The organism is Nonlabens xiamenensis, assembly GCF_003865345.1.
Taxonomy (GTDB): domain Bacteria; phylum Bacteroidota; class Bacteroidia; order Flavobacteriales; family Flavobacteriaceae; genus Nonlabens; species Nonlabens xiamenensis.
In genome coordinates, this window is record NZ_RMVE01000003.1 from 461,371 (window position 1) to 519,041 (window position 57,671).

A 57,671-nucleotide genomic window follows, 5' to 3' on the forward strand; every position below is an offset into this window, starting at 1 on the left:
CAATTTTACTCGTGAAGATCAAGATGCCTTTGCTATACAGTCCTACGAGCGATCAGCAAAAGCTTGGAAAGAAGGAAAATTCAAGAATGAGGTAGTTCCAGTGGCCGTCCCTCAGCGAAGAGGTGATGATGTAATCGTTGATAGGGACGAGGAGTTTACCAACGTTAAATTGGAAAAAATCCCAGCCTTGAGACCTGCGTTTAGCAAAGATGGTACAGTGACCGCTGCAAATGCATCCACCATCAATGATGGAGCAGCCGCATTGGTTTTAATGAGTGAAGAGAAAGCCAACGAACTAGGATTAAAGGTATTGGCCAGTATTAAATCTTATGCTGATGCCGCACAGGAACCCAAATACTTTACTACAGCGCCTGCAAAAGCCTTACCGCTAGCTTTGGCCAAGGCAGGAGTAGATAAAGCTGATGTGGATTTCTTTGAGTTTAATGAAGCTTTTTCAGTTGTTGGTCTGGCCAATATGAAATTGATGGGACTCGAGGATCACAATGTAAATGTTTATGGTGGTGCAGTCTCACTAGGTCATCCGTTAGGATGTAGCGGTGCCAGAATCGTAACCACGTTGCTAAGTGTCATGCAACAAGAGGGAGGGAAATTGGGAGCAGCAGCCATATGCAATGGTGGTGGTGGCGCAAGTGCAATAGTGTTAGAAGCCTAACCCCTATCCATGCGATACGGTATTTGTCCCATATCCATTGCACCTTTAAGAAAGGAAGCAGCTGATACCAGTGAGATGGTTTCACAGGTATTGTATGGTGAACTATTTAAGATCATTGAACCTCGTAAAAAGTGGTCTAAAATCAGATTAGCTCATGATAAATATGAAGGATGGTTAGACAACAAACAGTTGTTAGAGATAGATGCAGAAGATTACCATAACTTGTTGAAATCGCCCATTGTTTATGCGACTGATCTATTAGCTCATATCACACACGCTGATCAAACCTTGAGTACGGTGACCATGGGTGCCTATGTAAGTTCAGCCCCTTTTTTACAAGATAATAGCATGATCACTGGGACAACGAGTGAAGGACAATCAAAATCAAAACTCATTGAAAATGCATTGTTGTTGCTAAACGCACCTTATCTCTGGGGAGGACGATCACCTTTAGGTATTGATTGCAGTGGCTTTACACAATTGGTGTACAGATTAAACGGAATTCATTTGTTGAGAGACGCCAGCCAACAGGCTACCCAAGGAGAAGTATTGAGTTTTATAGAAGAGTCCGAACCTGGGGATTTAGCCTTTTTTGACAATAATGAAGGTCAAATCACGCATGTGGGTTTGATTATGAGCGATAATTATATCATTCATGCGCACGGGAAGGTTCGTATAGATAGGTTGGATCAAAGTGGGATTTTTAACGTAGAAAAACACACACATACCCACAAGCTAAGAGTGATTAAAAAAATCATCTAAGGAGCTTCCAGAATTGTTACTCCAAAACCATCGCTAGTACATAAATGGTTTTAAAAAGAAAAACTCCCAGCGCTCAATTCGCTCTGGGAGTTTTTAGTAAAATTCAACTACTTTGTAATCAATTATAACTTCGCTTTCATTTCAGCAATTTTGTCTTCCATTTCAAAAACACCATAAAGGCTGATCAAGGTTTGGATAATACCTTTTTCCTCAGGCTTCATTAAATGTGCTTTTTCTAAATGTTTAATGGCTTCTTTGTAAAGCTCTTGCTGCTCTTCATAGGTTGTTGAATCCAAATTCCCTTTTTCTAGATAGGCATTGGAAACATTGACCAAAGCAGGATAGTTGTCAGATTCTAAAGCCAAGCTTTCGGAGTAATAATTGATGGCTTGATCATAATCTTTTTTCTTTAAAGCTGCCAAAGCTAGATTATCGTAAACTGAAGGATCCTTCACGGTTTTTGATAATTCTTCACTGGCTTTTTTATATTCATCCATCATTTCTAAGGTGAGGTAGATATCTGCTTTAGCCAATTGTAGCGACTGATCCGAGGGATATTCTTGAACAGCTGTTTCAAAAACTTCCTTAGCCTTATCCATCTGCTGATCATTCTTATATAACCAGACCGTCTTCAAAACTATATCTCCTAAATTAGAAGGCGTTTTCTCTTCAGCTGGGCTGTTGTGAGAGCCCGTTTTCACGCTTATATCACGAACTTTCTTTGAACTAAACTGATCAACTTCGCCTTTGCTGTTGACGGCAGTGTAAATGGTGTTTACACCAGTATAGTTTTTATCAAGCAAGGTCTGATACTTATTCAGAGCATTGTCAAACTTCTCGGCGCCATAGGCAATATTAGCAGCATTATATAACATCTGCAGATTATCCGGATTTTTCTCATACATTTCCTCCACAAGAATCAATGCAGTTTCTCGATCTTGAGCTGCCAGTGCTTCATTGGCTAACTCAAATTTTCTTGCATTGATGGCAGTATCTACGTACGATAAATACTCTTTATTCTCATAGCCTTTGTCAATTGCTATCTTCATGGATTCTTCAGCAGTTCTTAAGTCCTCAAGACTGGCTTTGTTTTTACCAGTCAGATCAATAAGTGTAGCTGCTTTGTAGAAATTATAATCAGCCAGATAGTCTTCTTCAACACTTGCTGGATCAATTTCCTTAAAAATACTTTGAGCCTGGGAATAATCTTGTTTTTGAATGGCCCTTTCTATTTTCCTCATTTCCTTTTTCTGAGCAAATGCTAATCCAGCAAAGGCCAAAAAAAGCAAGGTCATTTTAATCTTCATAATGTATGTTTTTTATTCTTCACTATCATCTACAACAGTTGTGCCAGCATCAAGATTTTGAGCAATCGCTCCCTCATCAGACATTTCGTCCTCATCGTCTTCCTTGACCACCTTAGCCACTGCAGCAATCGAATCGTTTCCTTTTAGGTTGATCAATCTAACACCTTGAGTCGCACGACCCATTACTCTGAGGTCGGATACATTAATACGTATAGCGACACCAGATTTATTGATGATCATTAAACCATCTTCATCACTTACATTTTTAAGTGCGACCAGCCCACCTGTTTTTTCGGTAACAGAAATCGTTTTGACCCCTTTACCTCCACGGTTGGTCTCTCTATAATCATCCAGTGCAGATCGTTTTCCGTAACCCTTTTCTGACACCACCAAAATATTGGAATCCATATCATTGACAGCCACCATTCCGATTACCTCATCATTCTCACTCGCCAATCTGATTCCTCTCACTCCACTTGCGTTTCTTCCCATAGGTCGGGTCTTGGACTCATCAAAGCGTATGGCTTTTCCACTCTTAAGACCCAGCATTACGTGGCTATCTCCAGTTGTAAGTTTGGCTTCAAGCAAGGTATCACCATCGCGAACTGTTATCGCATTAATACCGTTGGATCTAGGTCGGGAATACTGCTCCAGGGAGGTCTTTTTCACCACCCCTTTCTTTGTACACATGATGACATAATGACTGTTAATGTACTCCTCATCTTTGATGTCTTGGGTACAAATTACCGCCTTCACATTATCATCTTGTTCAATATTGATCAAGTTTTGTATAGCACGCCCCTTTGACGTTCTACTTCCTTCAGGTATTTCATACACCCTCATCCAGAAACATTTACCTTTTTCGGTAAAGAACAGCATGTACTGGTGATTGGTACCGACGAATAAATCTTCTAGAAAATCTGCGTCTCTGGTTGTACTTGCTTTTTGTCCGACTCCGCCCCTATTCTGAGTTTTATACTCTGACAGACTTGTTCTTTTGATATAACCAGCATGAGAGATGGTGATCACGACTTGCTCGTCAGGAATCATGTCCTCAATACTTAAATCTCCACCTGCATATTCAATTTTAGAACGACGATCGTCACCAAACTTCTCCTTTACTTCGGCAAGTTCTTCCTTAATGATATCCATACGACGCTCCTTCTTGGCCAGGATATCTTTAAGATCTGCGATAGTCGCAACCAATTCTTCGTATTCACTGCGCAGTTTGTCCTGTTCCAGACCGGTAAGTTGTCTCAATCGCATTTCTACGATAGCGCGGGCTTGGATTTCGGTCAACTCAAAGCGCTCTATGAGTTTCTCACGTGCTTCTTCTCCATTTTGGCTCGCACGTATCAAGGCAATTACCTCATCGATATTATCACTAGCGATGATCAATCCCTCAAGGATATGGGCTCGTTCTTCAGCCTTACGCAGCTCGTATTGGGTTCTTCTAGTAACTACATCATGTCTGTGTTCCACAAAGTAGTGGATCATCTCCTTAACATTCAGCAATTGTGGTCTACCGTCAACTAGAGCAATGTTATTGACACTAAAACTGGATTGTAAAGCGGTGTGCTTATACAATTTGTTCATCACGATATTAGGGATGGCGTCGCGTTTCAAGACATATACGATACGCATTCCTTTTCGGTCAGATTCATCCCGTATGGAAGAAATACCTTCCAGTTTCTTGTCGTTGATCAGGTCGGCCGTCTTTTTGATCATATCGGCCTTATTAACTTGGTAAGGCAATTCATCTACGATGATACATTCTCGACCCTTGACTTCCTCAATTCTAGCCCGTCCTCTTATTTTTATACGACCGCGACCAGTATGCATGGCATCCTTAACACCGTCATAACCATAGATGATCCCCCCAGTCGGGAAATCTGGTGCTTTGATATGCGTAATAAGTTCGTCAACCTCAATATCATTGTTTTCAATATAGGCGATGGTGCCATCAACCACTTCAGAAAGATTGTGAGGAGGCATATTAGTGGCCATACCTACAGCAATACCACTGGCTCCATTGACCAACAGATTGGGAATCTTGGTTGGTAAAACGGTGGGTTCTGAAAGTGTATCGTCAAAGTTAAGTTGGGTATCGACGGTTTCCTTATCAATGTCGGCAAGTAATTCCTCAGAAATTTTGCGCATTCTAGCCTCGGTGTAACGCATCGCTGCTGGTGGATCACCATCTACACTACCAAAGTTTCCTTGTCCATCGACCAACATATAACGCAGCGACCATTCCTGTGCCATACGCACCATCGTATCATAGACCGAAGTATCACCATGTGGGTGGTATTTTCCCAATACCTCACCTACAATTCTCGCACTTTTCTTATACCCTCTATTGGACAATACACCCAACTCATACATTCCGTAAAGCACGCGGCGGTGCACAGGTTTAAGTCCATCCCGCACATCTGGCAGCGCGCGTGACACTATGACTGACATCGAGTAATCGATGTATGCTGACTTCATTTCATCCTCGATATTGATCGGGATTAACTTTTCTCCATCTGCCATGTAATCAGTTTATTTATTGATGTTATTTTAACAAGGAGCAATTTAAGGAAAAACCGAGTATTAATAAGGCGTTGCACTATCTCCAGCGCTATTTTTATCAACACATTTGACTTATTTCTGTGGATAAGTTTATGTCTGCTTAAAGATACCCCTATACCCTACAACTATTGCGCTTTCGCGAAAGCGAACAAACTATTAACCCTATTTTACAAAGCGGAATGCTTTTTGAAACAATAAATTCAATACATTTAGACGAAAGAAGCAATATGGACGATAATTTTTCACCCCGGGTAAAAGATGTGATCGCCTACAGTAAAGAAGAAGCGCTGAGGCTAGGTCACGATTTCATAGGAACAGAGCACCTTATGTTAGGACTCTTGAGAGATGGAGATGGAAAGGCTATCGATATCTTAAATAGCCTATCGGTAGATTTGGAAAACCTGAGACGCAAGGTAGAAATCCTGAGTCCCGCCAATCCCAATACCCAAAGCTCAATTAACGAAAAGAAAAATCTGCACCTGACCAGACAGGCAGAGCGCGCATTAAAGACTACGTTTTTGGAGGCTAAACTCTTTCAGAGCACCTCCATCAATACAGCACATTTGTTGTTGTGTATACTGCGCAATGAGAATGATCCGACGACTAAGCTATTGAACAAACTCAAAGTAGACTATGACAACGTTAAAGACGAATTTAAAATGTTGTTGTCTCAAGAGGATGGTTATGTAGAAGACGTGTCGGCCCAATCCTTTAGTGAAGATGATTCAGATGATATGAAAGATGATAATAAGGAGAATTTGTTTGCCCCATCGGGAGGTGACAAAAAAGGCAATAAAAAATCCAAGACTCCTGTGTTGGATAATTTTGGGCGGGATTTGACCCAGCTTGCAGAAGATGATAAGTTGGATCCAGTAGTAGGTCGTGAAGATGAAATTCAACGCGTCTCCCAGATCCTGAGTCGTCGTAAAAAGAATAATCCGCTGTTGATTGGAGAACCCGGAGTTGGTAAAAGTGCCATTGCCGAAGGTCTAGCCTTGCGTATTATTCAAAGGAAGGTGTCCAGAATACTCTATGACAAACGAGTCATCACTTTAGATCTGGCCAGCCTTGTAGCTGGTACTAAATATCGTGGTCAGTTTGAGGAGCGCATGAAAGCGGTGATGAACGAATTGGAAAAAAATGATGACATCATTCTCTTCATCGATGAGATTCATACCATTGTGGGTGCTGGAGGAGCCGCTGGCTCTTTAGACGCATCAAATATGTTTAAGCCTGCCCTAGCCAGAGGAGAAATCCAATGCATCGGCGCTACTACCTTAGACGAATACCGCGGTAGCATTGAAAAAGATGGTGCGCTTGAACGACGTTTCCAAAAGGTAATGGTGGAACCTACCACCATAGAGGAGACCATCACCATTCTCAATAATATCAAAGGTAAATACGAGGATCACCACAATGTGGAATACACGCCGCAAGCGATCGAGGCTTGTGTCAAATTGACCAATAGGTACATGACAGATCGATTCCTTCCAGACAAGGCTATTGATGCCTTAGATGAGGCAGGATCACGTATCCATATTACCAACATAGAAGTTCCTGAACAAATCACTGAAATCGAAAAGCAGTTAGAAGCAGTAAAGGAAGAGAAAAACAATGTGGTCAAAAAGCAGAAATACGAGCAAGCAGCCAAGTTGAGAGATGATGAGAAAAAGCTAGAGCAACAACTCGAAGAAGCTCAAAAGGCTTGGGATGAGGCATCCAAACTGCACAAAGACACAGTGACTGAAGAGAACGTGGCAGAGGTAGTGAGTATGATGACTGGTATACCGGTGAATCGAATTGCCACCAAAGAGATGAAGAAATTGAGTAACCTCAATGAGAGCATCACTGACTTAGTAATTGGTCAGAATACTGCGGTAAAGCAAGTGGTCAAAGCGATTCAGCGCAATCGTGCTGGCTTAAAGGATCCCAACAAACCTATTGGTTCATTTATATTCCTCGGACAAACTGGTGTGGGTAAAACCCAATTGGCCAAAGTTCTGGCTAAAGAACTGTTTGACTCTGAAAACTCTCTGATCCGTATTGACATGAGTGAGTACATGGAGAAATTTGCCATCAGTAGATTGATCGGTGCACCACCAGGATATGTAGGCTATGAGGAAGGTGGACAGCTGACGGAAAAAGTGAGAAGAAAACCCTATGCGGTTATACTATTGGATGAGATCGAAAAAGCGCATCCCGATGTATTTAATATGCTATTGCAGGTACTCGATGATGGTTTCTTAACCGATAGCCTGGGCCGAAAAATTGATTTTAGAAATACAATCATTATAATGACGTCCAATGTGGGGGCAAGAAAACTCAAGGACTTTGGTGCTGGAGTTGGTTTTGGTACCAGTGCCCGTAAAATGGCAGAAGGTGAAAATGCTCGCGGAGTCATACAGGCAGCCTTAAAGAAAACTTTTGCTCCCGAATTCTTGAACAGAATCGATGATGTAATTGTGTTTAATGCGCTAGAAAAAGAGGATATTCATAAAATCATCGATATCGAACTTAAAAAGTTGTTCGATCGAATTGAAGATATAGGCTACAACCTCAGCCTCAGCGATGCTGCCAAGGACTATATCGTGGAGAAAGGATTTGATAAAGAGTACGGAGCCAGACCTTTAAAAAGGGCGATCCAGAAATATATCGAAGACAATCTAGCTGAAGAAATAGTCAATAGTCAGCTACATGAAGGTGATTCTATCTTTATGGATCATGACAAAGAAAATGATAAGCTGGTGGTAACCATTGTGAAGCCAGAAGAAGAATCTACTGAAAAGTAGAAATTCGAACTTGAATTCTAGAAAGCCCTGATCACAGATCAGGGCTTTTTTTATTACAATATTTACGCATGACATACCCCTTGGATACCTACGAAAACGTTTGATTATCGAAAAGCTTGACCTTTCATCGGTTGGAGATAAAAAGCTCTTGAAATTTCAATGCAAGACAAGAAATGACAATATTTTTGTCCTATAAAATCAGTGTTATATGAAAACTGTAGACTTAGGATTCGGGACTTTTGAGTTTCACCCCGATGTGGTTATCGCCACCATGTGTGAGGGCATTCACTTTGACTTAGAATACAATCAGGTGTTGAACGATGCTGTTATTGATTATTACGGAGCCCAGCACAATATTGGTTATATTTCTTTGCGCAAAAATAGTTATAGTGTAGATCCGATGGTACACCGATATAATAGCAAACACAACACGCTGGTCAGTGTAGGCATTGTAGAGACCAGAATCTCTGACATGAGCTCAGTGGACTTGGAGAGCAAATTTTTTAAGCCAGGTAAACTAAAAGGGTTTTTGACTTCTCAGGAGGCTTGGGTATGGACCAACCTCCAATTACAGGAAGCTTCACAAGGTTTTCTACCATTTTATAAAGTCAATTAATGATTAATTGACGCCTATTTCTATTTGGGTCATCTCAATAAATCGACGTGCCTTTTCAATATCCGTGTAAAGTATCCGATCATTTTCATAGGGCGCCACTTCTTCCCTCAATTGTTGGATGATCAATTCCAATAGATCTGAAGTTTTTTCTTCTCTGAATTCCAGCGCTTGTGCAGCAGCTAGTAATTCGATACCCAGAACTGTTTTTAAATTGTCAATCACGCGATAGGCTTTTGTTGCTGCATTGGCTCCCATACTCACATGATCCTCCTGTCCATTTGAGCTTACAATACTGTCAACCGAGGCCGGATGGGCCAACTGCTTGTTTTGACTGACAATACTTGCTGCTGTGTATTGTAGGATCATCATACCACTGTTCAATCCTGCATTTTGAATAAGAAAAGGAGGCAAACCTCTTATTCCGCCCATTAATTGAAAAATGCGACGCTCACTAATATTTCCAATTTCTGCCATTGCGATGGCTAGATAATCCAATGCCAACGCTAAAGGTTGTCCGTGAAAATTACCTCCAGATATGATGGTTTGGGAATCCGGAAAAACGTTAGGATTGTCGGTGACCGAATTAATTTCAGTCATCACGGTTTTTTCGACAAAGTCCAGTGTATCTGCCGTTGCACCGTGGACTTGCGGAACACACCTAAAGCTGTAAGGATCCTGCACATTAATTTTTTCATTGCGACCTATTTCACTTCCTTCCAATAACTGACTGATCAGATCTGCACTGTCCAACTGACCTTTGTGAGGTCTGATCAAATGCAAGCGCTTGTCAAACGGACTCATATTACAATCAAAGCCATCGATGGAAAGCGCCGCTGTATAATGTGCCCAAGACCACAGTTTCCGACTTTCCAGTAGCAGATGTACTCCGTAAGCCAACATAAACTGTGTACCGTTAATTAGTGCCAGACCTTCCTTGGCATGTAGCTGAAGGGGCTTTATTTCCAGCTCCTTGTGAAGTTCTTTACCTGATATGCGTTTTCCCTGATAGTTTACTTCTCCTTCTCCCAGCAGTGGCAATGCCAGATGAGCCAGCGGCGCCAAATCTCCCGAAGCTCCCAGTGAACCTTGTTGGTAAATAACTGGAAAGACTTCCTTGTTAAAAAAGAGCATGAGGCGTTCTACCAACTCCAGACTTACACCACTGTGTCCATAACACAGACTTTGAATTTTAAGAAATAGCATTAATTTGACTACTTCTCTAGGAACCACTTCCCCTGCCCCACAAGCGTGAGACATGATGAGATTATGTTGTAATTGGGAGAGATCCTTATCGTTGATATGCGTGTTACACAAAGACCCAAATCCCGTATTGATACCATAAACGGCTGGCCCGCCGGGTTCTTGAAATTGTTTTTCTATAAATTGGCGGCATTTCAGAATAGCCTCTCGAGAGGCGTCAGAAAGTTGTAACTCCGTGACCTCATGCATGATCTGCTCCACCTGTGTCACACCCAGGCGTTTTGATGAAATATAATGTATCATTTTGGGCTGTTTTGGACAGCACAATATTAAACAAAATACTTAACTCTGCGCTGGTGCGGCTTGCTGTGGCTGCCTAAAAAGATGTAGTATGGCAGGTCCGATAAAATTAGAAATTAGACTGGCTTTAAGTCCTTCATGGGCATAGGTCTGTGCAGCAAGATCTCCACTAGCTCCATGTATATAAACACCAAAGACTGCTGCGGTCAAGGTGTCATAACCCTGTGCGACCAGCGCACTGATCACACCACTTAAAACATCTCCACTACCGGCTGTCGCCATTCCAGGATTACCAGAATCGTTAACATATAAACTGCTTCCAGCCACAGTGATGGTATAGGCACCTTTTAATACGAGGATCAAATCATGTTCTGTCGAGAATTTCTTGGCCAATTCAATCTTTTCATAACTGTTTTTCCATTCTCCCAATAAACCTTTAAGCTCGCCATCGTGAGGCGTAAGAACTGATTTTTTGGGAATATGCTGTATGAGTTCGGGATGACTGGCTAGAATATTGATGGCATCTGCATCGATGATAGTGGGCAACTCTTGAGATTGTATCGCTTTCGCGAAAGCGGACACCGTATCAGGCTCCTGCCCCAACCCAGGACCTATACATAGCACCACCTTTTTCAACTCATGATTGAAATCTGCGATGTATGGCTCACCTTTTCCCTGCAAAGTCATCACTTCGGGAAGGCTACTTTGCATGATATTGTTGCCAGAGCTAGGTACATAGGAGGTCACTTTTCCGGCACCGGTATTGATCGCAGCGCTGGCACATAAAACAGCGGCTCCCATTTTGCCCTGACTTCCTGCCATGGTAAGCACATGACCATAGTCGCCTTTATGGGTGAATATTTCTCGCGACTTGTACATACTTTGCGCTGCTTCCTTGGAAATTAATTGGGCCAGCGGATCAGCCTTCATCAAATATTCTGGATCCAAACCTATATTGATTACTTCAAAAGATCCGGTATATTCTCCGGTCTCTGGCAAGAAAAATGAAAGTTTAGGGGTTTGGAAGCTAAAGGTATGATTTGCCTTAAGGATAGCATCTCCAGGTTGGTGGGGTTGATCGGCAAACAGTCCGCTGGGCATATCCACTGCTACCTTGAATGCCTTGGACTGATTGATGTGCTCAATCAAATCGGCCATCCAACCCGTAATTGGTCTGTTGAGACCTGTTCCAAAAATGGCATCAATAATGACATCCTGATCATCTATGGCTGGAATTTCCTCTTTACAACTCAGTAATACGGGCCAATCATTGGTTACTTCTTTGATGCGGTCATAATTCACCAAAAATTCCTTTGAGCGCTTCTTACTACAATTGGTTATAAACACCTTGACATGATACCCATGTTGGATCATATGTCTGGCAATGGCCAGACCATCTCCTCCATTGTTACCGATTCCGCAAAAGATTTTGATCGGTACCGGCGCACCATTAAGACGTTGATGAATACGTTCAAAAACCAGCTGCGCTACACGCTCCATCAGGTCAATACTGGAAATTTGTTGTTTTTCTATGGTGGACTGATCGGCTTCGGCCAATTGGGCGGCACTGAGTATTTTCAAGGCTAGAATTTTAGTGTTCTGCAATTTAATGAATACTTGTTGAAAACATAGCAAGCACTAAAATTATGAGCTACCTAAGGCGAATTATGCTCAATAATTTCTAATCGCAACTCCAATAAAACCGTCAAGGATAAAGTTGGTATGATTCGGACATGGAAAGTTGAACATAAAGAAGTTAAGCAATATTTAGTTCGAAATCTTAAAACATAAGGGATGACAATAATAAAGTTTGGTTTTTCATCCGCAGAGAAAACTATACCTTTGGGACAAATAAAAGGATTAAAATGAAAAACACAGCTTTGACCAGTATTCACGAATCGTTAGGGGCTAAAATGGTTCCCTTCGCTGGATTTAATATGCCGGTTCAGTACGAAGGTGTGAATATCGAACATCTAACTGTTCGTGAGGATGTGGGGGTTTTTGATGTTTCGCATATGGGCGAATTCCTGATCTCGGGTCCAAAGGCATTAGAATTGGTACAAAAAGTCTCTTCAAACGACGCTTCAAAACTCAGTGTGGGAAGAGCACAATACAGCTATATGCCTAATGAGACTGGCGGTATCATAGATGATATGATCACTTATCGCATCAAGGAAGATACCTATTTACTCGTGGTCAATGCCTCCAATATAGAAAAGGACTGGAAACACATTTCTTCCTACAATGATATGGGGGCCGAGATGCGCAACCTGTCCGATGATTATTCGCTGCTGGCGATACAAGGTCCCAAAGCAGTGGAAGCCATGCAGTCTTTAACATCAGTGGATTTGGAGAGCATTAAATTCTATCACTTTGAAGTGGCTGATTTTGCTGGAATAGAACATGTCATCATTAGTGCGACAGGTTATACGGGATCAGGAGGTTTTGAAATTTATTGCAAGAACTCTGAAGTCGAGCAAATCTGGAACAAGGTTTTTGAGGCTGGTGCCGATTTCAATATCAAACCCATAGGTCTTGCCGCCCGCGACACGCTCCGATTGGAAATGGGCTACTGCCTTTATGGCAATGACATCGACGAGACTACTTCTCCTTTTGCGGCTGGTTTGGGATGGGTAACTAAATTCACCAAGGATTTTGTCAACCATGAAGACTTAAAAAAGGAAAAGGAAAATGGCGTATCCAAAAAACTTGTAGGCTTTGAAATGGATGAAAGAGCCATCCCTAGAGGAGGTTATGAGATCAAAGATGCTCAGCAACAGGATTTAGGAATAGTGACCAGTGGAACAATGTCTCCATCCTTGGCCAAAGGTATTGGTATGGGCTATGTACCTCCAATATTTGCCGTTCCAGGTAGTAAAATACACATTCAGGTGCGTAAGAAACTGATCCCTGCTACCGTTGTTAAACTACCTTTTTATAATAAATAAATTCGAGGCTTTTGGCTCAAATCCTGATTCTAGGAGGTAGCGGTTTCATAGGGCAGGCGCTCTACAAAGAACTTGCGCCCTATTACAATGTACATGCCACGTATCGTACTGATGATTCAAAGCTGGAAAGTAATCAACACTTTCACCAGTTTGATTTGGAACAAGAAGAGGTACATCTGATCCTGGACCAGTTACAACCAAAATTTATTGTGAGTGCATTACGTGGTAATATCAATAGCTTACTGTATTTACATCAATCTATTCTTCAATGGATCAGGAACCGCGATAGCAGACTTATTTTTTTATCCAGCGCCAATGTATTTGATAGCTTCACCCACTTCCCGAGTTATGAATATGACAAAACCTTTTCTGAAAGCATCTACGGCAGGTCAAAAATCAAAATTGAAAATGCCTTGCTCAGATTGCCTCCAAGCAAATATGTGATCTGTAGAATACCCATGATCTTTGGGTATAATAGTCCGCGGGTGCAGGATTTAAAAAAACAACTGATCAATGATCAACCCGTTGAAGTATTTCCCCATGTGGTGATCAATGCTACTCATATTGACAAACTCGTTCAACAGTTGCATTACCTCATCAACAGAAGGCGACGCGGAATTTTTCACTTGGGATCCAATAATCTCATCCATCATAGTGATTTGATCAAAGACATTTGTGAAGTCTTGGGGTACCCTGACCCATTGATCAAACAAGTGTATGATTCTAATGATGACAGACAGCTCTCTGTGCTTCCTAAAGACAACTTGCTCCCCAGACATCTTCAGCTGAATATTGAGGAAGTTATATCTTACAGTGCTCCTAAAAACTCTTAATTATAGCTAGTTTCCCTGTCCATCTTGTGATAAAGGAAGCGAAATGGTAAAGAGAGTACCATAATTAAGCACACTCGAAACCGATATCTTACCGCCAATGGTTTCCAGGTAACTCTTTGTAAAACTCAAACCCAATCCGTTCCCGTCAAAAGCTCTGGTATCGCCGCTGCTGACTTGATGAAAAGGTTCGAAAATGTCATTGATGAGTTCGTTTTTGATTCCAATACCCGTATCCTCGATCATGATCACAGCCAGGCCTGCGCTTTCTCGGCAATGAATTTTCACCTTGCCCTTTTCCGTGAATTTGATGGCATTATTGATCACATTTCCAATGCTTTGCACCAGGAAAGATTCATCTCCATCAACAATAATTGGCTTTGAAAAGTTTTTAAATTCATAAGCTAAACCTTTTAATTGCGCCTTACTGTCATATGTTCTTCCCAACTGGTGGAGAGACGCTGTTAAATTGATGGCTTTCGCCAAAGGAGTGATGGATTGATCCACCAGGCTTTGATTGACAATATTGTCAAAGGTCGTGTTGATGCGCTCGACAGACTCGCGTTGTGCAGCTAGCACTTCCTCCATTTGCTGACCTGGATTTTGCGTTAAAAGGTCCGTAGTAAGCAGCAAACTGCTCATAGGTGTTTTGAGTTCGTGGCCGACCTTAGTTAGAATATTGGTCTTCATTTCGTGCATTTGCTGAACTTTATGGTTCATCTGCTTTAATTCGTTTTGTATGCGTCGCTGTTCAGAAATATCAAAAAAATACAACAGATAATTTTCTGGCTGGGCATCTTTATCGGCTAGAACTGGTTTGTACAGCGTATCGTAAATTGCTTCGGGATCCAAAAATTGATGTGCAAGTTCCATACGTATTTCGTCTCCCATTCTCAATCGGCTGCGCAGTAAATTAAAATCTTGGGCTTCCTCATGGTTGAGCACAGCCGTAAAATCTGATTGATGTAAAACAGGATTCACGCCTATAAGTTTTTCAAGCCTATGTTGGGTTTTGCTATCAGCCGCAATAATTCTAAAATTCTTATCCAATAAAACGGAATGTAGAAATGCGTTGTCGATCAGTACCTCCAATTGTCGTTCGTGTTTGTCTTTTTCCACCTCTAACAAATGTTCTTTCTCTCGATTGATCAAATTGCCAATGATTCGGGATACTTTAGCCTCCTTGTCAAAAATTTTCCAGCCATACACTTCATAATGTTGATAGTTCCCATCGTGGGCGCGTAGTCTGTATTCATTGAAATAATGCTGGGTGTTGGGATCTCTAAGTTGTTCCAAATGTTTCTGATCTGCCTGCTCGACATCATCTGGATGGATCAATTGTTTAAAAGCTGTTTTGTTTAAATGATCTTCAAACCCTAATTCTTCCCTAAAGGCTTTGCTATAAGAAATATCGTCTTGCTTAAGGTCGAAAGTGAAATAACCGGAATTCATGGCCATTAATGCCATTTCCATGGTTTCCTTGAGATCTCTCAATTCCAGGGACGCCGTTTCGGATACCGTTATATCTTGAAATATACCATAGACAAATAAGACTTCATTAAATCCGTTTTCAGGGTAGGCGGCAATGCGCACCCATTTTTCAATGCCTTGAAAGCTAATGACTTTCACCTTGATATCATAAGGTTCAAGATCTACATATATGCTCTGCACGGCCAGTACGAAAGCCTCCATATGATCTGGATGGATAAAGTCGAATATGGATTCGCCATTCGGTTCATAATCTCCGGGCAAATCCAGGATCTTGTACAGCATGTCCGTCCAGTAGGTTTCATCATTATATGGATTATAGGTAAAGCCGCCCATTTGAGCGATTTGTGCTACCTTAACAAGAGCTTTGTGAGCCAAAACATCATCGGTAATATCAATACCAATCATATAATAACGGCCATTGTGGAACCCAATACTGCATTTTAGATAGATGGGCAAATGATCCTTGCTAATGAACTTCAAGGTTTTTTTGATGGGATCCTGACCCTGATCAAGTTGCTGAACTGAGTCTGTCCATTTTTTAGGATTCAGCAGCACTTTTTCCAAAGAAATTTGGTTGTCCAAATCAACTCCTAGTAAATCGGCCAATCGTTGATTAGCTTTTAGTATACTAAGGTCCTGACCGACCACTGCAGTAAATACGCAGGAGTGGTCCATGATTTCCTGAAGAGGAAAATCGCTGAATTGGCTTGACTGACTCATAACAAATCGGCTTACCTTAAAGCTAGCAAAAAAAACTTTCGCCTAGAGCATATTCCCTTAAAACAGTATGAAGAGCAGATTTAGCCGATAAAAACCTGGACGTTTAGCGAATTAAGCAAACATCTTTTATCATTCCATCGTTGATGAATTATGGCTATCTCATTAAATATCTGCTCAATAGGCAATAAAATTGTACGCCTATTAATTGTTGAGAGGATGGATGATTAGGGGATGTATTTATCTTTTCCCCATTCAGGTTGACGCTTTTCCAAAAATGCATCCCTGCCTTCTTTTGCTTCTTCCGTCATATAAATAAGTCGGGTCATTTCTCCCGCAAAAACCTGTTGACCTACCATTCCGTCATCGGTAGCATTCATGGCAAATTTGGCCATTTTGATAGCCGTTGGAGATTTTTTGAGAATTTCCTGTGCCCAATCGAAAGCCGTTTGCTCCAGTTGATCATGTGGCACGACCGCATTGACCATACCCATATCCATGGCCTCTTGAGCAGAATAGGTTTTTCCTAAAAAGAAGATTTCTCTGGCCTTTTTTTGCCCCACCATTTTGGCAAGGTAAGCACTTCCATACCCAGCATCTACACTAGCCACATCTGTGTCTGTTTGTTTAAATACACCGTGCTCTTCACTGGCCAGTGTCATATCGCAAACCACATGAAGACTATGACCTCCACCTACTGCCCAACCTGGAACAGCACAAATCACCACTTTAGGCATAAACCTAATCATGCGCTGGACCTCCAAAATGTTGAGTCGACCAGTGCCGGCATCATCTTTATAGCCGTCATGTCCTCGGGCATTTTGATCACCTCCGCTACAAAAAGCCCAACCGCCATCTTTTTTGGAAGGTCCTTCCCCAGTCAAAATAACAACACCAATCGAAAGATCTTCTTGTGCATCATAAAATGCTTTGATGAGTTCGCCCACGGTCTTGGGTCTAAAAGCATTGCGTACCTCTGGCCTATTAAAGGCGATACGAGCCACGCCCTGGCATTTTTTATAGGTAATATCTTCAAAGTCAAGAGCGGTCTTCCAGGTGATTGTTGACATAGAGTAGGTTTTAGGCAAAGATAAGCACTGGTCTACTCATACCAGATACGTACCACCTGAAAAGTATAGACGATACTACCACCTGTGGCAATCGAGTATACCGACTTTGAATCGGCCTCCTTTTTGCGATATATTTGTGGTAAAACAACCGTTTCTACGTTGATAATTTTTCGGTTATAGTTTTTTCGGATCCACTCATTGGCCCGCTCTACGCATTTGTCAATCGACTCGTATTTATTACCGCCAAAAAATTTAGTTTCGGTAACTTCAGGTATAAAATCAATAAATTGTATCGTATTTGTCATACCTATAGGTAGCATAATTGTTTCACATGTTACACCTCCATCATCCTTCGATGGACGAGAAAGCTCCTTCCTTATATCAAATTGATGATTGTATAATTATCGCTCAAATTAAGACGGCTGAACAAAAACTATGTCCAAATGAAAAGGGAACGGCATAAATAAGGGATTGGCCATACGTGAAATTAATATATGCCTTTGTAATTTAATATGGTTTTACAATTTGTTGTTAAGGCTTGGGCATGAACCATCTCCTGCATTTATTTTTGCGCTATGGGAAAGGAAAAAAAACCAGATCAGATTGTATTTGACGAAGAAAGTCAAACTTATAATGCTTCTCTTCTACCCTACTCCAGTGGTGTTGGTGCACCTAAAATCACCACTCCTGACGTGACTTCATGGAAACAGAACAACATCAACAAGGTGAACCACGAGATAAAGTCACAATTTGACCAACTCAAAGCCCAGTATGAAGCCATGGTCAAAAAATACGAGGATAATCAGTTGGTGTATGGCGCTAAATTCTCCTTTGAACCTATCGTCGGAGAAACTTATCACTTATATAAAGGACGTAAAGACAATATTCCTTTTCTCTCCGTCATCTCTCCCGAAGAATGCCACTGGGAATTTATGGGCACCTACCGACTCTCTTCTGAGAAACTTTGGGAAGAGGTTAATTCATAATCAAATTCAGTCATAAGCACAGCTGTTTTTCTGTTCAAAGAGCTTGAAATTTGATGAAGCAGCAAATGGTTACATTGGTTATGCTAATTTTTTTAGCACTTTAGTTTTCTGTTTTATAGATACTTATAAATTTATAGCTACTTTGTATAACATACAACTGTAACAAATAAAGAAGTTGCTCGTCTATTAGATATAACCACAAAACAATAAACCTTATGAGAACTTCAACAGCTTTTTTAAACGCCGGTAAAGAAACCAACAACAGGACCAGTAACAAAGTTACTTTTTCAGATTCCTGGAATTCCAGAAGACGTTACAGATAATCCAACTTTATTAACTCTTAAAACCTACTGCTATGAACCGTTTGTTGCCCATCCCAGATACCAAATCCGACTTTCCATTATTGTCCCGGAACAGATCCTTTGATGAGAATCTTCCATTCAATGAGGTAGTTGACGCAGACCAGTGGATCTTCAATTGCTAATTGTTTTTTTCACTCGATCTCAAACTACTCCAGGTATTAGTACCCATCAGCCTTCCAGAAAACGATAAATCCCTTTGTTATGAAGGGATTTTTCTTTTTATTAACAATTTGCACTCCTGTAGAAGGTATTTTTAGGTCAAAGATTCCGTCATGAGAGCTTACCTATTTTTATTCTTTGCAATTTCCTTGTTTACACAATGTAAATCCAACCAAGAACAATCCAACCAAGAACAATCCAATCAGGAGGAATTGGCCGAAACCGTCAACCCGACTACAAATGTCCGAAACGACCAGAAAGTCCCGGATGTAGAAAACATTCCTTTAATTGAAGACCAAAAAGATTATGACGTCACCCCAATTGTTGAAGGATTGACAAATCCCTGGGGAATGGATTGGTTGCCCAATGGCGATCTGCTCTACACAGAAAAAGAGGGTAAATTATACCGATTTGATGGCACTACCAGCCAGCCTATCAAAGGAGTTCCTGAAGTATATGTTCGCGGGCAAGGCGGACTCCTAGACATATCTGTTCACCCTTCCTATCCAGAGAAGCCATTTATTTATCTTTCCTATGCCAGTTCAGAAGGTACGGGTGAAGGTGGAAACACAGCCATTGCGAGAGCTCAACTGAAGGAAGACCAATTAGTAGATCTTGAAGTCCTTTACAATGCAGTGCCGAATACCAAAAAAGGACAGCATTTTGGATCAAGATTTGCCTGGGATGAGGAGGGTTTTTTATATTTTACGATTGGAGAGCGAGGCGAGCGTGAGGTGAACCCACAAGACCTGACCAGGGATGGAGGTAAAATCTATCGAATATATGATGATGGACGTATTCCAGAAAGCAATCCGTTTACCGACGTAGAAGGTGCCAAGACTGCAGCCTATACCTATGGAAATCGTAACCCCCAAGGAATGACTAGACACCCAGAATCTGGAAAAATTATTTCTCATGAGCACGGCCCCAGAGGTGGCGATGAAATCAATTATATCCGGGCTGGAGCAAACTACGGTTGGCCAGTCATCAGCTATGGTATCAACTACAGTGGCTCAAAATTTACCGAGATCACTGCCAAAGAAGGAATGGAACAACCTTTTTATTACTGGGTACCCAGTATTGCCCCCAGCGGATTTGCCATCATTGACAATCCAGATTACGGTAGCTGGGACGGTAATTTTTTGGTCGGCTCCTTAAAGTTTCAGTATTTAGAAATGCTGTATGTGGATGAGAAAGGCGTAAATAAAAGAGAAAAATTAGTGGACGGTATCGGAAGGCTGCGCAATGTAAAAATGGGACCGGATGGTCATATTTATATAGGTGTAGAAGGTAAAGGTATCATGAAAATCACCAGAAAATCTTAATTCTTATGCAGGCAAGCCTTCAATTCCATTTATTAAAGCCTTTTTATTTAACCGCTGCTTTCCTACTACTGATTACTTCATGTAAAGAAAAAGAGGACACCAGTGAAGTCACTACCCAAAACCAAACCGAGGAAGTTCAGCAAACTCCACTTCAGGCAAGTGTGAATCGCGGCAGGGAAATTTACAGCGAACTCTGTGTGACTTGTCATCTTCCTAGCGGAAAAGGAGTACCAGGTGCTTTTCCACCGCTGCATCCTTCAGATTGGCTTACCGAAAAACGTACCGAAAGCATACATGCTGTCAAATATGGTTTAAAAGGCGAAATCACCGTCAATGGAGAAACTTATGATAGTGTAATGCTTCCCTTAGGATTGGATGATCAGGAAGTGGCAGATGTGATGAACTATACGATCCAAACCTGGAATGAGGGCAAAATAGTTACGGTGGAAGAAGTAGCAGCAGTCAAAGAATAATACCAGCAAAGCTTGCTTATGCTACCATCTCTGTTACACTAAGCCTATTTCACACCTTTGATCGCTGAAAACTATCTCAAAAACTTAAAGTAATCCAGCAATACCTGATCATTGAGTTGGCTGGGGGTCATGATTTCAAGTATTTGAGGTTGCTGGTTGTTAGATATGAAGCTAGGAAACGCTTTCGCGAAAGCGGACTCATCATTCACCTGTGTATATCCCCAAGAATACATATTTGCTAAGTGCTCAGCCGTAAGCTGGTGCTTGGTTTCAAAAAATCGGTCAAACTCGGGCGTGTCTTTATGACCCGGAAGAATTCTAAATATTCCCCCACCAGAATTATTAATTAAAATGATTTTAAAAGTTTTGGGGGTATAATTGTTCCACAAAGCGTTGCTGTCATAGAAGAAACTCAAATCTCCAGTAATTAGCACCGTGGGTCGGTCACCCGCCATGGCTGCGCCTATAGCTGTACTGGTGGATCCATCAATCCCGCTGGTTCCTCTATTGGAAAAAATGATATGCGTAGGATTCATCTGAAACAACTGTGCGTAGCGTATAGTACTGCTATTCCCTAATTGTAGCATCAAACGATCCGGAAGCTCCTCAAAAACTCGCTGGAAAACTTTAAAATCAGACCAAGGCATTTGTTGAAAATATTGCTTGCGTTTCTCTAAATAAACGTGGAAATGATTGAGCCAACGATCCCGATAATCACTGTCTATGGTTGATTGGGGTAGAGTATGAACCCATTGAGCGGGATGGACCTTGATATGTCCAGCCAATTTAAAGAATGTATCGTAGGCCTTGCGTTTACCAACATGATAATGGACTTTGGTACTAAATCTTCTCAGGTATTGTTTAATTTTTTTAGAAACGATCATTCCTCCGATCGTGATCACCATGTCAGGTTGGAGGTCGGCAATCTGGTCATCTTCCTTTTCTATGGGAGCGATCAAGGTATCGATACCCCAGATCAAATTCTTGTGACTGGTATTGCTACTCACTTCACTCATGACCAAAACACTGGGATCGGCTGTTAATCGATCCAAATCTCCCTGATCAAACACCGGCGGATTTAAAGTCGCCAAAATGATGAGCTTTCTTTTGGCCTTAGACCATTGTTCAAAAAACTGTTCAGGAATTGCGCTGGATTCGTCTTTTAAAAGGTCAATCACCTTGACATCAATACTCGGTTCAACCAATCGATTGTACAAGGGTTCTTCAAAGGGAATATTGATATGAACTGGACCTTGTCTTGAAATACTGATATTGACAGCTTTGTTGATCAAACGCTCATTGGTAGCTGTACCTTCCTTATCATTCGTCTCTTTGATCATCTCCAATTGCGTATCAAATAAAATATGATTGGCATACACATGCTGCTGCCTGATGGTCTGTCCATCACCGATATCAATTTTCTGCGGTGGACGGTCGGCACTCAGTACGATGATAGGAATCTCGCTGTAAAAGGCCTCGGCCACTGCTGGATAATAATTCAGTAATGCACTACCACTGGTACAAAGAACGGCAACAGGGTTTCTGAGCTGTTGGGCCATTCCCAGGGCCACGTGGGCGGCACATCGCTCATCAACTATACTATAACATGTAAAAAAGGGGTTTTCGCTAAAACCTATGGTCAAAGGTGCGTTACGGGATCCAGGAGAAATAACGATATGTTTGATTCCTCTTTTCTTGAATAGCAAGACGATTTGTTGGGCGTGAAGAATCTCTGGATACATACATCGCAAAGGTAGTTGGCAGGACAACTTTGACCAACTCCCTTAAGATCATATTTTGAAAAAACTAAGTTCGTAGGTAGGGCCCAATAGTTTTAAACAGGTATAAAATTTTTACCGCTAATATTATCGACTTGACAATTTTAATCTTATTGAATTATCAATAGTCCAATAAGCGGGTAACAATTATCCGAATTCCACATTCCTCGCATTGATAATGCCGATTAGCGTTCTACTTTCACTACATCGATTGCGCATGGCAGTCTACAACTTTAAACCATTAAATTCTTTAGTATGAAACGATTTATCACCCCTTATTTAAGTAGTATTAAATGCCTTAGCATTGGTGTACTATCAATGAGCCTGGTCATGACTTCTTGTAGCCCAGAAGAAATTCAGGAACCTGATGAGCAAGAAATTGACTTGATGGAAGAAGAACTTTCCAAAGCCGCATGTGAAGTTCCTTATGAATGGTTGAGATATTCACAAAAAGGTCAGTACGCCCGAAATTCCAGCAATTGGAAATTACAACACCCCACTTCTACCCAGACCTATGAAAAGAAGCGTACCGACAATAGCAGTTTGACCACCTATTCCAACAGCAGATTTAGAATGGTGGGATCTACTTGCAATCGCTTACAATTTACTGTCTATGCACAGGATGCGACCAGCGGTAACTCCTCCAATCCGCGATGCGAATTGAGGGAAATGACCAAATGGGAAAACGGACAAGAAGATGAAGCCGCCTGGAGTTCCAATACCAGCTCGACCAAAAGTATAACTGCAAGAGTCAAGGTTACACATGTTTCAACATCAGGACGTGTAGGCGTAGTCCAATACCACTCTGGTCAGGATGAAAATGTAATTGTTATCGTCAGAAAATCTGGAAGCCAATATAAATTGGCCGTCACTGGGGATGGCATCAATGGAAATGAATATGTACTGGATAGTGACTATCAACTCGGTACCTATTTCACCATCAAAATAGAGGCAAAAGACAATAAAACCAGATGGAAATACAACTCCAATAGTTTTAGCTCCTGGAAAACCATTACAAATTCCACCAGACACCGAAGATCTACGTGCTATTTTAAAGCTGGTGTCTACAACCTGAGCACTAAAAGTACCAGTTCTGGCTACTCTCGTGCTGAATTTACTGAAATTAAAGTCAACCGATCAGAGTCCTTATAGGCAGAATTCTAATCAAATTATTTTAAAAGCGGTCAGATAAATGGCCGCTTTTTGATTTTTATCTATGATATATTTTCCAATGATCCTTAGAAAAAGAACGTTTATCCATGATAAGGCTCATTTTAGAAAGTTAATGCAAAGTTTTGGAAAAGAAAGATGGCATATTTGAATTAATTGTCGATATTTAAATTCAATAAAAGCTATCGGTACATGATCATTTTTAAATACGCGCTCTATTACTCGTTTATTGGTATTTATCAATCCGGTATTTTTTTAAGAAGGCAATTTGGCCATCTACAGCACATGTTTCACTCATGGAACGAGACCAAAAATGAGCAGGGTCAGACGGTGGGCTTTAAAACTACATTGCTCCGCACGGCATTTAGAAGTATCCTGTAATACTTATCGCGTGCTCAACTCTTATTCCAACCACCTATAGATTTACCCTCACAGTTACTTGTATAAATATTCTATTGAAGAATTTTTACCATGGTGCCTAGTTTATTCAAGGTTTCATCATATTCATGCTGAGGGACACTTCTGGCTGTAATGCCTCCTCCGACAAAAACCTCAGCCATTCCGGGCCGCCATCTTAAACAACGCAGATTCACATAAAAATCAGCTTTTTCTTGTGTTGGATCCATCACTCCTAAATATCCGGTGTAATAGGATCGACCATAAGACTCATGTTGCTGGATATAATGAAAGGCTTCCTCTCTGGGTAGCCCACAAACTGCTGGTGTAGGATGTAGTGCAGCAGGTATTTGCATTATCGTTTCCAGATCAGCTCTGCCCACAATCATAGATTTTAAATGAATAAGGTTGCCCGCGCGTGAGGTAAAAGGTCCATCCACCTGGATATCCTGTACACCATGACGTTCAAGTCGTTCAACTATATCATCGGTAACCAATTGCTGCTCCTCCTTTTCCTTTTCTCCCCAAACCTGTTCTACGCCTTCTTTGTAAATCGCTGTACCTGCCAGTGACATGGTTTGTACCGTAGTGCCTTGAACAGTCATTAGCGTTTCAGGCGTCGCGCCCATCCAAACATCTTCAACAGGATGATAAAAACAATAACACTGGGCTTTTGGGTAAGTATTCAACAAGGCATTTAATAACTCCTCCATGGAAAGAGCTGTTGGGATGTTTTGCTTTCGCGAAAGCACCACTTTTTTCATTTTACCTTTTTGAAGATCTTCCACCGCCTGGGCCACAAGCTGCTGATAGGTTTGTGCTACCAACGGGTCATGGTACTGCTGTAGTGAGTCATAAGTATCGCCAATTTCAGAAAAATCCCAGTCAAAGAAAAGTTGTTGATGCCCATGAATATATACCGGTGGTTGACCTGGGTCAAAGGGCTGCATAATTGCGCTGGGCAAGTTTTCATGCGGCTTATGATATAGTTCCTGGTTATCTTGGGCTAAGAGTAATACTTGCTTCTCTCCTGCTTTTCTCAGTAAAAAAAAAGGGAGTTTTAGCGATATGAGTTCGCTGACCTTACCGATTAATCCTTTACTCAAACCAAATTATTGTTTTTTAAGCGCAATGGTGGTGAGCTTACAAATTGAAATAAGCTGTTGTTGTTCATCCTCTATACGTATTTCCCATAATTGGGTCGTGCGTCCTTTGTGCAGGAATCTGGCTGTGGCAAAAATATGTCCATCTTTTTTTGATCTGGTATGATTGGCACTTATTTCCAAACCGCGTATAGCAAATTGATCGGTGTCCAGAAACATGTAGCTGGCTGCGCTACCTACCGATTCTGCCAGAGCTACACTCGCACCGCCGTGCAGTACCCCGTCGGGTTGATGTACTTTTGAAGTGACCGGCATCCTTCCGGTCAGAAAATCTTCACCTACATCTACAAATTCGATGTCCAGGGTTTCCATGAGCGTATTGCGACAGATTGCGTTGCAACGGCTGAGTATCTCTTGTTTGTCCATATCTTTACCAAAAATAAGCCATAACAAGCACAAATGGTAAAAACCGTAAGCTACCAGCACACCAACTCCTATGAGACCTTGAATGACTTGTCCACCAGGACTGAAAAAATTTGGGTATGCCTTCACGGGTTGGGCTATCTGGCTACTTTTTTCAAGAAGTATTTTAGCGGTCTGGATCCAGAAAAAAACTATGTGATCGTTCCTCAAGCTCCCTCAAAATACTACCAGGGAAAGGACTTCAAGCACGTAGGGGCCAGTTGGCTAACCCGGGTGGACACCCAACGGGAAATGAACAATAACATCAATTATCTCCAACAAATTCTGGAACAGGAAGGCATCGTGGGAGATCCCAGACTCGTATTTTTCGGTTACTCCCAAGGTGTATCTATTGTCACCAGGTTTTGTAGGTCATACGCATATGAGATAAAGGCTTTGATCATGCACAGTGGTAGTATACCGGCTGAACTGGATGAAACAGATGGCCAGCACTTTCAAAAATACAGCGATAGAATCATCCACATTTCTGGTACTGAAGATGAATATTCCAATGAAAAAGTCCTCAAACGCGAACTTCAAAAAATAAAGCTACTTTTTAGTACAGAATGTGAGATACATCGACCGGAGATAAAACATGTGGTACATACCCCACTTATTGAAAAAATAGCCCAAAGCCTTTAACCATGGACATCATATTTGCCACACACAACCAGAACAAATTACAGGAGGTACAGGCTTTGATGCCTTCTCATATCAATTTGATCAGTCTAGATGACTTGGGCTTGAAAGATGATATACCAGAAACCGCCGAAACCATTGCAGGTAATGCAATTCAAAAGGTAGAATTTCTTAGAATGCGTTATGAACAACCCGTTTTTGCCGACGACACCGGGCTGATAGTCGATGCGTTGGATGGAGAGCCAGGTGTTTATAGTGCCAGATATGCAGGTCCTCACAAAAGCAGTGAGGATAATATGAATCTGCTCTTAGAGAAATTAACAGATAATAACAATAGACAGGCACGGTTTGTGACCGCAATTGCGTTAGATTTGAACCGTCACCAAATCCTTTTTGAAGGGGTATGTGAAGGTAGAATTAGCAAAGAAAAAAGCGGAGAAAAAGGTTTCGGTTACGACCCTATTTTTGTACCTGATGGCTATGACCTAACATTTGCGCAGATGACCATGTCAGAAAAAGGAAAAATCAGTCATCGCGCCAAAGCCCTGCGGAAACTTATCGATTATTTAAAGGAAGCGGAATAACAATCATATGATACCTGGGGCCAATACCTTATTTTTACAATTACCAATGAGAATTTATACCTTAATTTTAATTTTTTGTCTTGGTGCTGCATTTCAGGTGAGCGCTCAAGGCGAAAATAATTCCAATGAACAAAGCCAGCGCCCTATTGTTAGGGGTAAGGTGCTCAATGCCAAAGACGAGTCTCAACTGGAAAATGTAAATATTGTTAACCTAAATAGTGTCAAGGGAACCATTACCAACGCTGAGGGGAACTTTGAAATCGCAGCAGCGGTAAATGATACCTTGTATTTTTCTTATCTAGGTTTTGAAACCATCAACGTACGTGTGACGGAAGATTGGTTGAAATTTGGTGACGTCACCATTTCCATGACTGAAAAAGGAATAGCGCTGGAAGAAGTCACCGTTACGGAAACCGCACTAACTGGCTTTCTGGAAATCGACGCCAAGCGTGCTCCCATTTATGCCACCAGACGTTATAAGATCAGCGGTCTTCCCAAAGGGTATGAAGCTGGCGACAGCGAGCCTGGGGCCATTACTAAAGTCCTAAGTAGTGTATTTAATCCCGCCGATTTCCTGTACAACACCTTTGGAAAAAAAGGAAAATCCATGCGTAAATTGAGACAGATCAAAGAGCAGGACGAAATTAGAAACCTTTTACAAAGCAAATACGACAGGGAAACTTTGATGAACCTTCTCCAAATGGACAAGGTGGATATAGATGCTATCCTGCGTAATTGTCAATATTCCAAGAAATTCATCGAAGAATCTAATGACCTTCAGATATTAGATGCTATTAGTGAATGCTATGAAGAATATAAAGTGCTTAAAACCAATTCGGCTAAAAAAGAAAATTAATTTAATATAAATGATGCTTTTGAATATCAAATATATGATGTGGAGTCTGCTGGCTGTAGGCCTCACCACTTCCTGTAATTCCATTAAGAAACAAAATAGCGTTGATACCACTGACCAATCCATGTCCAATATGGTATCCCAATTGGATTACTCCAAAGTAGACCCGATGAAGTATGCCAAAACCATAACCGTTTCGGAACTAAAGGAACAACTTTATCATTATGCTAGTGATGAAATGGAGGGACGTTATACCGGTAGTCCGGGTCAGAAAAAAGCAGTAGAATACCTCAAAACTCAATACGAAGAGATGGGGGTACCTGGTGGAACAGCAGATGGCTCCTATTTTCAGACGGTGCCCTCAGATTACTTAAGACGCATAGATACAGATTCTGAAAATGTGCTCGCCTTTATTAAGGGACGTGAGATTCCTGAAGAAGTATTGGTAATTTCAGCACACTTGGATCACATTGGAACGGAAGATGGTGAGGTCTTTAATGGCGCTGATGATGATGGAAGCGGAACCATCGCTCTGCTTGAAATCGCTGAAGCATTCAAACAAGCCGAAAAAGATGGTTTCGGTCCTAAACGATCCATTCTTTTTCTTCATGTGACAGGGGAAGAAATTGGCTTGTATGGAAGTAAATATTATTCCGAAAATCCGGTGTATCCATTAGTCAACACGATTGCCGATTTGAATATTGATATGATCGGACGGATTGATCCGGACCAAAAAGACGATCCCGATTATGTCTACCTCATTGGAAGTGATATGCTGAGTCAAGACCTGCATGACGCATCAGAGGCAGCCAATAAAAAGTACATCAATATGAGATTGGATTATACTTACAATGGCAAGGATGATCCCAACCGTTTCTATTATAGAAGCGACCACTACAATTTTGCCAAAAATGATGTACCTGTCATCTTTTATTTTAACGGTGTGCATGAGGATTATCACAGAGCTAGCGACACCCCTGATAAGATTGAATATGAACTATATCAACGACGTGCACAGTTGATTTTTGTCACTGCCTGGGAACTGGTCAATGGAGAAAAACGACCTATGCTGACCGTCAAAGAATAAGTGTAACATCACCGTATTAAAAAAGCATGAATTTTTTGGATTCATGCTTTTTTTATTGAACAAGAACAGGAAGGCTGATCAAGCGCTACCGCCTGACACAGATTAATTTGTTTCTACTCCTGCAAACTCTTGCTGAATAGCAACTCGCAAGCGACGATAGTAGTCCTCCTCCAACCAATCCTTATAGTTGTTAGTATTGTTGATGATACAGTAAGCATATCTCCGTATACGATCTTTTATATCTTCTTTGAGCAATTTGGCCAGTATACGTGCATCAAAAACATCCTCGCTGTTTTCTACACACCACTGCACATGTTGAGCGATAGACTCATCGAGAACCTCTTTTGATTTGCGACCTTCTTTGGTAATGCGTTTGTAGGCTCCTTTGATATCAAAGCTAAAATCACTGGTATTTGGGAACTCTGCTTTTACATCCTCTGGCATGCGGTAAACAAAATTACGCTCGATCTCGTCATCACTGATGATGTTTTCTACGTAGAAATCAGGAGATCTAAAGACTTGTTGCCAATCGACTGGTTCGTTCCAAAGTCCGAATCTAGCCACATTGTTACCAAGATCAATGATATGAAACTCTTTTTTATCATCCAGAATACGAGATCCACGACCTATCATTTGATAATAGAGGGTCAAGGATTTGGTAGCACGATTAAGGATAATACATTCCACGCTGGGCTCGTCAAATCCTGTAGTCAAGATACTTACAGAGGTCAGAACAGCATCTGGCTTATTGCGGAACCATTTTAAGATCTCTTTACGTTCCTCCTTTGTATTGGTATTGTCCAGGTGACGGACTTCGATTCCAGCTCTTCTAAAAGTATCCTCTACCTCTATACTCGTCCGTATACCATTATTGAAGATCAACGTTTTCTTTCCCTTAGCCACCTCGTTGTAAGATTGAAGCAACTTGTCCTGCATGGTGGTAGCAGTATATAGCTTTTCACTGGATTTTACTGTATAATCACCATTCATACCAATGGTCAATCCGCTAAGTCCCACATCATAGGTATGGGTAACGGCTTGCGCCAAAAATCCTTGTTCAACCAGCGAACTAATACTGTTACCAACGATAAGTTCTTTGTAATTGTCCTTCATCGGCAACTTAAAATTAGAGCTCAATGGTGTTGCCGTAACTCCCAACATAAAACAATGATCAAAATATTTAAAAAGCTTTCTAAAACTGTTGTAATGGGCCTCATCAACAATCACCAGACCAATATCGTCCAACTCAAGCTTATCATCTTGAATACGATTGTTCAAGGTTTCCACCATAGCCACAAAGCAGTCAAAATCCTTTTGGTCATCCAGCTCCTTTACTTTGGAATTGATAACCTTGTTTTTGACATTAAAGCCGTTGAGCATTTTGGAAGTTTGTTTACACAACTCAATTCTATGAGTCAGAATAACGACCTTCTTGTTTTTCTCTTTGAGATACCGACGTACAATCTCAGAAAAGATCACCGTTTTCCCTCCACCAGTAGGCAATTGATAAAGCAGGTTATAATCATCAGGCTTATTGTTGATTCTGTCAAAAACTGCCTCTAGATCACGCTCCTGATAGTCATAAAGGGATTTGATTTCTGTCTCGTTTTGGATTGCCATCAGCTTTAAATTTTCGATTTTGGGATTTGCAAAAGTACTGCTTTTTTAAAGGTGTTCCGCTGGTTTCACCCTAAGAATTTTATAAAGCTTCAATTCTCAAATCTTTAACGCCCATTTTTGGATTATTGTGGTAATTTCGCCATCCAAAAAATTACATTGACTAATTCCTCCACAAATACGAGCACAGACAAGAAACCTTGGTTTCAACCAGAGCGTGCACATAGGTACTACAAACTTACTGGCTTCTATAGTTTTGTTTGGGAAAGCATCAAGAAATCAATGCCTCCCGTGTTGGTTGTTGTAGGAATACTATTGCTGGTCCACTTTTTTGTGATCGACATTGAGAAAGCATTGGAACTTGCCGTGCAGGAACTTCCCAATTACGGTGTTTTGACTTTTTTCTATCTTTCTGAAACCGCCTTGGGTTTAATTCCGCCAGAACTTTTTATTGCCTGGGCGGGTGAAACTGCCAATCCAGTGATTAATCTTTCCCTGATTGCCCTGTTGTCCTACCTTGGAGGTTTCACCTCTTACTGGATCGGTCGCAGAGCGCTACGTATCCCAAGTCTACATGAATACCTTGAAGTCAAAATGGCTAAGCAGTTGGTGATGGCCAGAAAATGGGGCGGAATTCTGATCGCAGTCGGTGCATTATTACCTCTCCCCTTTTCCATGGCAAGCCTAGTGGCTGGTATGCTGAAATATCCTATCCGGAGTTGGATGATTGTCGGATTGCTCAGATTCGTGCGTTTTGCAATTTATGGTGCTGCTATATTTTCTCTGGTATAAGTAAGATAATCAGGGCTTCTTTCGCCTTGAGCGATATCATATCTATTTACTAGTTTATCTGTGATTCAGTTCATGGTGGTAACCAATAGAAAAATTCACCAACTTAAATAGCTGTAAAATTTGTACGTGTTTAGCGAGTATATTTGAAATAGGACTGATATGATCACCAGTCGGTATTTTTCATGATAATTGACCACATATTCATTTTCTCCAATCAGCATGGAAAAGAGGCTGATCAATTGATTGATTTCGGGTGGTCTGAAGGAAGCTCCAGAAGACATCCCGGACAAGGCACCATCAATAGGAAATTTTACTTCGAGAACTTTTTCCTGGAGATTCTTTGGATCGTGGATGAATCAGAAATTCTTGACCCAAAAACCGCATTCACCCAGCTAGGTCACTGCTCAAATTTTCCCAATAATGAATGCTCTCGTTTTGGCTTGGGACTCGTTAATACAGCAGGTAGCGACGACTTGTTTCGCAATTCAGAAATCTATCAACCCGACTATTTCCCTTCTGGAATGACCATTGACATCATTACCAATAAGGAGCACCCTTCATTACCGTGGACCTTCAGACTTCCCTTTAGAGACAAGCAGAGTGAGCTAGAACCTTATATTCATGAAAATCAAATGAAGCAATTGACTAAGGTCCGTTTTAATGTCAATCGCCCAGAAGGTCTCGGTGAATTCAGTGCATTTTTTGCAGACACTGATACGCTTAATTTTCAATTGGCTCAATCTAATCATCTGGTCTTGGAATTTGACCACAGGGTGCAAAATAAAATGCAGAAATTTGATGATTTAGGATTGACAATACATTATTGAAACAAAAAAAGCACCTGAAAATACAGGTGCTTTTAAATTTAAAGGACAAGTAATTTAGTTCTTGTTCTCAGTTTCTTTTTTGGCGTTAGCCTTGGCTTCTTCCATTCCTTTCTCGACCATCTCAAAGAATTGATCCAATTTAGGAAGAACGATAATTCGCGTACGGCGATTCTTTGCGCGTCCCTCAGCCGTATCGTTACTGGCAAGAGGCACATAATATGACCTACCGGCAGATGTCATACGCGCAGGCTTCACGTTAAATTCATCCTGTAACACACGGGTTACGGCATTGGCACGAGAAGTACTCAAATCCCAGTTGTCTTGGAATTTTGCTGTAGAGATAGGCTGACTATCCGTATGACCTTCGATCATGATTTCGATCTCTGGTTTGTCATTAACTACTTTGGCCACTTTTCCCAGGACAGCTTTGGCGTCTTGGTTAATGCGATCGCTTCCACTAGCAAACAGCAATTTATCACTGATCGAAATATAAACCACTCCTTTTTCAACGTTTACATTGATATCCTCATCGTTCAGATTCCCTAAGGAACTCTTTAAACTGGTAACTAATGCTAGCGTTACACTGTCTTTTTTGGTTATTGCGTCATTCAAACTACGGATTTGAAGATCCTTTTCGCGAATGCTTTCCAATGATCGCTCCAGGTTACGGCTTCCTTGAGTAGAAAGCGTTACCAGATCGCCCTGGTTATTTAATAAGGCAGCGTTGGAGTTTTTTAAAGTTTCTATTTGATCTCTGAGTGCTTCTAATTTGGCTTGAGCAGCCTTCTCGTCAGCAAGACAGGCATTCAATTTTACAGTTGCCGTGTCCAGCAGCTCTTGCGTTTCTTGTTGTTTGGCTAGTGCTGCATCAAGTTCCTTCTTTGAGGCACAGGAAATCATTAATCCACCGGCCAGCAACATTACAATTATCTTTTTCATCTTAGGAAAACCCTTTAATTTGTTAAATTCTAGAGCAAAATTAAAATAATTGAGCAGCCACTGAGGGTTATTAACAATGATTTAAGTTATCTTCTGTTATAATTCTAAGTAATCTAACTGATTTTCATCGAGATAAGCAATTGATATGTCGCACCTTCTCATCTAATTCCTATTCCAGTGAATGTAATATTCGTCGAACTTAAATATTAGCTATGCTTTTTAAGGGATGTGTAATGGCGTCTACCCTTTACAAAGTACTGATATACGAGGAAAATCTTAGGTTGTGGTAATGTTTTGTGTGTCAGAAGGGCCGTTGACTTCTTTCTTTTGTGTTTAAAATCACCAAGTCGTTTGTAAAAGCTAAAATGTGCCTTGAGTACGGCAAAAAAATGACGAGGTCTGGCTTCCAGTAAAAACTTGATTCCTGCAATTCCGTCCAACAGCATTCTAATAAAAAGTCTCCACCACCATCGTGGTTGATGATCATTTTTTACGATATTGAAGAGGCTGTTTCTGAAATTGTAAAAAGTCTTTTGGGGATTGATATTATTCAAAGTTCCGCCTCCTAGATGATAAACCTTAGAATCACTAGCACAACCAATCTTATGACCGGCCAACCGCAACCTCCAGCACAAGTCAATTTCTTCCTGGTGGGCAAAATAATCCGGATCCAATCCTCCTACTCGATCAAATGCATTTCGTCTTAAAAAAAGTGCTGCCCCACTGGCCCAGTGCAAATCGATTGTAGTCTTGTACTGCCCCTGATCCACCTCCAGCGTATCAAAAATCCGCCCCCTGCAATAAGGATAGGCATATTTATCCAGATAGCCACCAGCGGCCCCTGCGTATTCAAATTTATCTGGATTTTTATCATCCAACAACAAGGGCTGGCAAGCCGCCAAATCAGGTTCCGTTTCAAACAATCTAGCAATAATATCGCACCAATGTTCAGTCACTGTAACATCATTATTGAGTAAACAAACTACCTCTTCTTCTACCGATTTCAAGGCCTGATTGTAACCACCAGCATAACCCCGATTCTCCTGCATGGCAATAATTTTTACATCAGGGTAGTGTTGACGGGTCCATAGAATAGATTCGTCGGTAGAGGCATTGTCTGCCAGATAGATCACGTGGTTATAGGTAAACTTAACCACGCTGGGCAAATAGCTTTTCAGCAATTCTAGTCCATTCCAGTTTAAAATAACAACGCCTACTTTCATAATTGGTAAACGGGTAGTTCTGGAATAAAATTATAAGATTGTGACTCATAGTCCATAGTGCAGTAATAATGCTGGAGTCCGTTCGTGACCATCAGGTAGGTAGCGTCAAGGGCCAGATTATATCGAGCGATTTGGTCAAAAACTTCCTGATTGATTGGTACTTGAGGCGCCTTGCACTCCACCACCAAATGAATACTTCCATCTTTATTATAAGAAAGTATATCATATCTTTTGGTCGTTCCTGAAACCAGGACTTGCTTTTCTACATTTACAAGGTACTGTGGCATACGCTTTCGCGAAAGCAAAAACCAAATAACATGTTGACGTACCCATTCCTCTGGAGTCAAATGCACAAATTTTTTACGGATCGGGTCAAAGATGGCACGTCCTTTTTCAGTATTTTTGACCCTAAAATCCCCAGCTGGGAGTTGCAATGGCTCCATTCCGCAATATTACAAAAACCACAACAGCTCTCGATGAGTGATGCGACAAAGATTCTTAACGACCTCAAACAAAAAAAGTATGCCCCTGTTTACTTTTTATGCGGGAGTGAGCCTTATTTTATTGATCAGGTCAGTGATTACATAGAAAATAACGTCTTAGAGGAAAGCGAGAAAGGTTTCAATCAAATGTTGATCTACGGCAAGGAAACTACCATGGAAGAGATTTTGGAGAATGCAAAGCGCTTCCCAATGATGGCAGAACGTCAAGTAATAATTGTTAAAGAGGCACAGCACCTGACCAAACAATTACCTAAACTGGAATCCTATCTGGAACAGCCCCAATCTACCACTCTACTGGTCTTTGCTTATAAATATAAAACCCCTGACGGAAGAAGCAAGGTTACCAAACTCCTGAAGAAGCATGCCGTATTTATGGAGAGCAAACCGCTCTATGAAAACAAGGTACCTGGTTTTATCACAGATAAGCTCAAGCAAATGGGCTATCAGATCGATCCCAATGCCACTAGGATGTTGGTAGAATATCTGGGAACCGACCTGGGTAAAATCAATAACGAACTTTCAAAACTGGCGATTGTTCACCAGCCAGGCTCCCCTATAACACCTCAAGTTATCGAGGACAACATTGGGATTTCCAAAGACTATAATAATTTTGAGCTGCGGAAAGCACTTGGGATGAGAGATACTGTAAAGGTGCACAGGATCATTAATTACTTTGCCGACAACCCAAAGGATAATCCGCTGGTACTTACCACGGCTCAGCTTTTCACCTTTTTCACCCAACTCTTGAAAGTCCATACCGTCCGGGACAAGAATCCGCAGGCAGTAGCCAAAGCGGTCGGAATCAATCCATATTTTGTTCAGGAACTACTAACCGCCGCAAAAAATTACCCCATGAAATATTGTAGCCGGGCCATCAAGTTGATCAGGGAAATGGACGTCAAATCAAAGGGTGTAGGTACATACAAGGCCGATCACGCCGATCTACTCAAGGAATTAATGGTCAATATCATGTCAAAATAAGTTTATGGCCGATCGACAAGTTTTTCATGCATGGATAAGCGCCGCCAGGTTACGAACGCTTCCATTGAGTATAAGCGGAATTTTAGTGGGGTCGGCTTATGCTTATTATGACATCAATCGCACTTACAAAGCATTTGCTTCTGTACTGAGCGACGCATCTGATACCTCTACAATTACTTTCTATAATTTTCTCATTCCGATATTGGCATTGATCACGACCTTAGGGTTTCAAGTTTTATCCAATTTTGCCAATGATTATGGGGATGGTGTTAAAGGCACCGACAACGAGGATAGAATAGGCCCTATGCGTGCCATCCAGAGCGGTTTGATCTCTCCCCAACAGATGAAAGTAGCTATGACTATAACTGCTTTGGTTACCCTGGCCAGTGCAGTTACTTTGATTTATGTGAGTCTGGGTTGGGAGCAGCTGTTGATTTCCCTACTATTTTTAAGCTTAGGAATTGCCGCGATTTGGGCCGCTATCAAATACACTGTAGGAGATAACGCCTATGGATACAGGGGACTGGGAGATGTGTTTGTGTTTATTTTCTTTGGCCCTGTAAGTGTAGAAGGGATTTATTTTTTAATTACCAAAAGCTGGAACTGGCAAATGCTGTTGCCGTCCATTTGCATCGGATTGCTGAGTGTGGCTGTATTGAACCTCAACAATATGAGAGATGCCGAAAGCGACAAAAAGGCTGGTAAAAACACGCTGGTCGTTAAAATGGGTTGGTCAAAGGCCAAACTATTCCACTACACACTTATTACTGGTGCTTTTGTGAGCAGTAGCCTGTTTTATATCACAGTATGGTATCGCGGTTACTTGAATTTATCGACACCTGATGCGAATCTTTTGATATTCTTACCCGTATTGGCGTTTATTCCCTTATTTCTACATCTTCTGCGCGTACAAAAAACGCAGGTTCCGGCCTTGTTGGACCCTGAATTAAAAAAGGTAGCCTTGTCGACCTTTCTCTTTGCGTTACTAGCTATCATCAGCACTTGGGTTTTGTCAACTTGATACAGAACGTTAACAATTGAAGATCAATAACTTGATCCAATCAGCTTAAATGGACACTAACTAAGGCTTGTTAGTAATATGATTATATCAATTGATCATAAAATCCTTTCATGATATGCGATTTTGGCAAAATAAATGAGGTATAGTTATGATTTCATAATAAATTTAAGTGTGTTTCTACACATTTAACAACCCTTAATCCCTATATTATGAAACCTACAATTACCCAACGGGTCGGTGATTCCGACCATTTAAAAAAAACGATTTACGAACCATTTTTTCTTCTCATTGCCTTTTTGAGCTTAAGCGTTTGCTTTGGACAATCGATCGTGCAGGAACACGGTAGATTGCGTGTCCAAGGCAATAAGGTAGTCAACAAAAACAATTCTGCTCTTAGTCTGGCTGGAAATGTACTTTTCTGGAGCAACTACAGCGTAGGCGGTAAATTTTATAATTCCGAGACCGTCAACCACCTCGCCAGTGATTGGAACACAGATATCGTGCGCGCTTCCATGGGAGTAGAAAATCCCGGTGGTTACATAACCAATCCTACCCGAGAGATGAACAAGGTGAAAGCTGTGGTGGATGCGGCAATCGCTGCGGATATCTATGTTATTATCGATTTTCACTCGCACTATGCTGAACAATACGAAGCCCAAGCGATCACATTTTTTACCGAGATGGCAGAACTGTACGGTGATAATGACCATGTGATCTATGAGGTTTATAATGAGCCGATCAATACTCCATGGCCTACCATCAAATCTTATGCAGAAAACGTGATTGACGCAATAAGAACAAAGGATCCAGACAACCTGATCGTAGTAGGCACGCGTTTTTACTCCCAGGAAGTTGAAGAAGCTTCTATCAATCCCATTAACAAATCCAATATTGCGTACACCTTGCACTTTTACGCAGGTACCCATACCCAATATCTCAGGGATAAGGCCACTGCTGCCATGAACAATGGTATTGCTCTTTTTGTTACCGAATGGGGCGCTGTAAATGCTGATGGAAATGGTGCTGCCGCTATTGCAGAAACAAATCGATGGATGGATTTTTTGAGAGATAACAATATAAGCCACGCCAATTGGTCTGTTAGTGATAAAGATGAAGGTGCCTCGGTAGTTGCACCCAATACTGGTGTTCAAGGTTTATTAAATAACAACCTCACCTCTACTGGAGTTTTTATTAAGGATATTATCAAAAATTGGAACGACAACACTTCTGGAGGCGGCGGTAGCTCTTCCCAAAGCGCATTTGCTCCCCACAGCATACCTGGTACAATTGAGGCTGAGGATTATGATCTAGGTGGACAAGGTGTAGCCTATAATGATGGAGACAACACCAACAATGGTGGACTTTATAGAGACGATGCAGTAGATATTCAAAGCACCATGGATAGCGGCGGCGGATTTAACATCGGTTGGACAAGTGATGGTGAGTGGCTGGAGTATACGATCGGTAATGTAGCCGCTGGAAACTATGATATCACTATTAGGGTGGCCAGTATTTATGGTTCCTCCAAGTCTATTTCCCTGAGCCTAGATGGCAGTACTTTAGGTAATATCTCAATTCCCAATACCAACGGATGGCAATCTTGGAACACAGTCCGACTGAATGATGTCACGATATCGGGCGGAACAAACAAGGTTTTGCGATTGGATGTCAATGGCGGTAGATTCAACATCAACAAATTAAGCTTTACAGCTACGCCCAATGGCGGTGGTTCTGGAAATGATTGTGCATTTGGCGCACCTCAATCCCAGCCATTACAGGCCTATCCGGGAGTGGAGTTTCCACACGTATTTGTATTAGGGAATGGCGGTCCGAATGCTGCCAATATCAGAAAATTTCAGATCAATTGGGACCCGAGGTATAACGGGCTTTACACTTTTGCCATTAACACCAACAACGGAAACCCCTCCTATTATGTTGATTTGAGAAGCTCAATTAATGCACGTTTTAATCGGGCCCAACCTGATGTAAGTATATCGGGATCAGGAATACCTAATCTGGATGGCAACTACTGGGTCACCAATGACGGTGATAATTTTGTAATGGTGGCCAAAAATGGTAATTACACGATTTATTGTAGTCAAAACAGTAGCGTCCCCAACTGCGGGTTAGTCAAATCATACAACAAGGTCAAACCAGGAGTGCATCTGACAGATATAAGCGTCTACCCTAATCCAGCGGATGAATTGGTCCATTTAGATTTTGCAGGTATACCTAAACAGAACACTCAATTAATTTTGGTGAACAGTCTGGGGCAAATGGTAAAAACTATAGCACTTTCCAATAAAAACAATGTGCTGGAAGTGGAAAACCTGACACCAGGACTTTACTTTATAGAGATTAAAAATGGAGACGAGAGAATAACAAGAAAGTTATTGATTCATTAAGGATTTGTTGCTCCAAGGTCGACCAGATAGGTGATTTTCAGTTGAACTAAATCATGAATAACATACAAAAGACCATTACAAGGCTCTAACAAATCATTAGCGTAGAAACACAACACATTTGTTAAACTATAACCTTGTAGTAATAAATAAGTTGAATATTTTATCGATGATTTACATTGATTTTAGACTTATTTAACATATATTATTCAAAGCATAATAAGTTTTTTATGCTATATTTAGCCTACTGAAAAACAAGCCTATTGAATAACACTACTATAACCCAAAATCTTGAAAATTATGGCTAGAGCTATGTTTGAGTACACAAAAACCGTACTTGAAAAAGTGAGTTTTAATCCAGCATTATTTTGCAAGGAATTACAAAAAGCAGTTGACAGATTATTACCCTTTGAAGTTGAAGAACTTCAAATCTGGTTAAAACAACTTATCCTTCAAAACCCAGAATTGGGAGAATGCATGCCACTTCTCAAGAGTTGAGACTGCCAATCAAAAACTTTGTTGACCTATCCCAAACCTGAGCAAATTGCTCAGGTTTTTTATTTTGTTGAAATCGGACTGATAATCTGCACATTTTGAAAGGCAATAGCTCCCTTAATCACTCCCGAAATCACCTGCTGCAAAGCATCAACAATCTGCATTTTGAGTTCGCTTCTATGGTAGATAAGACTTACTTCTCTTGCAGGAGAGGGATCTTCAAAATAACGCAGGTTCTCTTTTTTACGATCATGCAAATCCATGGTGTTGAGATAAGGTAGCAAGGTCATGCCCAAACCTTCGTCGGCGAGCTTGATCAGTGTTTCAAAGCTGCCACTTTCCAACATAAATCTTTCACTTTCGGTATCACGTGCACTCCGGCATAGGTTGAGAATACTATCCTTAAAGCAATGACCATCTTCCAGAAGAAGTAACTCATCCACGTTGATGTCATCGACTTTAATTTTTTGTTTCTCACTTCCGGCAAATCGTGGATCGTAAACTACAAAGGGCTCATAATACAAGACCCTTTCTTTAATCAACTCATGATGAAGCGGAGTGGCAGCAATTGCCGCATCAATGCTTCCATCCTGTAGATTTTCAATAATATTTTCGGTAGTCAGTTCTTCAATGCGTAATTTGACCTTGGGATATTTATTGACAAAATTGGCCAAAAACATAGGGAGTAAAGTAGGCATCACTGTCGGAATAACTCCAATTTTGAATTCGCCTCCTATATAGCCTTTTTCCTGATCGACGATATCCTGAATCCTATCACTTTCATTGACGATATTACGCGCTTGAAGTACGATCTTTTTACCCGTTTCCGTTAGTTCAATTGGCTTTTTCGTGCGATCAAAAATCTGAATATCTAACTCATCTTCCAGCTTTTGAATCTGCATACTTAAGGTGGGCTGGGTAACAAATACCTTATCAGCCGCCTTGGTAAAGTTCTGATGTTGCGCTACGGCCAAAACATATTTCAACTGGGTAATTGTCATGATAGATATTTTTTACAAAAATAATAAAGACTATTTATAAAATCGATTGATTGGGGAGCATTTGAAGTGAAACAAAATTCTAATTGTAAACTTCTGTTAATCAAGAGCTAAATAAGACATTATCCTGAATTAATTGGCTACTTTCATACAAATTAATCCCTATGAAAACTTTACTTTACCTCAGCTTGGCGTTTCTCCTATTATTAGGATCAAACAATATCCAAGCACAATCCATTAATTTGCAAACAATTGAGACTGGACTTAATAGCCCCGTAGACATTAAAAATGCTGGCGACAGCCGACTTTTTGTGGTCGAACAAGCTGGTCTGATTAAAATTGTAGATCCTGCTGGCGCCAACCCAACCACGGTTTTTTTGGACCTCACTAACCTTACCAATGCCGGAGGCGAGCGTGGACTACTAAGCGTTGCTTTTCACCCGAACTATAGCACCAACGGCAAGTTTTACGTCAATTATACCAATCTAAACGGGACCACAGTCATCGCTGAATATAACGTATCCAGCACAAATCCTGATGTTGCTGATCCCAACGGAAATATTCTGCTCACCTATTCCCAGCCTTTCAGTAACCACAATGGTGGTTGCCTTCAATTTGGCCCAGATGGTTTCCTTTATATTGCCTCAGGTGATGGAGGAAGTGGTGGTGACCCAGGAGACCGTGCACAAGACAACTCCACCCTACTCGGAAAAATGCTGCGCATTGACGTTGATAACCCCTTGGGCAACAACGCTTATGGAATCCCTGCTGATAATCCATTTGCAAATAGTGCAGGCGCGGATGAGATATATTCCACTGGATTGCGCAATCCATGGAAATTTTCTTTTGATCGTACCACAGGAGATATCTGGATTGCAGATGTAGGACAAAATGCAATAGAAGAAATCAACCGCTTGCCATATACCGTGACTGATGCAAATTACGGTTGGAGATGCTATGAAGGAAATACAGTATTTAACACCAATGGAAATTGTCCACCCGATGCAAATCTTACCTTTCCAGTAGCCACTTATAATCACTCTGGAAATGGTCCCAATAAGTGCTCAGTGACGGGCGGATATGTTTACCGAGGTAGCCAAAATCCTAATCTTCAGGGCAACTATTTTTTTGCTGATTTCTGTAGCGATGAAATCGGAATTGTGACAGAAAATGCTGGAAATTATAACCTCAGTTTCCTGCAGCAGTTTCAAGGCGAATCATTTTCAAGTTTTGGGGAAGATTTCATGGGCGAGCTATATGTTGCTGGATTAGGTTCTGGAACCATTTACAAAATAACCCAAGGCACAGCCAGTATCGATGATCAAGATCTTGCGTTGGCTCAATTATACCCCAATCCTGCCGAAAATTTATTACGTGTTGAGTTACAGGGAGAGGAAAGTTATGATCTTTCCATCTACGATATTCTAGGAAAACAAGTCTACCAAACCAAAGATATAAGCAGGAGGTTCCAACTCGATGTGTCAGACTGGTCGGGGGGAATATATCTTGTTCAGGTGAGCAATGGGCAAGCTAGTCAAACCCTCAAGTTGTCCCTAAAATAATTGGGTCTTGGTATTGACGGAAGAACGGCTAGATCGTATCTTTATAGGTAAGTAAAAAACACCTGTATGTTTAAGCCTTTCTCCCAAATATTAACCTATACGTTTAGCTTTTTACTCTTCGGAATTTTATTCGTTTTTGGGGTTATCTACTATGTAGTTAACGAGCGTACACCAGAAGAATCAACGACTACACCTGTGGCTTATATCGATCATGTATCAGGTCCTCAACTGAACGAGCAGCAAGTTGCTGGCAAGTCACTTTTCAATGCAAATTGTGCATCCTGTCACAATATTTTTAAAAGAATGACGGGGCCTGCATTACATAACATTGAAGAAAAGTACGAAAGGGAATGGCTGTATGCCTGGATCAAAGATTCCAAAAAAATGATTGATAACGGGGATCCATTAGCCCTGGCCATTTATAATGAGTACAACCAAAAATCCATGAATTCATTCCCACAGCTGGATGAGCAGCAAATTGATGCGATTTTGGTTTATTTGTCCACACCAAGATTCTAAAAATCCCAAAGATTAACGCGTTTTTCAGAAGAGTCTGAGCTTTCAGGTTGTAATTTTACTTAGATACTTAGATCATTTATTAACATCAGTGTCTGTAGACACTACCAATAAAAATAAAATACTATGGCAACCATCAAATTAGGCGGAAATGAAATTCAGACAATAGGACAGCTACCACAAGTAGGAAGCAAGGCGCCAGATTTCAAATTAAAAAGGGCAGATTTATCAGAAGCTAGCTTATCCGATTATAAAGGTAAACGCGTAATTCTGAATATTTTTCCCAGTATAGATACAGATGTGTGTGCTACTTCTGTCAAAAACTTTAATCAACGCGCTAGTGAACTAGACAACACTACGATACTTTGTATTTCCAGAGATACACCATTTGCCCAAAAACGATTTGCCAATGATGAAGAAGTAGATCAGGTTGAAAATCTAAGTGATGTATTGGACGGAAAATTTGGGGATGACTATGGTCTAACCATGACCAGTGGTGATCTTAAAGGATTTCACTCCAGAGCGGTTGTGGTCCTAGACGAGGAAGGATCAGTAATCTACAACGAGCAGGTACCTGAAATTGCCGAGGAACCCAATTATCTAGCCGCCTTGAAATCCTTGTTATAAGTTGTCATTGAGCAAATTCTTAATAGGGCGACTCAAGGGTTGTGGATACGCATTCAAAGGGGCTATAATGCTTTTGCGCACAGAACCCAGCATTCAGGTTCAGGCCATTCTGGCTGTAATCATGACCATTGCTGGTTGGTTATTCCATATCACTCCTATTGAATGGATGATTCAAATTATCTGCATAGGATTGATCATGAGCCTCGAGGGCATGAATACAGCCATCGAGGCCATTGCTGACTTTATTCACCCAGACTTCCATGTTAAGATAGGTCGCATTAAAGATTTGGCTGCCGGTGCAGTTTTTATCACCGCAATCACTTCCATAGTTGTGGGTTGTTTTATCTACATCCCGTACCTTATTGAACTCTTTGACGTTTGATCAAGCCTTTGTCTGGCAAAATAAAGCCTCAAATTTAATCCTGACCACGATGAATCCAGGGCAATATTCGTATTTTTGCCCGTTCACTTTAGTACATGGCGAGAAAAAAAACCACATCCAAAAAGTCCACTAAAAAATCCTTTCAACTACCCCAGTTCCAGCCTACCAGATTGCAGGAAGTGATCGTGGGATGTGCATTGATCGTGATTGGACTGGTTTTATTTTTTTCATTTCTATCTTTTTTGTTCACTGGAAAGATTGACCAAAGTACACTGAATGACTTGGGCAGCCGGGAAATCGTGACCCAAAATTGGTTACGCCAGTTAGGGGCATGGTTAGGTAACTTGTTCGTTTATAATGGCTTTGGTATTCCAGCATTCTCCATCGCTGTGCTGACCATCGTTTCTGGTCTTTATCTCTTTGCCAGTGGTGATAATGCGTTCTCGCTTTCGCGAAAGCGGATTACCAGATTATGGTTCTGGGGATTGTTACTGATGCTATGGCTTTCCGTGTTTTTGGGGTTTTTCCATGAAACCAATGCATTGCTAGGCGGCAGAGTCGGATTTGAAATGAACGATTTGCTTCAGGATTACATTGGGCTTTTAGGAGCGATTCTGGTCATGGCATTTGTCGCCGTAGTCTACATGGTACTTAGACTGAAAATTACACCAGAAAAAATCCAGGCTTACTTTTCCAGTAAGGCTGTTGAGTTTAAAGAAGGATTGGAAGAGCCGAATGCTATTGATACCACAGATGAAGAATCAGACTGGAAAGAATCCACTATTGAAGGGAGCGCCGACCAAAAAGAACAAACAACCAGCTCAGATAGTACACCGCTTGACATTTCCAGCGCCGAAGAGGAAGAAGAATATGCTCCCGAACCTGTCTTAAAAAAGACCGTTGCGCCCAAGGATGAGAATGACATCGGGATGGACATCGAGCAAACACCGGATGAAGAAGAAGTGATAGACAATAAAGCTTCTAAATTGGTGGAGGATTTTGGCGAATTTGACCCTACCCTAGAATTGAGCAATTTTCAATTTCCTCCATTGGATTTATTGAAAGATTATACTAAGGGCAAAACCATTACCATTAATGAAGAAGAACTGCAGGCCAACAAGGACCGTATTGTAGAAACACTCAGCAACTACAAGATCGGAATTGCCAAGATCAGTGCTACCATCGGACCAACTGTAACTTTGTATGAAATTGTTCCAGAAGCTGGGATACGTATTTCCAAAATTAAAAACTTGGAGGACGATATTGCCCTATCACTGGCCGCGCTCGGGATACGTATTATTGCTCCCATTCCTGGGAAAGGAACCATAGGTATAGAAGTTCCCAACCAGAATCCATCCATTGTATCCATGAGATCGGTCATTGCTTCGCCTAAATTTCAAAATGCTGAGATGGCCTTGCCTATTGCTTTTGGAAAAACGATCAGCAACGAAACTTTTGTGGTAGATCTCGCCAAAATGCCACACTTATTGATGGCAGGAGCAACAGGTCAAGGTAAATCCGTTGGTCTAAATGCAGTGCTTACTTCCTTACTTTATTCCAAACATCCAGCAGAAGTGAAGTTTGTACTGGTTGATCCTAAAAAGGTGGAATTGACCCTGTTTAATAAAATTGAACGCCATTACCTCGCCAAATTACCCGATAGTGAGGATGCCATAATTACAGACAATTCCAAGGTGATCAATACACTGAACAGTTTGTGTATAGAAATGGATCAGAGATACGACATCTTAAAAGAGGCCATGTGTCGTAACATTAAGGAATACAATACAAAATTCAAGGCCAGGAAACTCAATCCAGCCAATGGTCATAAATTCCTCCCTTATATTGTTTTGGTTGTGGATGAGTTTGCAGATTTAATTATGACTGCGGGTAAAGAGGTGGAAACCCCTATCGCTCGTTTGGCACAGCTTGCGCGAGCTATCGGAATACATTTGATAATTGCTACGCAGCGTCCTTCTGTGAATGTCATTACTGGTATGATTAAGGCCAACTTCCCAGCACGTGTATCTTTTAGGGTGCAGCAGAAGGTAGATTCCAGAACGATCTTGGACAGCGGTGGCGCCGACCAACTCATCGGCCGTGGAGATATGTTATATACCGCCGGTAACGAAATTATCAGGTTGCAGTGCGCCTTTGTAGATACGCCAGAAGTTGAAAAAATAACTGATTTCATTGGTGCGCAAAAAGCTTATCCTGATGCACATTTACTACCGGAGTATGTAGGTGAAGACGGTGGCACGGGTATTGATAATATAATTGAAGAGCGCGACAGCAAATTTCGCGAGGCTGCCGAAGTGATCGTTACTGCACAACAAGGAAGTGCATCCCTATTGCAGCGCAAGCTTAAATTGGGATACAACCGTGCCGGTAGAATTATTGATCAACTCGAGGCCGCAGGAATTGTTGGAGGCTTTGAAGGAAGTAAAGCCAGGCAGGTTTTAATTCCAGACCTGGCAGCGCTGGAAGTATTTTTTAACGAAGAACAAAATAATTAAACATCACAATGAAACAATTAGTCCTAGCTTTTTTTATGGTTTTCGCTTTCGCGAAAGCAGTACAGGCCCAAGACGTAAAGGCTGACAAATTACTACAAGACGTCGCCACAAAATTTAAATCTTATGACAATGTTTCCTTTACCTACAAAGGGAATTTAAAAAACAATAAATCCAACTTGGACATGGATATCCAAGGCGAAGCCAAGTTGTCCGGTCAGAAGTATAATGTCAACTATCTGGGTACGACTTATCTTTATAATGGGAGCAAGCAATACATTATTAACAATGAAGATGAGCAAGTCACTGTTTCTACTCCCAGTAATGATGGAAACGAGGTCATTACTCCATCCAATATTTTGACCTTTTATGAAAAAGGCTATACCAAAAAGATGGATATCGTGCAGAATCTGGATGGACGCAAGTTGCAATTTGTTAAATTGACGCCCATCAAATCAAATTCTGAGTACAAACATGTGTTGCTAGGTATTGATGTCAACACCAAACATATTTATCGTGCCATCATCACAGAAAACAAAACTGGCACGGTCGCAACTTTCACGCTGAAGTCGTTTAAAACTAATGAACCTTTGCCTAAAAATTCGTTTGTCTTTGACTCCGATCAATACGAAGGTTGGGAAATAGACGAATTGGACTAGTATGAAAATACTGGATCGATATATACTCACACAATTTGTAAAGACGTTTTTAAGCGTCTTTACTGTTTTGATGTTTATCCTGATACTGCAGGCGATCTGGTTATATATTAAAGAATTAGCCGGCAAGGATTTGGATGCTGTAACCATTGCCAAGTTCTTGTATTATTCTACTCCAGTAGCTGTACCTATCGCCTTGCCTTTAAGCGTTTTACTGGCCTCCATCCTGGTATTTGGTAAAATGGCAGAAAACTATGAGTTTGCGGCAATGAAATCCAATGGCATTTCCTTGCAGAGAGCAATGAGGTCACTCACGATCGTGATCTTAGGCATTGGAATCACGTCTTTTTTATTTGCAAATTCTGTAATCCCCTGGGGTTATCTGAAGCAACGTAACCTCAGAGGAAATATCGCAAAGCTCAAACCTGCCATGGCAATTGGGAAAGGTACTTTTAACCAGATTGGTGATATCAACATCAAGGTTGCCGATAAATCTGGAGAGCGAGGAGAGTTCCTCACAGACGTGATCATTCACAAAAAAAATCCCAAGAGATCTGGGAATTATACCGTCATTAAGAGTAAGAGAGGCGAACTCAAAAGTTCGCTCTCTTCCAATGTAATTCAGTTGGTGCTGGAAGAAGGTAATTATTATGATGACATTTTTGCTACGGATCCTAGAAGGCGCAATTCAATGCCATTTGTCAAAAGTTACTTTGACAGCTATACGCTTAATGTAGATGTTTCTGAATTAAACGACGTGGATCTGGGAGCCGAAGAAGTAACGGATAACCATAGAATGCTCAAGATCAATGAGCTTTACACAAGAATTGACACACTTTCACGTGATTTAAATGATCAATTCAGAATTTACAGGCAAAATCAACATAACAGCTGGGATCCCGGGCGTTTGGATAGCAGGGTAGCTATGGACAGTCTTGTTGAAAATGCAGACCCCTTATCACAATTGGATATCCAGAATCAAAGACGCACCTTGGAAACTGCTTCAAATAGAATCAGGAGTCAACTGGCATCTGTCAAAAATCGCGTTGCTCAGGTCAGACATGAGTTTTCAACACTGGCAAAACATGAAATAGAGATTCACAAAAAGTATGTTTTGGGAGTAGCCTGTATCATCTTATTCTTCATTGGAGCGCCACTGGGTGCGATCATTCGAAAAGGCGGAATGGGTTTGCCACTTGTGGTTGCTACCCTCTTTTTTCTAGCCTATCATTTTATAGGTATTTTTGCCGAAAAAGCAGCTACAGAAGGGGCCTTCCCTGCATGGCTTGGTGCGTGGATGAGCACGATGATTATATTTCCAATTGGGATTTATCTGACTTACCGAGCTACTACTGATCAAGGTGTATTTGGCAACAACTTTACATTGCGCAACTTTTTCAGCAATACCAAAAACCTATTAAAGCCGAAAGGGTCCAAGTCTTAATCCGTATCTTTGTCTCCCAAGGGTTTTACTCATATGATTATACAGGAAAAATCAGCACTTACAATCCAATTGGACAAGATTGAGGACGCTATTGAAGATATCAAAAAAGGTAAAGTCATCATTGTCGTTGATGACGAAAATCGTGAAAATGAAGGTGATTTTCTGGCAAGTGCCGAGTCTGTGACGCCAGAAATGATCAACTTCATGGCCACTTACGGAAGAGGATTGATTTGTGCACCCATTACCGCTAGCCGGGTCAAAGAATTGGAACTATCAATGATGGTAAACAACAATTCTGACCCCATGGAGACAGCCTTTACTGTTTCGGTTGACCTACGAGGTCATGGAGTGACCACTGGCATCAGCGCCAGCGACCGGGCCAAGACGATAAAGGCCTTAATTAATGAGGATACCCAACCCCATGACTTGAGCAAGCCTGGTCATATTTTTCCGCTCAAGGCGAAAGATGGAGGCGTATTGAGGCGTACGGGCCATACTGAGGCAGCCATCGACTTTGCTAGACTTGCTGGTCATCAACCTGCTGGTGTGATTGTAGAGATCATGAATGAAGATGGTACCATGGCGAGGTTACCCCATTTGGTGGAGGTAGCACGTAAACACAACTTAAAACTGGTTTCCATAGAAGATCTGGTAGCGTACCGCATGCGTAACGACAGCTTAATTGTCAAAAAAGAAGACTTTGAGCTAAAGACAAAATTCGGCACCTATAGATTGCACGCATATCAACAAACCACCAATGACCAGATCCATATTGCACTAACTTTAGGGAGTTGGGATAAAAATGATACGGTCCTCACTCGGATGAATTCTACCCAAGTAAATAACGATCTTTTCTCTACTATAACCAGTGAAGCGGACAGAAAACTAGATGCAATGTTCCACCGCCTGAATGAGGAAGGCAAAGGGGCGATCGTCTTTATCAATCAGCAATTTGAACCAGAAAATATGCTGGGCAGATTGGACCAATTAAAGGAGCTACAAGAAAACGGAAAAATGAAGGCTCCCAGAAGAAACTTAGATAATAAAGACTACGGTATCGGTGCACAGATCCTTCATGATTTAAAGATCTCAAAACTGAAACTTATGACCAATTCTGAGCAAAGTAAGCGTATCGGAATGATCGGTTATGGCCTGGAAATCGTAGACACCGTAGAATACTAATCAAAGTAATTCATCTTTTTTAAGATACGATCATGAAATTCATTAAGACCACTGAACAGGATTCCAGACATCAAGATTTGGAAATGAAAGATAGTTTGGAACTGGTACGCGGGATCAATGAAGAGGATCAAGGTGTGGCGATGGCCGTAAAAAAGATTCTTCCTGCCATAGCAGAATTTATTGACGCTGTGGTTGATCGCATGAAACAGGGAGGTCGATTATTTTATATCGGTGCAGGCACCAGCGGACGATTGGGAATACTCGACGCCAGTGAATGCCCCCCAACATTTGGAGTGAGTGATGACAAAATCATAGGGCTCATCGCTGGTGGTGATCAAGCCATCAGAAAGGCCGTTGAGAATGCCGAAGATGACACCCAACAAGCCATTAGGGATTTGGAAAAATATGGACTGAACGACATGGATTCTGTACTGGGTATTGCCGCAAGTGGTACCACGCCATACGTAGTGGAAGGAATCAAATCTTGTACAGACCGGAAGCTTCTTACTGGAGCTATCACTTGCAATGAGAATTCGCCCCTAGCACTGTCAGCCACTCATGCAATGGTCGCAGTAGTTGGGCCAGAATTCATTACCGGCAGCAGTCGTATGAAGGCTGGTACGGCCCAAAAAATGATTTTAAACATGATCAGCACGAGTATAATGATTCAATTAGGCCATGTCAAAGGAAACAAAATGGTTGATATGCAACTGAGTAATGATAAACTGGTGGACCGTGGCACCAAAATGATCATGGAGGCCACGGGAGTCTCTTACGACAAGGCTCATGAATTATTGTTAGAATACGGTAGCGTAAGGCTTGCTATCGACCACATAGGAATTTGCTGATCATACACATATGAAACAAGCTTCTACTGACCGTGAGACCTTAACTAAGGGAATTAAAAGAATGATGCTCAGTCTTCCTTTTTTTATTGCAGGGCCTGTGCTGATATACATAGGAGCAGGAAGTGATCACCCGATTATTTTTTTAATGCCAGGAATCGCCTTTTCGATATTTGCTGTGGTATTGGCTTTTAACGGAATTAACACTATACTGGATTCAATGTTTAAAACTGATAAAACCAGATGAAAAAACTGTACGTGGTTACCGCTATACTGATCTTATTCATCTCCTGTAAGTCAAGTACTGAACATTCTCACGCAGAAAAGGAAGATAAAACAGAAAGCTTGACATTATCTGGGTCAGTAACTAATCAGAAAGGTATAGCGGGCAGAATTAATGTATTGGGCTATTTTGTTGATCCGATTTATACTGGTGATTTAGAGCCTGGTGGTAAATTTAAAATTGTACTTCCCAAGGATTTTGGAAAACTGACGCAGGAAGCTTTTGCAGACTACAATCGATCTGAAGAAGCTCAATATGAATTGAACCTTAGTACAGCCATTGAAACTTTTCCTGATGCTGGAGATCTTAATTTTGTCAACAAACAAGCCCGTTTGGCTTTTGCAGGAAAATATTATAGGTTTGAGGTAGTTGACCCTTCAGGCAATCTGGCTTATTTATCTCCTGCTTCAAGTCAAGATTTTCTGGAATTTGTGATAGGTAAACCTGACGCAAGTCCCTTGACAGGTCACCATTATTATTTCATTTATGCCTTAGAAGCTTTTTCTATTAAAGGTACCGATACTTATTTATCTCTATACGAAGATGGCTCAGAAGAAAGTTACAAACGCACTGACGAATATCAGCTAGATATCCAACTCGGTTGGAATATCATCAAGTACGAAGTAATGGAATTAAGTGAAAATAACTTGGGAAGTCAAAATGTAGGAAAATCAAAGACCATAAGTGTCGATCCCACCCAAGAAATCATCAACTGGCAAGTCACTGATTAGCTATGCAAGCATAATAAAACGATAATCAGACTGATTCATCGATGAAATGCATTTTTTAAACCTCTGCATATCAGTTGTTTACAAATTATTATGTTAAAAAACGAGTTTATCCTACCAAATGGCGAAAATATTGTGTAAAGTTTAGTTCAACCCCTTCTTTGTTGTAGGTTTGCTCCTGAAAATTAACAACAATGAAAAGAATTTTATTATACTTTAGTCTTGCAATTTTAGCCAGTGCGTGTTCTACAGAAGAAACTCAAATCGATTCTTTAGAGAGTACAGACATCACAAAGATGGAGGCTCAGGAATTCCAGGATTACATGGAAGACAAGGCTATTTCTCAAGGCCTTATTCCAGGTATGATTAATCCAGATGCTTCTGTTTATCCTTTCGATATTGCTTCTATCGAAGCTTTTGATGACATGTCCAAGAATTTTGGATTTGGTAATCCAGCTGGAGGTGTTTGTCTAACTTCCCAAGCCGGTAACTCGGATGGAGAAATATTGATGTTTAATATCGAAAAAAAGATTGGAAATGGCGTCGCCGATGAGAGCGACCATTCTGCACAGCAAGGCACCAAATTTGAATACGAGTTTGAAATTGAAGAACCAGGGTGGTACATACACTCTATCTACATGAATATTGATGGTGATTGTAACGCGCTTCCAACTGGTAGCAATGGCTTGGTTAATGTTTGCGGGTTCAATATTCGTAACTGTTTCCGTCCTAGAGTCACTAAAGTAACATACACTTTTGCCGATTCATGTTTGCCAGAATGTAGTTGTAACTCCGTTTACGTGGTTGCTTACAAATTGGATCAGAACAACAACGTGATTGATACGGATGGCCTTTGGCTGGATGGTGACAATCATGATGCTATTCAGGCAACTTCCAATACCTTCTGTAAAAGCCAGTGTGGTAACGGATTTGGATTTGAGGATTAATCCAACGCAAAGTAATCAAGTAAAGGGATCTTAATGGATCCCTTTTTTATTTTTACACCTCAAGACTATTGCTAGCTGCTATCATAAAGCTACTTTATTTCCGTTATCAATTCTCCCAGACGTAAATCTTGTTGGTAACATTCAAGATCTAAAACTAATACTTGGGGGTATTTTGCTAGTTTTGCAAATTCAAATTAAAGTCTTGAAGAACAAACTGTTTTACTTCATCCTGTTAATGGCTCTTTGGGGATCAGCTCAACAACAAGAAGCGGATTCACTGATCAGTGTGACCGCAGGTATGCAGTTAATTGATGAGGCTAGCTTTCCAGATGCGGTCGTCTATTCCAGAGACCAATCAGCCCAGGTTTATGTACAGCACAAGGGGATTAAAATGTGGTGTGATCGTGCCTTTCTTTATCGGGAGGATAATTTTATTCGCGCCATTGGAAATGTACGCATGGAACAGGGAGACTCCATTCAAATGAGTTCGAAATATGCAGAGTACAACGGTAGCACCCAATTGGCCTTTGCCAGTGGTGCCGTACAAATGAAAAATCCAGAATCTACCCTCAAAACTGACACTTTATATTTTGACCGTGTAAAACAGCAAGCCTACTATCGAAGTGGTGGTACTGTGAGGGATACAGCTAGCACGTTGACCAGTCGGATCGGTAGGTTTTTTATAAACGATAAACGATATCAGTTTTTGGATCAGGTCAAAGTCGTGAACCCAGAATATACCATCAATTCAAATCACCTCAACTTCTACACCGATACTGGACATGCTTATATGTACGGTCCATCCACCATAACAGGCAGCACAAGTAATGTTTATTGTGAGCGTGGGTTCTATGACACCAGAAATGATGAAGGATACTTTATTAAAAACAGTCGAATCGATTATGATAACAGGACCGTAACAGGTGATAGTCTATACTTCAATAGAGCTCGTTCATTTGCGAGTGCGACCAATAATATTGTTGTAACGGACACCATGAACAACTCCATCATTAAAGGACATTATGCGGAAGTTTTTCGTGCAAAAGATTCTGTATTTATCACCAAAAGAGCCGTGGCCATTTCTGTTCAGGAAAAAGACAGCGTATTTATACATGCAGACCGACTTATGGTAACCGGACCAGAAAATGATCGGGTGATCAGAGGCTTCTATGATGTACGCTTATACAAAAGTGATTTGAGCGGTAAATGCGACTCCATAGTGTCCAATCAAAATACAGGACTGACTAAGATGATCCGACGGCCTGTTTTATGGAGTGGTAAAAGTCAAATCACCGGCGACAGTATCCATATACAAAGCAATGTAAAGACAGAAGTATTGGATAGCCTACGCGTTTTTTACAATGCCTTTATCGTCGACAAGGACAGTAGCGGATTCAACCAAATAAAAGGAAAAGAGCTGATTGGACAATTTGATGACCAGAATGAGCTCAAAGTGGTCAATATTTACAAAAATGTAGAGAATTTGATTTTCTCGCGGAATGAACAACAGGAATTGGTGGGAATAAATAAGGGCACCAGTGGGCGAATGGAGATAATTTTTGAAGACCGGGAGATGGCGGTTATTACCTATCTTGATGACCCCAAGGATATCACCTATCCGCCTGAAGAACTTCCCGAAAACTCACGTAAATTGAGAGGTTTTAACTGGAGAGGTGAAGAACGCCTCATTTCAAAACAAGATTTATTTAAAGGTAAAGCTGCACCCGTCCTTACAAAAATTCAGGGAATACCCTTACCTGATGTAGAACCAGAATTCTTTAGCCAAGAAAATCAAGATCAGCTGCATAAACGTTCAAGGCTAAAGCAGACTGATCTGGACAATCGTCCTGAAGATCAAGTAGAAGAATGGACACCTGGAGAAGAAGATGCTGGAAATCAAAAGGAAAGTCCTGTAATGAGGCAAGGTCAAAAGTCAGGAGGATGAGTGAAGCGTTTAAAAGATTTCAAGCCCCTACCTCACCATTTGCTCCAGGGATTGAGATCTCCCATGCCTTTGGCAATTATATATACGACAAACAAGGCAATACATATCTGGACATGGTCGCTGGGGTAAGTGCCCTTCCACTGGGACATTGTCACCCAAAAGTGGTGGACGCGATAAAAACACAAGTTGACAAGTACATGCACGTTATGGTCTATGGTGAGTACGCCTTGGATCCTGCAATCCAACTCTGTAAGCTACTGGCCCATTTAATGCCAGATCCACTAGAAATGACCTATCTGGTCAACAGTGGAACTGAAGCTATTGAAGCTTCTCTTAAACTGGCTCGCCGGGTCACTGGGAGATCCACCATTATCGCCATGAAAAATGCCTATCACGGCAACACAATGGGGTCCTTGAGCTTAATGGATTACGAGGAGCGTAAAGCCGTTTTCAGACCTTTGGTACCAGACATATACCATATCAAATATAATTGCCTGGCAGAGCTCAATCGCATAGATAAAGATACTGCTGCAGTTATCATTGAATCCATTCAGGGAGGAGCAGGATTTCTTGTGCCGTCAGTAGCTTGGATCAAAGCGTTACGCAACCGATGTGATGATACAGGTACGTTACTAATTGTTGATGAAATCCAACCTGGAATAGGTCGCACTGGAACAATGTTTTATTTTGAGCAATGGGGCATCGTACCAGATATGGTCATTACTGGAAAGGGTTTGGCTGGGGGAATGCCAATCGGGGCATTAACCGCTAGTCGGGAACATCTTTCAACTTTTAAGGAGTCCCCAATGCTAGGTCACATCACGACTTTTGGAGGAAATCCCGTAATTGCAGCAGCCGCTTTAAAGACCTTGCAAGAGATTTGTGAAGGCAATTATATGGAACAAATGCATGAAAAAGAGGTTCGCTTTCGCGAAAGCTTAGATAGTCCATATATACAGGAAATTCGAGGAAAAGGATTAATGCTAGCGGTCATCTTACCAGATGATAAGTTTACCAGTGACATAGTTAATGCTTGTCGGGAGGAAGGTGTTTTGTTCTTTTTGCTCCTGTATGAAAAACGCGCTATTCGCATTACTCCGCCATATACCATTACCAATGCAGAGATCGATAAAGCCTGTCAGGTATTGGTGAAAGTGATAGAAAAATTCTACGCTACCAATTAAAAAATACTCTGTTTATAAATTGTTGACAATAGATTTTCCAGTCCTTACGAGACTTTGGCAAAAATCTTGAACTTAGTAACACATGAATTCTTAAAATTCACTGTATGCAATTTGATTTTAATGAAGAGGACGATTTGAGTATTCAAAAATTCGAGCACATGCTCAAGACCAATGAGGTAGGATTCTTTGATAGTGATGAATTTGAGCAAATCATTGAACACTATTTGGAGACTGGTAAAATGGCGGTAGCTCGTAAGGCGATAAAGCTTGGAATTTCACAGCACCCCACCTCTGTGAACCTCAAACTATTCCGTGCAGAGATGCTCATTTTTGACAATCAAATCGAATTGGCGCATGCCGCTTTGAATGAGCTATATGAGATACAGCCGCAAAACGCGGAAATCTATATCCAAAAAGCCAATCTATTCTCGAAAACTGAAGAGCACCAAAAGGCGATCGAATTGTTGCAAACGGCCTTGTCCTACACTCCTGACCAATCTGATGTATATAACCTCATCGGTATGGAGTATTTATTCCTTGAGGACTATTCCAATGCCAAAATTAATTTCATGAAATGCCTGGAAATTGATGACACAGATTATTCTGCATTGTACAATGTCATTTACTGCTTTGATTTCTTGCAAGAACATGAAGAAGCCATTGACTACTTAAATCTCTTCTTGGATAAAAATCCTTACTCTGAAGTTGCCTGGCATCAAGTGGGTAAGCAGTATTTTGACCTCAAGCAGTATGAAAAATCATTGGCCGCTTTTGAATTTGCCATTATTTCTGATGATCACTTTGTAGGTGCTTATTTGGAAAAAGGGAAAGTCTTGGAGAAATTGGGAAGGTTTAATGAGGCCATCGCCAATTATCAGATTACTCTTAAACTCGATGACCCTACCTCTTTCGCCTATTTAAGATTAGGGAAATGTTTTGAAAAATTAGGCGCTCATGAAGAGGCCATTAAATACTTCAAGCAGACCGTTAAAGAAGATCCTTTGCTGGATAAAGGGTGGCTGGCGATTGTAAATTTCTATTGTAAATCCATGGATTATCAGAAAGCATTGGGCTACATAGAGAAAGCGATCGAAATTGATGGTGAAAATGCGTTGTATTGGACAAAATATGCCAAGCTCAATAAACGCCTTAACTTTTTTGAAGAGGCAGAATACGGCTACCGTAGAGCCATTGAATTAGGCAATTATGAATTGAGCACCTGGCTGGACCGAGCAGATATTCTTTTGGTATTAGGTGAAGTGGAAGCTATGATATCCAATCTCACCAATGGCTTGGAGTTTTATCCAGAACAAACAGAATTGGAGTTCCGGCTTGCCGGTGCCTATTGTTTGCGAGGCGAATGGGTAAAAGGTAAATTTTATTTGCAAAATGCCCTGAAAAGGGATGCTGAATTTCTCATCATCTGGGAAGAATTATTCCCTCAATTACTTGACCATCAAGAGATTTTACCCTTGATCCAATCTTAGCTTTATGTTCTTTTTCAAGAAAAAATATGACTTGGTGGAACTCCTTCAGGGTTTTACTGATATTCATAACCATGTCCTTCCTGGTATAGATGATGGCGCAGCTGAATTGAATGATACCATGCAAATGATCCGTGCCATGAAGGAAATCGGCATTAAAGACTGTATCCCTACCCCTCACACCATGGAGGATTACTATGGAAATGATGCCGAAGTTATTAGGGAAAAATACCTACACACCTTGGAAGAGCTAAAATCCAGTGATGTGTCTGGTTTTATAGCTGGAGTAGCTTCAGAATACATGCTGGACGCCGGTTTTGAAGAGCTGCTTGAGAATAAGGAACTGCTCTGCTTAAAAGATAATTATGTATTGACTGAACTCTCCTATTTCCAAGAGCCCGCTAACCTACATCATTTGGTATTTGACATCCAGCAAAAAGGCCTGGAACCTATTATGGCCCATCCTGAACGATATAGATATGTCAAAAGTATGGAGACCTATATGGACTGGACAGGACGTGGTTTCCTTCTCCAATTGAACCTACTATCACTCACAGATCATTATGGTAAGGATGCCCAGCGAAAAGCCTTCGCTCTATTGGAAAAGGATATGTACACATTTGCAGGAACTGACGCACACAGACTGGAGCACGTAGACAAAATTGGTTGCATCAGACTGGATAAAAAGCAATTTGAGTCAACAAAAAAGCTTATGGAAAACCATAAGCTTATTTTCGATTGAATATCCTATAATAATCGAAGTTTAAAAGTCTGTTTTCTTTCTTGTAAACTTTTCTTTCACCTTATCCCAGAATGTTTCCTTGGTAGCAGAGTAGGTATATCCATATTTATTTCCGTATCCAAAGTTGGCCAGTTTTACACTATTGATAACCATGGCAACATTCTTAATCTTTTCAGCTT

53 protein-coding genes (2 of these 53 only partly in view) are annotated in these 57,671 nt (G+C 41.1%); 37 read left to right on the plus strand and 16 right to left on the minus strand.

Annotation, left to right across the window (positions count from 1 at the left end):
- Together EGM47_RS10510 and EGM47_RS10515 are read left to right on the plus strand one after the other, a co-directional pair.
- Positions 1-673 carry the 3' portion of an acetyl-CoA C-acyltransferase gene (locus tag EGM47_RS10510; protein ID WP_124980765.1) on the plus strand. Its footprint begins 500 nt before the window's first position, so the window shows 673 of its 1,173 coding nt (coding positions 501-1,173); its start codon lies beyond the left edge, outside the window; its stop codon occupies positions 671-673.
- Between the two features lie 9 nt (positions 674-682).
- Positions 683-1,435: a C40 family peptidase gene (locus EGM47_RS10515; protein ID WP_124980766.1), complete on the plus strand. Its 753-nt coding sequence runs from the start codon at positions 683-685 to the stop codon at positions 1,433-1,435.
- A gap of 122 nt (positions 1,436-1,557) precedes the next feature.
- On the opposite strand, the gene EGM47_RS10520 is transcribed toward EGM47_RS10515, so the two are convergent.
- On the minus strand, positions 1,558-2,742 hold the full coding sequence (locus EGM47_RS10520; protein WP_124980767.1) for a tetratricopeptide repeat protein: 1,185 nt from the start codon (positions 2,740-2,742) through the stop codon (positions 1,558-1,560).
- Between the two features lie 12 nt (positions 2,743-2,754).
- The gene (gyrA, locus tag EGM47_RS10525) at positions 2,755-5,277 is read right to left on the minus strand and encodes a DNA gyrase subunit A (protein ID WP_124980768.1); all 2,523 of its coding nucleotides are present in this window, start codon (positions 5,275-5,277) and stop codon (positions 2,755-2,757) included.
- Between the two features lie 266 nt (positions 5,278-5,543).
- On the opposite strand from gyrA, the gene EGM47_RS10530 reads away from it, so the two are divergent.
- Both EGM47_RS10530 and EGM47_RS10535 read left to right on the plus strand, forming a co-directional pair.
- Complete coding sequence (locus EGM47_RS10530) at positions 5,544-8,105, plus strand: ATP-dependent Clp protease ATP-binding subunit (RefSeq protein WP_124980769.1); 2,562 nt, start codon at positions 5,544-5,546, stop codon at positions 8,103-8,105.
- Positions 8,106-8,313: 208 nt separating this feature from the next.
- The gene (locus EGM47_RS10535) at positions 8,314-8,721 is read left to right on the plus strand and encodes a hypothetical protein (protein WP_124980770.1); all 408 of its coding nucleotides are present in this window, start codon (positions 8,314-8,316) and stop codon (positions 8,719-8,721) included.
- A gap of 3 nt (positions 8,722-8,724) precedes the next feature.
- Here the strand turns inward: EGM47_RS10535 and hutH are convergent, their stop codons facing one another.
- A complete protein-coding gene (hutH, locus tag EGM47_RS10540) occupies positions 8,725-10,224 on the minus strand; it encodes a histidine ammonia-lyase (RefSeq protein ID WP_124980771.1) in 1,500 nt (499 codons plus the stop codon).
- 39 nt (positions 10,225-10,263) lie between these two features.
- Entirely contained in the window at positions 10,264-11,802 is a 1,539-nt protein-coding gene (locus EGM47_RS10545; protein WP_124980772.1) for an NAD(P)H-hydrate dehydratase, read from the minus strand.
- Positions 11,803-12,086: 284 nt separating this feature from the next.
- Here EGM47_RS10545 and gcvT point away from each other — a divergent pair, with 284 nt between their 5' ends.
- Together gcvT and EGM47_RS10555 are read left to right on the plus strand one after the other, a co-directional pair.
- Positions 12,087-13,169: a glycine cleavage system aminomethyltransferase GcvT gene (gcvT, locus tag EGM47_RS10550; protein WP_124980773.1), complete on the plus strand. Its 1,083-nt coding sequence runs from the start codon at positions 12,087-12,089 to the stop codon at positions 13,167-13,169.
- A gap of 11 nt (positions 13,170-13,180) precedes the next feature.
- A complete protein-coding gene (locus EGM47_RS10555) occupies positions 13,181-14,002 on the plus strand; it encodes a sugar nucleotide-binding protein (protein WP_124980774.1) in 822 nt (273 codons plus the stop codon).
- A gap of 6 nt (positions 14,003-14,008) precedes the next feature.
- On the opposite strand, the gene EGM47_RS10560 is transcribed toward EGM47_RS10555, so the two are convergent.
- The 3 genes from EGM47_RS10560 to EGM47_RS10570 all read right to left on the minus strand — a co-directional run bounded on the left by EGM47_RS10560 (position 14,009) and on the right by EGM47_RS10570 (position 17,582).
- Positions 14,009-16,210, minus strand: coding sequence for a PAS domain-containing sensor histidine kinase (locus tag EGM47_RS10560; RefSeq protein WP_124980775.1), 2,202 nt, complete (start codon positions 16,208-16,210; stop codon positions 14,009-14,011).
- A gap of 224 nt (positions 16,211-16,434) precedes the next feature.
- On the minus strand, positions 16,435-17,277 hold the full coding sequence (locus EGM47_RS10565) for a 1,4-dihydroxy-2-naphthoyl-CoA synthase (protein WP_124980776.1): 843 nt from the start codon (positions 17,275-17,277) through the stop codon (positions 16,435-16,437).
- 32 nt (positions 17,278-17,309) lie between these two features.
- On the minus strand, positions 17,310-17,582 hold the full coding sequence (locus EGM47_RS10570; RefSeq protein ID WP_124980777.1) for a hypothetical protein: 273 nt from the start codon (positions 17,580-17,582) through the stop codon (positions 17,310-17,312).
- A 270-nt stretch (positions 17,583-17,852) separates the two neighbouring features.
- Here EGM47_RS10570 and EGM47_RS10575 point away from each other — a divergent pair, with 270 nt between their 5' ends.
- The 4 genes from EGM47_RS10575 (at position 17,853) to EGM47_RS10585 (ending at position 20,582) form a co-directional block, all read left to right on the plus strand.
- Positions 17,853-18,263 carry a DUF2452 domain-containing protein gene (locus EGM47_RS10575; protein ID WP_124980778.1) on the plus strand — a complete coding sequence of 137 codons (411 nt, stop codon included), beginning with the start codon at positions 17,853-17,855 and terminating at the stop codon, positions 18,261-18,263.
- 355 nt (positions 18,264-18,618) lie between these two features.
- A complete protein-coding gene (locus EGM47_RS16595; protein WP_262707064.1) occupies positions 18,619-18,747 on the plus strand; it encodes a hypothetical protein in 129 nt (42 codons plus the stop codon).
- A 150-nt stretch (positions 18,748-18,897) separates the two neighbouring features.
- Positions 18,898-20,109, plus strand: coding sequence for a PQQ-dependent sugar dehydrogenase (locus tag EGM47_RS10580; protein WP_124980779.1), 1,212 nt, complete (start codon positions 18,898-18,900; stop codon positions 20,107-20,109).
- A gap of 5 nt (positions 20,110-20,114) precedes the next feature.
- On the plus strand, positions 20,115-20,582 hold the full coding sequence (locus EGM47_RS10585; RefSeq protein WP_124980780.1) for a c-type cytochrome: 468 nt from the start codon (positions 20,115-20,117) through the stop codon (positions 20,580-20,582).
- Positions 20,583-20,653: 71 nt separating this feature from the next.
- On the opposite strand, the gene menD is transcribed toward EGM47_RS10585, so the two are convergent.
- Positions 20,654-22,324, minus strand: coding sequence for a 2-succinyl-5-enolpyruvyl-6-hydroxy-3-cyclohexene-1-carboxylic-acid synthase (gene menD / locus EGM47_RS10590; RefSeq protein WP_124980781.1), 1,671 nt, complete (start codon positions 22,322-22,324; stop codon positions 20,654-20,656).
- A 291-nt stretch (positions 22,325-22,615) separates the two neighbouring features.
- Here menD and EGM47_RS10595 point away from each other — a divergent pair, with 291 nt between their 5' ends.
- Positions 22,616-23,512 (plus strand): polysaccharide lyase family 7 protein, encoded by an 897-nt coding sequence (locus tag EGM47_RS10595; protein ID WP_124980782.1) that lies wholly within the window; start codon positions 22,616-22,618, stop codon positions 23,510-23,512.
- A 470-nt stretch (positions 23,513-23,982) separates the two neighbouring features.
- Here the strand turns inward: EGM47_RS10595 and EGM47_RS10600 are convergent, their stop codons facing one another.
- Both EGM47_RS10600 and EGM47_RS10605 read right to left on the minus strand, forming a co-directional pair.
- Positions 23,983-25,032, minus strand: a complete 1,050-nt coding sequence (locus tag EGM47_RS10600) for a chorismate-binding protein (protein WP_124980783.1) — start codon at positions 25,030-25,032, stop codon at positions 23,983-23,985.
- A gap of 6 nt (positions 25,033-25,038) precedes the next feature.
- A complete protein-coding gene (locus EGM47_RS10605; RefSeq protein WP_124980784.1) occupies positions 25,039-25,455 on the minus strand; it encodes a hotdog fold thioesterase in 417 nt (138 codons plus the stop codon).
- A 33-nt stretch (positions 25,456-25,488) separates the two neighbouring features.
- On the opposite strand from EGM47_RS10605, the gene EGM47_RS10610 reads away from it, so the two are divergent.
- The 4 genes from EGM47_RS10610 to EGM47_RS10625 are packed head-to-tail and all read left to right on the plus strand — an operon-like array spanning position 25,489 to position 28,654.
- Complete coding sequence (locus EGM47_RS10610; protein ID WP_124980785.1) at positions 25,489-26,133, plus strand: alpha/beta hydrolase; 645 nt, start codon at positions 25,489-25,491, stop codon at positions 26,131-26,133.
- Between the two features lie 2 nt (positions 26,134-26,135).
- Complete coding sequence (locus EGM47_RS10615) at positions 26,136-26,714, plus strand: non-canonical purine NTP diphosphatase (RefSeq protein ID WP_124980786.1); 579 nt, start codon at positions 26,136-26,138, stop codon at positions 26,712-26,714.
- A gap of 46 nt (positions 26,715-26,760) precedes the next feature.
- Entirely contained in the window at positions 26,761-27,570 is an 810-nt protein-coding gene (locus tag EGM47_RS10620) for a carboxypeptidase-like regulatory domain-containing protein (RefSeq protein ID WP_124980787.1), read from the plus strand.
- A 10-nt stretch (positions 27,571-27,580) separates the two neighbouring features.
- The gene (locus EGM47_RS10625; RefSeq protein WP_394341796.1) at positions 27,581-28,654 is read left to right on the plus strand and encodes a M28 family metallopeptidase; all 1,074 of its coding nucleotides are present in this window, start codon (positions 27,581-27,583) and stop codon (positions 28,652-28,654) included.
- Between the two features lie 102 nt (positions 28,655-28,756).
- Here the strand turns inward: EGM47_RS10625 and EGM47_RS10630 are convergent, their stop codons facing one another.
- Positions 28,757-30,274, minus strand: coding sequence for a DEAD/DEAH box helicase (locus EGM47_RS10630; protein WP_124980788.1), 1,518 nt, complete (start codon positions 30,272-30,274; stop codon positions 28,757-28,759).
- A 156-nt stretch (positions 30,275-30,430) separates the two neighbouring features.
- Here EGM47_RS10630 and EGM47_RS10635 point away from each other — a divergent pair, with 156 nt between their 5' ends.
- Together EGM47_RS10635 and EGM47_RS10640 are read left to right on the plus strand one after the other, a co-directional pair.
- Positions 30,431-31,063: a YqaA family protein gene (locus EGM47_RS10635; protein WP_124980789.1), complete on the plus strand. Its 633-nt coding sequence runs from the start codon at positions 30,431-30,433 to the stop codon at positions 31,061-31,063.
- Positions 31,064-31,245: 182 nt separating this feature from the next.
- Positions 31,246-31,890 (plus strand): VOC family protein, encoded by a 645-nt coding sequence (locus tag EGM47_RS10640; protein WP_124980790.1) that lies wholly within the window; start codon positions 31,246-31,248, stop codon positions 31,888-31,890.
- A gap of 54 nt (positions 31,891-31,944) precedes the next feature.
- Here the strand turns inward: EGM47_RS10640 and EGM47_RS10645 are convergent, their stop codons facing one another.
- The 3 genes from EGM47_RS10645 to EGM47_RS10655 all read right to left on the minus strand — a co-directional run bounded on the left by EGM47_RS10645 (position 31,945) and on the right by EGM47_RS10655 (position 34,495).
- On the minus strand, positions 31,945-32,829 hold the full coding sequence (locus EGM47_RS10645) for an OmpA family protein (protein ID WP_124980791.1): 885 nt from the start codon (positions 32,827-32,829) through the stop codon (positions 31,945-31,947).
- Between the two features lie 206 nt (positions 32,830-33,035).
- A complete protein-coding gene (locus EGM47_RS10650; protein ID WP_124980792.1) occupies positions 33,036-34,052 on the minus strand; it encodes a glycosyltransferase family 2 protein in 1,017 nt (338 codons plus the stop codon).
- On the minus strand, positions 34,049-34,495 hold the full coding sequence (locus tag EGM47_RS10655; protein ID WP_124980793.1) for a type I restriction enzyme HsdR N-terminal domain-containing protein: 447 nt from the start codon (positions 34,493-34,495) through the stop codon (positions 34,049-34,051). Before EGM47_RS10655 ends, EGM47_RS10650 begins: the two co-directional genes overlap by 4 nt.
- Positions 34,496-34,528: 33 nt before the next feature.
- Between EGM47_RS10655 and holA the strand changes: the two genes are divergently transcribed.
- The 4 genes from holA (at position 34,529) to EGM47_RS10675 (ending at position 39,457) form a co-directional block, all read left to right on the plus strand.
- On the plus strand, positions 34,529-35,536 hold the full coding sequence (holA, locus tag EGM47_RS10660; RefSeq protein ID WP_124980794.1) for a DNA polymerase III subunit delta: 1,008 nt from the start codon (positions 34,529-34,531) through the stop codon (positions 35,534-35,536).
- Between the two features lie 4 nt (positions 35,537-35,540).
- Positions 35,541-36,557 carry a 1,4-dihydroxy-2-naphthoate octaprenyltransferase gene (gene menA, locus EGM47_RS10665; RefSeq protein WP_124980795.1) on the plus strand — a complete coding sequence of 339 codons (1,017 nt, stop codon included), beginning with the start codon at positions 35,541-35,543 and terminating at the stop codon, positions 36,555-36,557.
- A 209-nt stretch (positions 36,558-36,766) separates the two neighbouring features.
- Positions 36,767-38,962 (plus strand): cellulase family glycosylhydrolase, encoded by a 2,196-nt coding sequence (locus EGM47_RS10670; protein ID WP_124980796.1) that lies wholly within the window; start codon positions 36,767-36,769, stop codon positions 38,960-38,962.
- Positions 38,963-39,259: 297 nt separating this feature from the next.
- Complete coding sequence (locus tag EGM47_RS10675; RefSeq protein ID WP_124980797.1) at positions 39,260-39,457, plus strand: hypothetical protein; 198 nt, start codon at positions 39,260-39,262, stop codon at positions 39,455-39,457.
- Positions 39,458-39,516: 59 nt separating this feature from the next.
- On the opposite strand, the gene EGM47_RS10680 is transcribed toward EGM47_RS10675, so the two are convergent.
- Positions 39,517-40,455 carry a hydrogen peroxide-inducible genes activator gene (locus EGM47_RS10680; RefSeq protein ID WP_124980798.1) on the minus strand — a complete coding sequence of 313 codons (939 nt, stop codon included), beginning with the start codon at positions 40,453-40,455 and terminating at the stop codon, positions 39,517-39,519.
- Between the two features lie 161 nt (positions 40,456-40,616).
- On the opposite strand from EGM47_RS10680, the gene EGM47_RS10685 reads away from it, so the two are divergent.
- From EGM47_RS10685 to EGM47_RS10760, 16 genes are all read left to right on the plus strand, one after another.
- Positions 40,617-42,014: a PQQ-dependent sugar dehydrogenase gene (locus EGM47_RS10685; RefSeq protein WP_124980799.1), complete on the plus strand. Its 1,398-nt coding sequence runs from the start codon at positions 40,617-40,619 to the stop codon at positions 42,012-42,014.
- A 66-nt stretch (positions 42,015-42,080) separates the two neighbouring features.
- Positions 42,081-42,533, plus strand: a complete 453-nt coding sequence (locus EGM47_RS10690; protein WP_124980800.1) for a cytochrome c — start codon at positions 42,081-42,083, stop codon at positions 42,531-42,533.
- 123 nt (positions 42,534-42,656) lie between these two features.
- Positions 42,657-43,157, plus strand: a complete 501-nt coding sequence (gene tpx, locus EGM47_RS10695; RefSeq protein ID WP_124980801.1) for a thiol peroxidase — start codon at positions 42,657-42,659, stop codon at positions 43,155-43,157.
- Positions 43,158-43,164: 7 nt separating this feature from the next.
- On the plus strand, positions 43,165-43,539 hold the full coding sequence (locus EGM47_RS10700; RefSeq protein WP_206052156.1) for a diacylglycerol kinase: 375 nt from the start codon (positions 43,165-43,167) through the stop codon (positions 43,537-43,539).
- Between the two features lie 95 nt (positions 43,540-43,634).
- The gene (locus tag EGM47_RS10705) at positions 43,635-46,055 is read left to right on the plus strand and encodes an FtsK/SpoIIIE family DNA translocase (protein WP_124980803.1); all 2,421 of its coding nucleotides are present in this window, start codon (positions 43,635-43,637) and stop codon (positions 46,053-46,055) included.
- A gap of 8 nt (positions 46,056-46,063) precedes the next feature.
- Positions 46,064-46,711, plus strand: a complete 648-nt coding sequence (locus tag EGM47_RS10710) for a LolA family protein (protein WP_124980804.1) — start codon at positions 46,064-46,066, stop codon at positions 46,709-46,711.
- 1 nt (position 46,712) lies between these two features.
- Positions 46,713-48,152 (plus strand): LptF/LptG family permease, encoded by a 1,440-nt coding sequence (locus EGM47_RS10715; protein ID WP_124980805.1) that lies wholly within the window; start codon positions 46,713-46,715, stop codon positions 48,150-48,152.
- Between the two features lie 33 nt (positions 48,153-48,185).
- Entirely contained in the window at positions 48,186-49,334 is a 1,149-nt protein-coding gene (gene ribB, locus EGM47_RS10720) for a 3,4-dihydroxy-2-butanone-4-phosphate synthase (RefSeq protein WP_124980806.1), read from the plus strand.
- A 32-nt stretch (positions 49,335-49,366) separates the two neighbouring features.
- Positions 49,367-50,182 (plus strand): N-acetylmuramic acid 6-phosphate etherase, encoded by an 816-nt coding sequence (gene murQ / locus EGM47_RS10725; RefSeq protein ID WP_124980807.1) that lies wholly within the window; start codon positions 49,367-49,369, stop codon positions 50,180-50,182.
- A 10-nt stretch (positions 50,183-50,192) separates the two neighbouring features.
- A complete protein-coding gene (locus tag EGM47_RS10730) occupies positions 50,193-50,426 on the plus strand; it encodes a DUF6095 family protein (protein ID WP_124980808.1) in 234 nt (77 codons plus the stop codon).
- Positions 50,423-51,193 (plus strand): hypothetical protein, encoded by a 771-nt coding sequence (locus EGM47_RS10735; protein WP_124980809.1) that lies wholly within the window; start codon positions 50,423-50,425, stop codon positions 51,191-51,193. Before EGM47_RS10730 ends, EGM47_RS10735 begins: the two co-directional genes overlap by 4 nt.
- Positions 51,194-51,384: 191 nt before the next feature.
- Positions 51,385-52,137 (plus strand): hypothetical protein, encoded by a 753-nt coding sequence (locus tag EGM47_RS10740; protein WP_124980810.1) that lies wholly within the window; start codon positions 51,385-51,387, stop codon positions 52,135-52,137.
- 202 nt (positions 52,138-52,339) lie between these two features.
- Complete coding sequence (locus EGM47_RS10745) at positions 52,340-54,082, plus strand: OstA-like protein (RefSeq protein ID WP_240642395.1); 1,743 nt, start codon at positions 52,340-52,342, stop codon at positions 54,080-54,082.
- Entirely contained in the window at positions 54,079-55,266 is a 1,188-nt protein-coding gene (locus EGM47_RS10750; RefSeq protein ID WP_124980811.1) for an aspartate aminotransferase family protein, read from the plus strand. The genes EGM47_RS10745 and EGM47_RS10750 overlap by 4 nt, the downstream gene beginning before the upstream one ends.
- A 104-nt stretch (positions 55,267-55,370) precedes the next feature.
- Entirely contained in the window at positions 55,371-56,753 is a 1,383-nt protein-coding gene (locus EGM47_RS10755) for a tetratricopeptide repeat protein (protein ID WP_124980812.1), read from the plus strand.
- A gap of 4 nt (positions 56,754-56,757) precedes the next feature.
- Entirely contained in the window at positions 56,758-57,492 is a 735-nt protein-coding gene (locus tag EGM47_RS10760; RefSeq protein WP_124980813.1) for a tyrosine-protein phosphatase, read from the plus strand.
- Between the two features lie 21 nt (positions 57,493-57,513).
- Here the strand turns inward: EGM47_RS10760 and EGM47_RS10765 are convergent, their stop codons facing one another.
- Positions 57,514-57,671: the final stretch of a GumC family protein gene (locus EGM47_RS10765; protein WP_124980814.1), read on the minus strand. The gene runs 2,236 nt beyond the window's last position; only the last 158 of its 2,394 coding nucleotides appear in the window; its start codon lies beyond the right edge, outside the window; it ends in the stop codon at positions 57,514-57,516.

Excerpts from the sequence above, each read along its gene's own strand:
- EGM47_RS10560 (WP_124980775.1), bottom strand. The coding sequence starts at position 16,210 with ATGAGTCAGTCAAGCCAATTCAGCGATTTTCCTCTTCAGGAAATCATG.
- EGM47_RS16595 (WP_262707064.1), top strand. The coding sequence starts at position 18,619 with ATGAACCGTTTGTTGCCCATCCCAGATACCAAATCCGACTTTCCATTA.
- EGM47_RS10530 (WP_124980769.1), top strand. The coding sequence starts at position 5,544 with ATGGACGATAATTTTTCACCCCGGGTAAAAGATGTGATCGCCTACAGT.
- holA (WP_124980794.1), top strand. The coding sequence starts at position 34,529 with ATGAGTGATGCGACAAAGATTCTTAACGACCTCAAACAAAAAAAGTAT.
- EGM47_RS10575 (WP_124980778.1), top strand. The coding sequence starts at position 17,853 with ATGGGAAAGGAAAAAAAACCAGATCAGATTGTATTTGACGAAGAAAGT.
- EGM47_RS10630 (WP_124980788.1), bottom strand. The coding sequence starts at position 30,274 with ATGGCAATCCAAAACGAGACAGAAATCAAATCCCTTTATGACTATCAG.
- hutH (WP_124980771.1), bottom strand. The coding sequence starts at position 10,224 with ATGATACATTATATTTCATCAAAACGCCTGGGTGTGACACAGGTGGAG.
- EGM47_RS10615 (WP_124980786.1), top strand. The coding sequence starts at position 26,136 with ATGGACATCATATTTGCCACACACAACCAGAACAAATTACAGGAGGTA.
- EGM47_RS10625 (WP_394341796.1), top strand. The coding sequence starts at position 27,581 with ATGATGCTTTTGAATATCAAATATATGATGTGGAGTCTGCTGGCTGTA.
- EGM47_RS10595 (WP_124980782.1), top strand. The coding sequence starts at position 22,616 with ATGAAACGATTTATCACCCCTTATTTAAGTAGTATTAAATGCCTTAGC.
- menD (WP_124980781.1), bottom strand. The coding sequence starts at position 22,324 with ATGTATCCAGAGATTCTTCACGCCCAACAAATCGTCTTGCTATTCAAG.
- EGM47_RS10730 (WP_124980808.1), top strand. The coding sequence starts at position 50,193 with ATGAAACAAGCTTCTACTGACCGTGAGACCTTAACTAAGGGAATTAAA.
- EGM47_RS10675 (WP_124980797.1), top strand. The coding sequence starts at position 39,260 with ATGGCTAGAGCTATGTTTGAGTACACAAAAACCGTACTTGAAAAAGTG.
- EGM47_RS10515 (WP_124980766.1), top strand. The coding sequence starts at position 683 with ATGCGATACGGTATTTGTCCCATATCCATTGCACCTTTAAGAAAGGAA.
- EGM47_RS10690 (WP_124980800.1), top strand. The coding sequence starts at position 42,081 with ATGTTTAAGCCTTTCTCCCAAATATTAACCTATACGTTTAGCTTTTTA.
- gcvT (WP_124980773.1), top strand. The coding sequence starts at position 12,087 with ATGAAAAACACAGCTTTGACCAGTATTCACGAATCGTTAGGGGCTAAA.
- EGM47_RS10610 (WP_124980785.1), top strand. The coding sequence starts at position 25,489 with ATGGTAAAAACCGTAAGCTACCAGCACACCAACTCCTATGAGACCTTG.
- EGM47_RS10570 (WP_124980777.1), bottom strand. The coding sequence starts at position 17,582 with ATGACAAATACGATACAATTTATTGATTTTATACCTGAAGTTACCGAA.
- murQ (WP_124980807.1), top strand. The coding sequence starts at position 49,367 with ATGAAATTCATTAAGACCACTGAACAGGATTCCAGACATCAAGATTTG.
- EGM47_RS10740 (WP_124980810.1), top strand. The coding sequence starts at position 51,385 with ATGAAAAGAATTTTATTATACTTTAGTCTTGCAATTTTAGCCAGTGCG.
- EGM47_RS10650 (WP_124980792.1), bottom strand. The coding sequence starts at position 34,052 with ATGAAAGTAGGCGTTGTTATTTTAAACTGGAATGGACTAGAATTGCTG.
- ribB (WP_124980806.1), top strand. The coding sequence starts at position 48,186 with ATGATTATACAGGAAAAATCAGCACTTACAATCCAATTGGACAAGATT.
- EGM47_RS10670 (WP_124980796.1), top strand. The coding sequence starts at position 36,767 with ATGAAACCTACAATTACCCAACGGGTCGGTGATTCCGACCATTTAAAA.
- tpx (WP_124980801.1), top strand. The coding sequence starts at position 42,657 with ATGGCAACCATCAAATTAGGCGGAAATGAAATTCAGACAATAGGACAG.
- EGM47_RS10685 (WP_124980799.1), top strand. The coding sequence starts at position 40,617 with ATGAAAACTTTACTTTACCTCAGCTTGGCGTTTCTCCTATTATTAGGA.
- EGM47_RS10735 (WP_124980809.1), top strand. The coding sequence starts at position 50,423 with ATGAAAAAACTGTACGTGGTTACCGCTATACTGATCTTATTCATCTCC.
- EGM47_RS10520 (WP_124980767.1), bottom strand. The coding sequence starts at position 2,742 with ATGAAGATTAAAATGACCTTGCTTTTTTTGGCCTTTGCTGGATTAGCA.
- EGM47_RS10715 (WP_124980805.1), top strand. The coding sequence starts at position 46,713 with ATGAAAATACTGGATCGATATATACTCACACAATTTGTAAAGACGTTT.
- EGM47_RS10710 (WP_124980804.1), top strand. The coding sequence starts at position 46,064 with ATGAAACAATTAGTCCTAGCTTTTTTTATGGTTTTCGCTTTCGCGAAA.
- EGM47_RS10760 (WP_124980813.1), top strand. The coding sequence starts at position 56,758 with ATGTTCTTTTTCAAGAAAAAATATGACTTGGTGGAACTCCTTCAGGGT.
- EGM47_RS10580 (WP_124980779.1), top strand. The coding sequence starts at position 18,898 with ATGAGAGCTTACCTATTTTTATTCTTTGCAATTTCCTTGTTTACACAA.
- EGM47_RS10680 (WP_124980798.1), bottom strand. The coding sequence starts at position 40,455 with ATGACAATTACCCAGTTGAAATATGTTTTGGCCGTAGCGCAACATCAG.
- EGM47_RS10640 (WP_124980790.1), top strand. The coding sequence starts at position 31,246 with ATGATAATTGACCACATATTCATTTTCTCCAATCAGCATGGAAAAGAG.
- gyrA (WP_124980768.1), bottom strand. The coding sequence starts at position 5,277 with ATGGCAGATGGAGAAAAGTTAATCCCGATCAATATCGAGGATGAAATG.
- EGM47_RS10655 (WP_124980793.1), bottom strand. The coding sequence starts at position 34,495 with ATGGAGCCATTGCAACTCCCAGCTGGGGATTTTAGGGTCAAAAATACT.
- EGM47_RS10750 (WP_124980811.1), top strand. The coding sequence starts at position 54,079 with ATGAGTGAAGCGTTTAAAAGATTTCAAGCCCCTACCTCACCATTTGCT.
- EGM47_RS10755 (WP_124980812.1), top strand. The coding sequence starts at position 55,371 with ATGCAATTTGATTTTAATGAAGAGGACGATTTGAGTATTCAAAAATTC.
- EGM47_RS10585 (WP_124980780.1), top strand. The coding sequence starts at position 20,115 with ATGCAGGCAAGCCTTCAATTCCATTTATTAAAGCCTTTTTATTTAACC.
- EGM47_RS10705 (WP_124980803.1), top strand. The coding sequence starts at position 43,635 with ATGGCGAGAAAAAAAACCACATCCAAAAAGTCCACTAAAAAATCCTTT.
- EGM47_RS10565 (WP_124980776.1), bottom strand. The coding sequence starts at position 17,277 with ATGTCAACAATCACCTGGAAGACCGCTCTTGACTTTGAAGATATTACC.
- menA (WP_124980795.1), top strand. The coding sequence starts at position 35,541 with ATGGCCGATCGACAAGTTTTTCATGCATGGATAAGCGCCGCCAGGTTA.
- EGM47_RS10620 (WP_124980787.1), top strand. The coding sequence starts at position 26,761 with ATGAGAATTTATACCTTAATTTTAATTTTTTGTCTTGGTGCTGCATTT.
- EGM47_RS10645 (WP_124980791.1), bottom strand. The coding sequence starts at position 32,829 with ATGAAAAAGATAATTGTAATGTTGCTGGCCGGTGGATTAATGATTTCC.
- EGM47_RS10605 (WP_124980784.1), bottom strand. The coding sequence starts at position 25,455 with ATGGACAAACAAGAGATACTCAGCCGTTGCAACGCAATCTGTCGCAAT.
- EGM47_RS10535 (WP_124980770.1), top strand. The coding sequence starts at position 8,314 with ATGAAAACTGTAGACTTAGGATTCGGGACTTTTGAGTTTCACCCCGAT.